Source organism: Marinococcus sp. LNHM3E3-2.2 (genome assembly GCF_056034385.1).
Genome location: NZ_JBQLIC010000004.1, coordinates 115,344 through 173,014, shown reverse-complemented (window position 1 = coordinate 173,014; position 57,671 = coordinate 115,344). Strand labels below are relative to the sequence as shown.

The following is a 57,671-nucleotide window of genomic DNA, read 5'->3' as shown; positions in this document are numbered from 1 at the left end:
TTCAGCTCCAGGCTGTCGGCCCCCTCCGGCTGAAGCGGCACGCTCTGGTGGCCGTGATGCTTTAATATGCCAACCCTCCAGCCGTTTACCCTGGCAAGCGCCGTCCAGCGTTTAAGCAGGGTCGTTTTCCCGCTTTCTTTAAATCCCGTTACCTGCAGTACCGGGGTGGTCATGAGAGCGGCTCTTTCTGGCCTTCATTATCTTCAAGCAGCATGACGTCGACCACGTCCCCCTGCTGGTATCCGCGGCTTCCCCCGGGCAGAACGATACACGCATTGGCACCAGCCAGGGAGGTGACCGCACTCGACTTATTAAAGCCTCCCGGCTCTGCAAATAAACGGTCGCCTTCTGCACGGCAGCTGCCACGGACAAAACGGGTGAACGGGTTCGGCTTGGAGAAATCCGCCGCGAGCTCTGCCTTCACCATTGTATGGTGCGGATGCGCAGAATGCATGACGGCCTGAATTACCGGCCGCACAAAAAGCTCAAAGCCCATATAGCAGGCGGACGGATTTCCTGAAAGGCCAAACAGCAGCGTGCCTTCCCAGCTGGCGACGGTTGTTACGCTGCCGGGACGCATCGCTACTTTGTTAAAGAACACGTCTGCGCCAAGCCGTTCGTAAACGTCCGGGAGCAGATCGTAGTCCCCAACCGACACCCCTCCAGTCGTAATGACCATGTCTGTCTCCTCTGCCGCCTGGCGCACCGCCTCGTAGCAGGGATCCAGTTCATCCTTCAGCTTGCCGTAGTATACAGGCTCCGCCCCGGCACGCTGCAGCTGGGCAATCATCATATAGGCGTTGCTGTTTCGTATTTTGCCCGGCTCCAGATCATCAGAGACGTCAAGCAGCTCCGTCCCTGTCGCAAACACACCGACGACCGGCTTTTTAGCCACCTTCACCGTGGCGTAGCCAAATGTCGCAAGGAGGGCCGTGACGCCGGGATCAATCCATGTGCCCGCCGGAACGAGCTCGGCACCAGCCTCCGTATCTTCCCCTTCAAAGGAGATGTTTTGATGCTCTTCAAATTCGCGCTTAATCGTCATAAGCGGGTACGTTCCATCATGATCCTCCTGGGCAAGCTCGAGCATTACGACGGCATCGCACTGCTCCGGAATTTTTGCCCCGGTCATGATGCGTACTGCCTGAAACGGCCCGAGTTCTTTTTGTGACACAAAACCAGCGCCGATTTCCTCCACTACCTGAAAGGTGACCGGCTGCTCCCGGGAGGCCCCGCGGGAGTCCGCCGAACGGATCGCAAACCCGTCATAGGGAGAACGGTCAAACGGCGGCACCGGATGAGCGGCTGTGATCGCCTCCGCCAGCCGACGGCCGTAGGATTCCTGGATGGAGACCTCCTCCACGCCACCTTCTTCGACATTCTCCATTACTCGTTCAATTGCTTCTTTTACAGGGACAGGCGTACGTTTTTCAACCATATCGATGCTCCTTTATCATATTTGAATGTATGTATCCGTGCTATAATCGGTCAATACTGTATCCAGGAGGGACATGTACCATGTCAGAATTCACGCATTTTAACGAACAGGGCCGGGCCAGAATGGTGGACGTATCCGATAAACCGGTGACGAGCAGAAGTGCCCTGGCAGGTTCAAGCATCCGTGTTCCAGAAGAGGTCTACCATGCCATAACGCAGGGGGATATTAAAAAAGGGGATGTGCTCGCCGTCGCCCAAATCGCAGGAATCACCGGCGCCAAACAGACATCCACCCTCATACCAATGTGCCATCCGCTCCCGTTAAGTAACGTAGACATCAGCTTTTACTGGGAAACAGAAGAAACGTATGAACTATTTATTGAAGCTTTTGTTAAAACGAAGGGAAGCACCGGTGTGGAAATGGAAGCGTTGACCGCAGCATCCGCCGCTGCTTTAACCGTGTATGATATGTGCAAAGCGCTCGATAAAGGAATGGTCATCGGACCGACATACCTGCTTGAAAAAACCGGGGGCAAAAGCGGTGACTATCACCGGGAAACAGGCGATTAATATTTAACGTTCCCGGTTTAAAAGGTAAGTTAAACCGAGCAGCAGGAAGGAAATAAATATACTGATGCCGACGTACGTATACGCAAGGTTCATTTGATTCGACTCAATGGCCACGTAGATGGCCGTCGGCATTGTTTGTGTAACGCCGGGAATATTCCCGGCAAACATCAGCGTAGCCCCGAATTCTCCCAGAGCTCTCGTAAAACTGAGAACAAATCCTGTCATAAGCGCTCTTCCGGCGAGAGGAACAGCGATATTTGTAAACACGCGCCACTCTCCTGCCCCGTCAACTCTTGCAGCGGATTCAATATTGGGGTCAATTGAACCGTAGCCGGTTTTTGCCGACTGAAACATTAAAGGAAACGCCACGACCGCAGCGGCAACAACAGCGGCGACCGGCGTGAAAATAATCGAATTTTGAAATACTTGTTCATACACGCTGCCAATCCAGCTGCTCGTTCCAAAGACGACGATAAGTAAAAAGCCGGTCACCGAAGGAGGCAGCACGAGCGGAAGCATCAGGAACGTTTCTGCTGCCAGCTTCCCCCGGAAATTTCTGACGGCAAAAACTCTCCCGAGCATCGCCCCGACAATGAAAACAAGGACAGCTGCGATGCTTGCTGTCAGCAGAGATAACTGTATCGGAAACCAAAACATCAGGCACGCTCCTTTTATTCCGGGTCTGAAAAGCCGTACGAACGCAAAATATCCTGGGCTTCACTGCTTTGCAGGTATTCCATAAATTCCCGGCTTTCTTCTTCGTTCCCGCTTCCTGCCACAGCCCCGCCGTAATAGTGAATGGGGGAGTACAGGGAAGGATCAATTTCTTCAAGCACCCGTACGTCAGCTTCGCGCGCGTCTGAAGCATATACAAAGCCGACCGCTGCATTGCCTCTTTCGACAAGAGTTAACGCGTGCCGCACATCTTTAGCAAAAACCACCCGCTCCTGCACGCGCTCCCATTCCTTCATGGAAGTAAGTGCTTCCCGGGTATATCTTCCGGCGGGTGCTGCCTCCGGCGTTGCCACCGCTATCCGGCCGCTTCCATTGAGCACGCTCTGAAGCTTTTCTTCCGCACTGTCTTCAGGCACCACCGCCACCAGCTTATTTTCTGCAAAGGCAGGATCCCCTGTATCCACCATTATATTTTCCTCTTCAAGATCGTTATAGTGTGAAGCGGAGGCTGACAAAAAGACATCCGCCGGACCGCCCCGCTCAATCTGCTGCTTCAGTGTGCCGGAGCCGCCGTAGTTAAACGCCAGGGAAATATCCGGATGCTCGTTGGCGAAGCTTTTCTGCACCTCAGTAAGAGCATCCTGCAGACTGGCTGCCGCTGAAACCGTCAGCTCGGGCTGCTCTTCGTTCTGTTCTGCCTGCGGACCGCCGCTGCAGGCCTGCAGGAGAACAGCCCCGGCCCCTGCCGCTACGAAGGGTTTCCAGTTCATGTTGTCCTTCATCTCCCTTCGATGGATTGGTTTCAGGTTATCCGAGCAGCTGTGCATACCACCGCTTGGCTTCCTGGACGTCGCTCGTGCCGTGGATGAGCGCCCGCCCGTCCTGAAATAAAACGATACGCCGCGTTTCAGTCTGCACCGACAACAGATAAGGATTTTTGCGCACGCTCCAGTTCCTGCTTTCCCAATCGCGCTCCAGCCGTTCGAAGTTCAGCTGTTTGCTTTCCCCCGGGCGGATCTGCACTGTATCCCTGCCGCACAGTACGCTCGTTTTATTTGAATGTTCATATGTTAACGCCGGATATTCCGCTTCTTCACCACATGAGAGGCATCCAGGATCCTTACTGCTCTGCAGGCCGATGGAAAACTGCTGCTGGTTCCAAAGATCAAAATAGTCCAGAGTCACCGGGAGACTTTCTCCGTCACCGACCAGTATTTTTAAGGCTGCGGCCGTCTGCTTTGCCGCTACTGACTGCACAGCCGGAGCGATTACTCCTACTGTGTCGCACGTCTGCCCCTGCGAAGGGATCTTTTTCCATACGCAGCGAAAGCAGGGGCGCTCTCCCGGAAGAAACGGGTGCACCATGCCGATACTTCCCACACAGGCTCCGTAAATCCAGGGCTTACGGTATTTTCTCGCCGCATCGTTAATCAGCAGACGGGTATCAAAATTGTCCGTCCCGTCAACGATAAGATCTGTCTCTGCAGCCTTTGCTTCGATCCATGTAAAATCGACATCCACCACTTCACCTTGCACATGAACCCCGGAGTTAATCTCACGCAGCCTTTTTTCTGCCGCGGCTGCTTTAGGCATCTGCTCTGCGGCATCCTTTTCCGTATACAGCTGCTGGCGCTGCAGATTGCTGTACTCCACGTAATCACGGTCTGCGATCGTCACTGTACCAACGCCGGCACGCACAAGCATCTCCGCTGCCGAAGCCCCGAGCGCTCCTGCACCGACAATCGTCACAGAGCTTTCGTTTAATTTTTTCTGGCCCGCTTCACCAATCGGCGAAAACAGCTGCTGTCTCGAATATCGCTCATCCATGCTTTCTCTCCTTTTCTTCAACTATTTATAGCTGCTTCTGTTTTCTTTCTCTGCATATGAATACGTGTCCGCGAAACGGTAAACAGCGTAAGCCCCGCCCAGACAATTAAAAAGGCTGTGAACTGCTGGAAGGAAAAAGGTTCCCTAAATAAAAAAACACCCAGCACCAGCATAATCGTCGGCGCAATATACTGCAGAAAGCCAAGCAGGGAATAGCTGATCTTCCGCGCCCCCGAGGCGAACAGCAGCAATGGAACAGCCGTAGCTGCCCCCGCCCCGAAGAGCAGTGTCCACGTGCCTGAATCATAGGTGGAAGCCGTTTCGCCCGAAAAGAACATTAAAAAAATCAGGGCAAATGGAGCTGCCAGAAACGATTCCAGCGTCAAACCTGCCCATGCGCCGAGTGCTACAGTTTTTTTAATAATACCATAGCACCCAAAGGATAATGCCAGGATAATCGAAGCCCACGGAAACTGCCCGTAGGAAATCGTCAGCACGAATACGCCGATAAACGCGAGCACTACCGCAGCTATTTCCATACGTGCCAGCCGTTCTTTTAAAAATACCGTCGCCAGAGCTACGTTCACAAGCGGGTTAATATAGTAGCCAAGGCTCGCCTGGATCACATGGTCTCCGTTCACTGCAAAAATAAAAGTAAACCAGTTGATCGTAATCAATAAAGCGGCACCGGTGATCGCCGCCGTCGTTTTCACGGAATGAAAAGCATGCGTTATTTCATTCCATACTCCTTTGTAGCGCCCGATCAGCACAATAAGTACAGCCATGAATAAAAACGACCAGATCACCCGGTGGGCGAGCACATCGATCGCCGGGACCTCGTTAAAAAGCTTCCAGTAAAGCGGAAGAAATCCCCAAAGTACATAAGCTGCCACTCCTGCTGCAATGCCTGTCTGCTGCTCTCTCATCTGCATCTCCGTCCTCTCTCCCCGTCTATTATAGCGGACAATGGTCCCCCACTGCCAAACAAGAACGGCTGAAGCCATTGGAATTTTTCCACACACAAACAAAAAAACAGCTTCGAAGGGTCTCGAAGCTGTCCACTGTTACTTTTTACGCTCTCTGTTTTTCCATAAAATGATCGTAAACGCGGAAACGACTGTCAGGCCAAGCGCTCCCATAAACACCATGCCGGGAATATTCGCGCCTGCTTCTTCTGCTTCCCGCTCTTCTTCCTGTTCTGCTTCTGTAAGAGCACTTTCGCCTGTCCGTTCTTCCAGGTTATCCTGTCTTTCTTCGAGGGAAGTGTTGCTGTTAATACTGAAATTAATGCCCTGCTGTTCAGACTCCCCTTCCGCATCAGTTACGGTGTAATTTAATATATAGTTTCCATTTTCCAGAATGCTCTCGATCTCTGCGGAGACTGTCATTCCGTCTTCGCTGATCACTGGTTCTTCTATATCAATTTCATCGCCGGTTTCTACAAGCAGATACATATCTTCTACACGGTCAATCTCTGTATCAAAGTTGAGTTCCACCCGCTCGGGTACTTCCAACAAAGAATCTCCATTTTCCGGACTCGAGGATTCCAGTACGGGCGCTGCAACCGCCTGGTAAGGGGAGGCAATGAAAAATAAAACCGCGAGAAGACCAAAAATTCGATATTTCATAGGACTTCTCCTTTCAATAATAGATCACTCTACTCTTTATATCATGATATAAAGCCAAATTCGAACCATATCATTTACGTTTTTGTGTCAATTTTATATTTCCCGGGAAATATCCATCTCTCTATCCTTCCACCTGGTACAAAAAACCCGGACGCGGCAGGCGCATCCGGGGAAGGTGCTTATATTCAGCTTTGTTCTAAACGGCGGATCCGGTCTTCAAGCGGCGGGTGCGACGAAAAGAGCATCGCAGCTGCCGACGGCTTATTGTTGATTTTCAGCGTCTGCATGGATGACTGTTCCGTATCCACCCGGTCCACATAATTTTGCAGTGAGCGGAGAGCATGGGCCATCTTGTCTTTACCGGCAAGATCTGCCCCGCCGCGGTCGGCGTGATACTCACGGTAGCGGGAGTAGGCAGCCACAACAATACTTCCGAGAATCGAAAAGAGGATCTGAAATACAATAATCGCCAGAAAGTGAATAATCGGGCGCATATTTTCGTTTACGAACCTCGATACCGCAAAGGCGACGACCCGTGCCAGGAACACCACGAACGTGTTCACGATTCCCTGCAGCAGGGTCATAGTGATCATATCGCCATTTGCCACGTGGGCAACCTCATGGGCAATAACGCCTTCAACAGCATCATCATCCATCGATTGAAGCAGACCAGTTGAAACGGAAACAAGCGATCTCTTTTTGGTAGGCCCTGTCGCAAAAGCGTTCACTTCAGCGGACTGGTAAATCCCAACCTCCGGCATATGGGTAAGCCCTGCGCGCCGGCAGAGACGGTGTACTTTTTCAACGACCATTTTTTCAGCCTGGCTTCCCGGATTATCCGGGTCAATTACTTTGACGTTCATCGCTTTTTTCGCTATGAATCTCGACATAGCCAGTGAAATAAATGCTCCGGCAAAGCCGATAACGGCACTGATAATCAACAGCGGCACCAGATTCAGCGTACCGGCACCATAGTCATAAGCACCCAGGTTAACACCAAACAAACTTAGTATTGAAAACACGATGACAATTGTTAACAACACCATCATGTTCGTTAACAGAAACAGCATGATTCTTTTACCCATGGCTTTCTCTCCTTTTTTTACTCTTCATTTTCTTTTACACGAGTATTTATACGCAGGTGTACCCCGGAAGGTTTCATCCTTATTTATATTATTACACATTAAAATTTACACGAAAAGAAAGATCCCTCGTATGTTTACAAGTTTTTCTTAACAGGTATAAATATTAAGAGCATGTTTTCATTCAGAAAGAATTAACACAATTGGAATTCTGACGAAGGAGGACGCCATTTATGGCACGAAACGTTGCACAAAAGCTAATCGAAGAACACCTCGTCTCCGGGGAGATGACTCCAGGCGAAGAGATTGGAATGAAAATCGACCAGACACTCACCCAGGATGCCACTGGAACAATGGTGATGCTTGAGCTTGAAGCGATGGGGGTTGAACGGGCTCAGACAGAAGCTTCCGCCCAGTACGTAGACCACAATATCATTCAGGAGGATAATAAAAACCCGGATGACCATCTGTTTCTTCAAACAGCAGCAAAACGCTTCGGCATGTATTTCAGCCGCCCGGGTAACGGTGTCAGCCACCCGGTACACATGCAGCGCCTTGCCCGTCCCGGCCGCACCCTTCTCGGGTCGGACTCCCATACATGTGCCAACGGCTGTATGGGGATGCTTGCCATGGGAGCAGGCGGTATCGAAGTAACGATGGCAATAGCTGGAGAGCCATTCTTTGTTAAAATGCCCCAGGTTTGGGGAGTAAAGCTTACCGGCAAGCTTCCGGACTGGGTCAGCGCCAAGGACGTTATTCTTGAGCTTCTCCGCCGCCATGACGTGAAAGCCGGCGCTAACAAAGTCATTGAATACTACGGACCAGGCCTTGAAGATCTGAGCGCTATGGATCGTCACGTTATTGCGAACATGGGAGCCGAGCTCGGTGCCACCGCAAGCGTATTCCCATCGGACGATGAAGTGAAGCGTTTCATGGCAAGCCAGAACCGCGAGGACGAATGGCAGGAGCTGAAAGCTGACCGCGGTGCCCAGTACGACATCGATGAAGAAATCGATTTGTCCTCTCTTGAGCCGCTGATTGCCAAACCGTCGAGTCCGGGCAACGTTGTACCGGTACGGGAAATCGCCGGCGAACCTATTTTCCAGGCGTATATTGGTTCATCCGCAAACCCTGGATACCGAGACTTTGCGATTGCTTCTGAGATCGTCAAAGGGAAAAATGTGCATGAAAATGTAAGCTTTGATATTAATCCATCTTCACGGCAAATGCTGACAGACCTCGTGTCCAACGGCCATATTGCCAATCTCCTGAGCGCTGGCGGCCGGCTGCACCAGGCAGGCTGTAACGGCTGTATCGGCATGGGACAGGCACCTGCCACCCACAAAAACAGCCTGCGGACGACTCCGCGGAACTTCCCGGGACGCTCGGGTACGAAGGAAGACCGCGTATTCCTGTGCAGCCCTGAAATAGCTGCTGCTTCTGCGCTTTACGGTGAAATTACCGACCCGCGGACCCTTGATATGGACTATCCTAAGGTAGGTGAACCTGATGAGCCAACCGTTGATTTCCGGTTGCTGCAGGAGCCGCTTCCTTACGAAGAAGCAAAAAATATAAAAATTGAAAAAGGCCCGAACATTGCTACCCTTCCGGAAATGGAAGAGCTGCCGGACCGCATCGAAGTACCAGTACTGCTGAAGCTTGGCGACAACTTCTCCACCGATGAGATTCTTGCCGGCGGAGCGCGCGTGCTTCCGTACCGCAGTAACCTGCCGGAAATCAGCAAGTTTTCATTTGAAATTACCGATGAAGACTATTACAACCGGGCAATGGAAATTAAAGATGATACCGGTCACGCTATTGTCGGCGGATCCAACTACGGCCAGGGCTCAAGCCGTGAGCACGCAGCCCTTGCACCCCGCTACCTCGGTCTGCGTGTTGCCCTTGTCCAGGACTTTGCCCGTATTCACTGGCAGAACCTTGTGAACTTCGGCGTGCTTCCGATCACGTTTGAAGACACTGAAGACTATATGAAAATCGACGCCGGCGACACTATTGTGCTTGAGAACCTGCGTGAAAATATCCAAAATTACAACACGTTTGAAGCCACTATTAAAAACAAAAATGAAACCATTACCGTGCGCCATGAAATGTCAAGGCGCCAAATTGACATGATGCTTCGCGGCGGTTTGATCAACTGGGTACGCGCAAAACAATAACAGTACCGGCGGGGCAGACGCTTCTTTTCAGGAAGCGCTGCTCCTTTATGTTTGATGATTAAGGGAGGCCTTCATTGATGGAAAACAAAGTAGAAAATCAAAGAACTATCCTGCTGACCGGCGCCACCAACGGCATCGGCAGAATCGTCGCAGAAAAACTGGCAGCTGAAGGGCACACCCTATTGCTGGTGGGACGCAAGGAATGGAAAGGCGAAGAGCTGATTACCGAATTGGAGCAGAAAACCGGAAACACAGGACTTCATTTTTATCAGGCTGACCTTTCCCTGCTGCAGGAAATCGAGACACTTACAGAGAATATAGCACGGGACTACGGCCAGCTTGACGCCCTGATTAATAATGCCGGCGCCGTCTACTCTTCCAGGGTTTGGACGGAGGAGCATCTCGAGCGCACTTTTGCCCTGAATTACCTCGGGGTATTTTATCTTACTGAGCTTCTCCTCCCTCTTCTCCGGAAGAGCTCTGACGGCCGGATTGTAAACGTTTCTTCTGCTGCACATGCAATATCCAGGATGAACTTTCAAAATCTGCAGGGGGAGCAGAAGTATAACGGCCTGAAGCAATACGGTCTGGCGAAGCTGTCCCTGCTGCTGTATACGTATGACCTTTCCCAAAGGCTACGCTATGAAAATATTAAAGTGAACGCTCTCCATCCCGGCAACATTTCCACCGGGTTCGGATTGAATAATAAAAATGCCTTTTACCGGGGACTGAACAAATTCACCAGTATGTTCGGCGACTCCCCGGAGGAAGGAGCTGACCTGGAAGTGTCGCTTGCTTCAGGTGCCCGCGGCTCTCAGGTAACCGGTAAATACTTCACGAAAAAAGGAATTACGAGCTCTTCGAGTGATTCCTATTCCACAGCCAATCAAAGAAAGCTGCGGGAAATCAGCGAAGAACTCGTTTATCACTACACTGGAAGAGAGCTTCAGAAAGAAGCCTAAAAAATATCAGCCTCATGGAATGCCTTCGCGGGCATTCCTTTTTTCGCTTTTCTGTCTTTCCGCCTTGTTTTGCCCTGTTTTGAAGCGGGTATTTAACCTTCATGTGCATGTACTTATGCACCATTCTATTTACCTGAGGAGGAATTCCCCATCGTACAGGCGAAGGCAAATGCCGCAAAAGCTGACTTCACCGAACGTTTTACGTCTCTGCGTCAGCAGACGATGAAGCTGACCGAACCGTTATACACCGAAGATTTTATGATTCAGGCGCATCCTGACGTCAGTCCGGCGAAATGGCATCTGGCCCACACGACCTGGTTTTTTGAGCAGTTCATTCTCAAGCCGTACGCTGATCATTATGAAGAGTTTTCAAAATTCTCCAACGGCTTGTACAACTCCTATTACGAAACGCAGGGAAAACCGTTTCCCAAGCAGTACCGCGGACTGATTTCCCGTCCGACGACTGAAGACACCATGGAATACCGGCGTCATGTGGAAGCGGCGATGGAACGTTTTCTCAAAGAAGGGCCCTGGAACGATGAGATCGCTGAATTAATGGAAACCGGCCTGCAGCACGAGCAGCAGCACCAGGAGCTGTTAGTCACCGACACAAAATTCAACTTTTCGATGAATCCACTTAACCCTGCCTACCTGGAAAATGATTCTTTTGCTGAAAAGGGAGAGACTCCTGAATTGGAATGGCACGCCTATGAAGACGAGTTAACGACTATTGGCACAGATAATCTGCATTTTTCCTTCGATAACGAACGCCCGGAGCATAAATTTTATCTGCACGCCTTCTCTATCGCCTCCAGACCGGTGACCAACGAAGAATATATTCGTTTTATTGAAGACGGCGGCTACGAAGATCCTGAGCTGTGGCTTTCCGAAGGCTGGGGTATTGTCCAGAAGCATGACTGGAAGGCACCGCTCTACTGGCAGAAACAGGGCGGGATCTGGTTCTACTTTACGATGAACGGCCTGAAAGAAGTGCGCCTTCATGAACCTATTGCCCATATCAGCTACTACGAAGCAGATGCCTATGCCCGCTGGGCCGGAGCGCGCCTCCCTACCGAACAGGAATGGGAGTACGCTTTCCGCAGCTCCGAAGCAGACGGTACGTTTCTTGAATCTGAAAGCTATCATCCGCAGCCACTCCAATCGGCTCCCAATGCCTACGGAGACGTATGGGAGTGGACACGCAGTCCTTATTCCCCGTATCCAGGCAACCGTCCGCCGGAAGGGGCCATGGGAGAATACAATGCAAAATTCATGAGCAACCAAATGGTGCTGCGCGGCGGTTCGTGCGCAACTCCGCAGTCACACATCCGCTCCACCTACCGTAATTTTTTCCCGCCGGAAAAACGCTGGCAGTTCAGCGGACTGAGGCTTGCCAAGGACGGAGTGCAGAAATAGCCATGGCTGACTATACTGTATTGGATTTAAAGCCTTCGCTCTCCTCCCTGGCTGAAGACGTTCGCACCGGACTGGCTGCCGAGCCTAAGAGTATCCCCCCGAAACATTTCTACGATGAGCAGGGAAGCATGCTATTTAATGAAATTACCCGGCTGCCGGAATATTACGTGAGCCGGACCGAGGCGTCTGTTTTATCCGACTACGGGGAAGAAATTGCTGAAAGCATTGGAGCCTCCTCCCTTATTGAGCTTGGAAGCGGAAGCTTTGATAAAATCCGCTGCCTGCTTCCCTTCCTATCGGAGGCAGTGAGCTATACCCCCGTCGACATTTCGCTTAGTGCCCTGCACGATACCGCCGCCCATGTAAAGGAAGCCGTGCCGGCCATGCAGGTCTCAGGCGTATGTGCAGACTATACAAAAACGATGTCGTTTTTTAACAGCAGCAAAGACCAGCCCTCTGCTGTCTTTTTTCTCGGCTCCACTATTGGAAACCTGGATCCGAAGGAGGCTTCCGAATTTTTACAAAAGCTCGCTTTTCATATGAATCCCGAGGACAGCCTGGTGGTCGGTGTCGATTTGAAGAAGGATCCGGTCGTGCTTCACCGGGCGTATAATGACGAGGCAGGCATTACCGCTTCCTTTAATAAAAATTTGCTCCACCGCCTAAACCGCGAGCTTGACGCCGGCATCAATACCGGCCATTTTGCACATGAGGCTTTTTACAACGAACGGCTCGGGCGGATCGAAATGCATCTGCGCGCCGAAAAGCCTTCCCTGTTCTCGATCGGTGGAGAAACGTTTACGATGCGTGCCGGCGAGACGATCCATACAGAAAACAGCCGGAAGTTCACTCCCGAGGAATTCATAAATCTGGCCCGCCAGTCCTTCTGGGAAACCAGCGACTGGTGGACGGACGAAAATGAATGGTTTGGCGTATTTACGCTTTCCCCTCAAATATAAGCAGAGCTCCCGGTCCTCCGGGGGCTTTTCATGTCTGCGGCCAGCCTTCCAGCCGGTACGCCATTTCCCAGAACAAATACTCAAACCGGGTAGTCGTTAAAAATATATTTTCAATCTTTCTTTTTTCCTCCGCGGGTTTGTTTTCTGCCAGGCGGTCGAGCATGCTGATGCCCCAGTCCGCCAGCTGCTGAAATTCGTCATCGCTGTACATCTGCACCCATTCGCCGTACAGCTCATGCTCGAGGGCCCCCGGCCATGAACTGAGCTTTCTTCCGATTTCTGCGTAGCTCCACATGCATGGAAGCACAGCCGCAAGCAGCTCAGCCAGACCTCCGTTCTGCCCTTCATGCAGCATATACCTTGTGTACGCAAGTGTAGTTGGTGCCGCTTCTGCCTGTTCGAGCTCCTGTTCGGTGATGCCAAATTTTTTTGCATACTGGCGGTGCAGACTCATTTCTTCATTCATGGTAACGTCCATTACCTTCGCAAAAGCCCCCATCGTTTCCACGTCTTCGGCTTTAACAGCACCAATCGCAAACAGTTTCGCATATTGCATGAGATAAAGGTAATCCTGAACCATGAAATAACGAAATTTTTCCTTATCGAGGGTCCCCCGCCCAAGCTCTTCCACAAACGGATGCGTATGATTCTGCTCCCACACCGGCAGCAGTTTTTCCTTTAAATCATGAGTGAATGACATTAACCTCTTCCTTTCCTTCATTAAGAATCAAACCGGCCCAATCCCAGTCGGAAATAGGAATTTCCCATATTCAAACACAGTTTCCTCCTGCGGGCAACACGTGCATGAGGCAGCCTTTCGCAGGGTATACTACAAGTATACTGAAGGGAGCGTGATGAATTCATGAAAACAACGAATACCGATGTATGCATTGTTGGGGCGGGCCCCGTAGGCTTGACTGCCGCCAACACATTAAGAGCACTCGGCATCCGCGTCCGTATTTTAGACAGAAAAAGCTCGATTTCCCCCTTTTCCAAAGCATTCGGCATCCAGGCGCGCACCCTCGAAATGCTCAGCCTGATCGGTGCGCTCCGCCCCTTCTTAAAGGAAGGGTTCCCAATCACTGATGCGGCTGTTCAGCCTGAAGGCAAACGTGCTTCCAGGGCCTCCTTTGCTTCGCTCGATACGCCGTTTCCCTTCATGCTTATGCTGCCGCAGTCAGATACGGAGCATATTTTAAAGAAACAGCTTCGGGAAATCGGCCAATTTATCGATTGGAACACCCACTGTAAACGGATTACCCAGTACCGGGACTACGCAGAGGTGGAATGCTCCACCGAAAATGGGCACGAATTAATCCGCGCCTCCTATGTGATCGGCTGTGATGGTCCTCACAGTACCGTCCGTGAGAACATGAACGTTTCCTTTCCGGGCGGCAAGCATGAAACAATCTACTTTTTAGGGGACGTGACGGTGGAAGGAATTCCGCTTTCCAACGATATCTCGACATTTATTACCGAACGCGGTGTAGCTGCTTTCTTTCCCTTCCGTGATGAAACGTACCGGGTAATCACTATCGACCATGCCGAACAGAACCGTGAACACCGGGACGACCTCCCTCTTGAAGATCTCGAAAAAAGCGTACAGCGTATTACTCAGCAGCCAGTACGTTTGACCAGCGCCTCCTGGCTGTCCCAGTTCGGCACCTCCCATCACCAGGCTGATTCCTACCGGGATAAGCGGCTGTTTCTTGCCGGAGATGCTGCCCATCTGCACAGCCCCTTCGGCGGCCAGGGAATGAACCTCGGCATGCAGGACGCGGTTAACCTCTGCTGGAAATTGGCGTGGGTGCTCCGCGGCCATTCGGATCCTGCTCTGCTCGATACGTATGAAGAGGAACGTTACGCGGTCGGACGCAAGACCATTCGAATGACAAATACGGCCATGCAGGTGATGACCCGCTCCCATACCCTTATTCCACGTCTTCTGGCGAACCCTGTCAGTATGCTGAGCAAAAGCAGTTCATTACAGCGCCAGCTGACCCAGCGCCTCGCCAATATTGATATCAGCTATCAGAACAGGGCTTCGTTTGCGAAATTCCAGCACCAGGGGCCGATGATTCCAGCCGGATCCCGGGCTGCGCCGGCACGTGTTCTTACCGAGGAAGGAGAACACGCAGACGTAATGGATTTTCTGCACATCCAGCAGTTTACCTGCCTGTTTTATATCGAAGACGAGCAGGAGCTTCATCAGCTCGATGAAAGCATCCAGGAGGTGCGCCGGCAGTACGGCCCTTCCATTCTCATTCTCGTTGTTCAGCGCAAAGGCATACTCCGGGCCTCCAGGCCGAATATCCACCATCTGTTTGATTACCGGCGCGATCTTGCCGTTAAATGGAAGCTGCCGGCATTTTCAGCTGTACTCATACGTCCGGACGGCTATGTTGCTTTTGCCGAGCACCCGGTCCGTACCGGGAGATTGATGAGAAAAATTCACACCGCTTTATATCAGTAGCTTCTTTCATCCTCGCTCCATTTTCCAGCCGGCTGTGGATAATTTCCGAAAGCACTTCAAAGACTGTCCACAAGCCGGCGCTTCATTTCAGTAAATTCTCTGTCATCAATGCCTTTAATCGAAGCAGCCGCTTCGATTATTTTTATGTCCTTCCCTTATCTCAGCTGATAACCATCCCCATTGTGTATATGTCTGTGGACGGTTTTGTCAGTTTTTCAAAAACCACCATTTTCTCCTTCTGTTCGTTTCCAGAAAAGAGCCTCCTGTTCGAGCCTCTGCACGACAGTATGCTTTTCTTCCATATATCCAGACGGACTGTGCGGGTGCCTCGCTACAGCCTGTTTTTTAATGATTTCATATTCCTTCGCCTTTGCCGGGAAAGAGCGTAAATAATCGCGGAAGGCAAGGTGACGTCCGCTCCCTTCGCTTTCTTTTTCGAACACGTGCACGTGAAAACGGCGGACATATTCGCCTTTATAATAAAAAGCCCTTCCTTCAATACCATGCTCTCCTTTTCCCCTATATCCGAGTCCTTCAAGCCGGTCTTCGGACCACATAGAGAGCTCTGGGGTTTCAATTAGGATATCGATGATTGGCTTTGCCGAAAGGCCCGGAACGCTCGTGCTTCCTATGTGGTAAATATGATCTCCCGGACCGCCGGCTTCAAGCTCGAGCAGCTTTTGTTCATGGTAAAAATAGTGCTTCCACTCCTTTTGCCACGGCACGACCTCTATGGTCCGCATCGGATCACTCCTTTTCAAAAATCTTTATTTTTCTCAAACTTCAGCATAAAAAACTGTCCTGGAAGCCTCCAGGACAGCTGCTTGATTTCGTTATTCGGGAATATACGGCAGATCCCGCATTTTCGGTACATTGATGACGTGAGGGGTTACGTAGCCGAGAAGGCCTTCTTTTCCGTATTCGCGGCCGATGCCGGACTGCTTGACTCCGCCGAATGGATAACGGACGTCAAGTCCCTGCACAGCAGCGGTATTGACCATCGTAGTGCCTGCTTCAATACGGGCTGCAACTTCGATGGCATGGTCTTCTTCTCCCCATACCGAGCTTGTGAGGCCGTAAATGCTGTCGTTCGCCATTTTCACCGCTTCATCCACCGTATCGTAAGGCACGATCGGAACGGTCGGTCCGAACTGTTCCTCCTTCACAATGTCGTCCTGCTGGTCCGCGCCGAGCACCAGAGTCGGCTGCAGGAAGTACCCCTGTTCAAACAGCTCCTTATCCACAATGTGGCCGAGCGGGATAACGTCCGCGCCTTTTTCAGCCGCATTGTCCACAAGGCTTTTCACAAAATCCAGCTGCTGCTTGTTATTGAGCGGTCCGGTCGTGACCTGTTCATCAAACGGACTGCCGATTTTCACCCATTTGTTGGCTGCTTCCTGATACTTTTCCACAAAATCATTGTATAGGGTGCGCGGTACATAAATGCGTTTGGCGATCATGCATATCTGGCCGGCGGTCAGGAAGTTGGAGATAACCATGCGGCGCATCGCGCGCTCATCATTTACGTCAAAGTCCGGCAGCACTACGGCAGCATCATTGCCGCCAAGCTCAAGCGTCATATCCTTGATTGTATCCGCGGCCGACTTCATAATTTTCTTAGCAGTTTCCGTACCTCCCGTGAAAGCAATTTTATCCACATGTGTATTGGAGGTAAGCTCCACGCCGACCTCAGCTTCTCCGTGGACGAGATTCAGCACCCCGTCCGGAAATTCTTTGGCAATCATTTCAACCACCAGGCTGACCGCATGTGGAGCAAACGGGCTCGGCTTTGAAACGACGGTATTTCCTGTCAGAATCGCCGGAGCAATCTTGATTGTCGAGAGCGCAATTGGATAGTTCCACGGGCTGATGGCAGACACTACGCCTATCGGCTCCTGACGGATGATTGTTTTACCGCCCTCGCCTTCGTCTACCTGATCAGCGATTGTCTCTTTTACTGTCTGGCAGGCATACTCCATCCACATGATTGAAACCGCCATTTCGCCCTCTGCGTCGTAAACCGGCTTGCCGTGTTCTTCCGCGAGCGTTTCAGCAAGCTCCGGCGTGCGGTCCTTCATTGTTTGGATGGCGCGTTCCATCCGCTCGATCCGCTCTTCCACCGGCACTTCCTTCCACGCAGGAAAAGCAGCACGGGCTGCTTCAATAGCTTCCGCTGCCTGCCCGGTCGTTGTTTTCGGCACGTATGCCACGATTTTTTGCGGGTCTGCCGGGTTTTCCCGTTCCATATATTCGTCGGCGTCCACTCGTTTTCCGTTAATCCATGCATATAATGTTACTGACTCGTCTGCCATTGCTGACTCCCCCTTAGAAACATTAGTATCTATCAATTCATCGTAGCCTGCTGCACGTGATTATTCAACTAATTTGCTGAGCCGGCTGCGGCAGTTACTTTTTAATAACCTGTTTAGTGCCGGGCACCATTTTCCCTTTGCACATCGGACACTCTTTTTCCGTTTCATCAGGTGCTTCCGACAGACGTATCCAGGCCGGGCACATCGCTTCTTCACAGACGAGCGCCTCGATGGTTTCCGTTTCCTGCTTTTCCCCTGTATGTGTTTCTCCCGGAAAGGCTTCGAGCAGAAAGCGTGACACTTCCACCTCCTTGCCGCGGTAAAAGGCCGGCGAGCTGATGCACAGCTTCTGCTTCGCCCGCGTAATCGCTACATATGCGAGCCGGCGCTCCTCCTCCAGAGCCTGGGTCTGCTTATTTTCTGCCTTCTCTCCGTATAAAAGGTCCTTCATCCGGTCGGCCTTTAAGGCAGAATCATGCGGCATGATCGTTTCTGAAGCCCCGATCACATACACGACCGGAAACTCCATGCCCTTGGCCCGGTGGATCGTCATCAGCGAAACGTGGTTCGCATCCGGGTCCTTCTCCCGCTCCTTCATCTCGCGGAATGTCCGCAGCATATCGTCGACAAAGTATACAAAAGACGACACACTTTCAAACCGTTTGGCCGAGGACTCCAGTTCATCGAGGGTTTCCTTTAACGTTTCCTTTTTCATGCTTACCTGCTGTTCATCGGCCTCCAGGTAGCCGTCGTAAAACTGGCGCCGCATCTGGCGGATGGCCGTTTCCGGGCGTTTTTCCTTCAGCTTCTGAATCATGCTCTGCCGCTCCTCCACCTTTTTACGCTGAAACGGGCGAATGCCCGGCATGTCTGTTAAATGAAGCAGCGGTTCGCTGCGGGGAGAAAATATTTCACGGTCTTTAATGTGCCGCATGCCGCGCTCCCGGGAGATGAATAAAGTCGGCACAACTTCGGGCATCGCTTCCACGAGCGTCGGATTCAGGCTCAGCCGCAGATAGTCCATCATCGCTTTCACCGGCCACTGCTCATAGAACATCTGGTTGCCGAGGGAATGGTGCACAAACGGCACATCCTGGGCCGTCAGCTGCTCAAAGATGGCACGGCTCACACTGATCGTCCGGTGCAGCACGGCCATATCACGCCACTCGCATTCTCCCTCTGCCACGGCACGCTTCATATCTGCCACCACCTGCTCCGCTTCTTCGTCGGTGGACGCAGCGCGGAAATAAAACGGAGACGAGGCTTCTGCATTCATCACCTGGAGGGTTTTCGTTTTCCGCTGCTTGTTGTGGCGCACCACTTCATTCCCAAGGCCGGCAATAGCTTTATGGGAGCGGTAGTTGACGTCGAGCACAATCGTCTGCGCTTCCGGATACTTCTGGTCAAACTCCAGAATAAATTCGTGCCGGGCCCCGTTAAACGAATAAATCGTCTGGTCGTCATCACCCACCACAAACAAATTGCGGTGCTTTTCCACGATCATCTGCACCAGCCTGTACTGAAGATAGTTGGTGTCCTGAAATTCATCGACCATGACGTACTCAAACCGGTCCTGCAGCTGCTGCAGAAAAGCCGGGTCCTCGTCCATCAATGCTTTGGCCTTCATTAAAATATCGTCAAAATCAATATAATTGCGTTCAAGCTTCCAGTCTTCATACGCCTCGCAAATACGTTTTAACTGCTTTTGGCTCGTTTCTTTTTCAGGAAGATCCGCAACAGCGGTGTCATTCATTTTATGATAGGACAGAAAGGATAAGACCGCCTCGGGCTGATAGACATCTTCAAGGCCCATGTCCTTCATCAAAAGCTTCACGGCCAGCTGCTTTTTCCGCTCGCTTGAAACAATTTCCTGTCGGATACCGTGGCGGCGGAGCAGAAGCAGGAAAAAGGCGTGGAACGTGCGCACCTGCAGATTGCTGGCTGTTTCTCCGACACCCGGCAGGTTCATCACTCTCGTTTTCATTTCTTCCGCTGCTTTTTTTGTAAATGTGATCAGTAGAACGGATTCTGCCGGCACCTGCTTGACCGCCATTAAATAGCCGGCCCGGCAGACGAGCACCGACGTTTTCCCTGAACCGGCACCTGCAAGCGCCAGCAACGGCCCGCTGCCAAAGCGTACGGCTTCAATCTGGGCTTCGTTCAAAAAAATACCGTCCGCTTCAAGCGAACGAAAATAAAAGGCATCGGATTCCTGATCCGATACGAGCTCCCTGCTTGTTGTAGCTTTAGCAATTGCTGCATATGGTACTTCTTCTCCGCTTACACCGAAGGGAGTCGAATAAAAAGAAAATTCCCGCATAAGTTCTCACCGTTTCTGTTGGATTGAGTATGTTTATTATAAATCGGCACAGCCCCTCTTGTATAGAGCAGGCAGTCATGGTCTGCCAAGCATTATTTTTCCGCCTCCGCTGAAGCTTCCGTTCTCATAGTCCTTTAACGCCTGCCGTACCTGAACGAGCGGATAGACATGCCGGACGCGCGGCACCACAAGCTGCCCGCTTTCCACCAGTTGAAACAGCGTCCTGAATACCTGCTGGAAGCGCGCATCGGAAACTGAAGCATTCCAGTGCCTCAGATGAAACATCGTACCCTTCACTCCCAGTGTTTCCGTAATATAAGCCCAGTCGAGCGGTCTGCCGGAGAGCAGGCCGAGTGCTAAAAGCGTTGTTCCCGGCTTAACGCTCCCGGCGAGAGCGGCTCCGGCTTCTCCACCGATCATATCCACGGCGGCTTCTGCTTTCTCTCCCTGCAGGGCAGCTTTCAGCCCGCTCTCTTCTTCTCCTTCCCCGGCTGCCACTATTTTTTCTGCCCCCAGCTGTACCAGCTCGTTTATTACTTCATTTCGTCGTACCAGGCCCACCACGCGAATATTCATCCAGGAAGCCAATTGAATCAGAAGCCTGCCCATTACAGAATTAGCCGCGTTAATAACAAGCATTCCACCGGAAGGAATATCCAGCTTTTCAGTTAAAAGGACGTACGCCGTCACCGGGTTGATGTACATCTGCGCAGCTGTCTCATCGGAAAGACTGTCCGGCACCGGTACGGTCAGGGCTGCCGGCGCATGCACAAGCGACTGCCAGGTGCCTTCGCCCCGCAGCGGCAGCACGCGCTTTCCTATCAATCCTCTGCTCACTCCTTCTCCAACCCGCTCAACAACACCCACACCTTCGTAGCCGGGCACGAGCGGCAGCGTTACCCGGTGGGCATAACGCCCGTATACAGGAATGAGATCCGAAGGATTGGCCGGGGACAGACGCATCCGCACTTCCACGCGGCCGGCTTTTAACTCCCCCTTTTCTTCCTCCCTGATATGAATTTGCTCGGACGGTATTCCAAACGCACCGACGTCTGCTTTTATGTTGATACGTCCCATCTTCTCCCTCCTAATATGCAATTGCCGCTCTGTCTACGATATGCTACTCTTTGAACAACCCGTATATTTAAATAAGAGGATATAGTCCTACACTTTCTGAAAGCGTTATCCTGGAAGGAGGGAGCCCATTATAAGAAAGAACATGAAGATGCAGACAAAAATTATGTTTCTCGTCGTCGGGCTTGTCGCTTTTATTACGATAAGCTCCTTCGGGGTGTTTGCTTATTTAGAATATAATGATATCGAAGAAGAGCTCGGAGATAAAGCGTTAAGCACAGCCACCTACATAGCGAGCTCCCCGGTCGTTCAGGGAGCGTATGCCTCCGAGGATCCAAGCTCCGTGCTTCAGCCCTATGCTGAACGGGTCCGTAAGCAGGCCGGCGCAGAGTTTGTGGTGCTCGGTGATACCGACGGAGTCCGTTACGCCCACCCGGACGAATGGAAAATCGGCGAATCCATGGTCGGCGGCGACAACGCCCGCGCGCTCGAGCAGGGGCAGTCCTACGTCTCCACTGCCACCGGCACCCGGGGCCCCTCTCTTCGCGGCAAGGCACCGGTTCGTGATGAAGACGGGGATATTGTCGGCATCGTTTCTGTCGGCTTTCTGCTTGAGGATGTGCGGGCGGCCATCTGGGAACGCTTCGGGCTTCTGTTTATGCTCGCGCTCGTTCTTCTCGCTCTAGGCGTAATCGGCAGTATGGCGGTCTCAAGAAATATCCGGAAAGATATGTTCGGCCTTGAACCTCATGAGATTGGTCAGCTGTACCAGGAAAAAGAAAGTGTACTTACTGCTATCCGGGAGGGCATTATTGCAATTGACACCGAAGGGCGGATCACGATGATGAATGAATCAGCCCGAAACATGCTTGCTATTAACGGTGTCATCGAGGGGCAGAATATTCATCACGTGCTGCCGGACTCGGAAATGCCAAAAGTACTGAAGCACGGACAGCCGGAATACGACCAGGAATTAGTGCTCCGCGGAGCTCCTTACATCGTCAACCGGGAGCCGATCACTATCGATGGCCGGCTCGTCGGCGTCGTTTCTTCGTTCCGTGATAAAACAGAAATGATGCAGATGGCTAACACGCTTTCTGACATTCAGCGCTATTCGGACAGCCTGCGCTCACAAAATCATGAATATCTGAATAAGCTATACGCCTTGTCCGGGTATCTTCATCTCGGGAAATACGACGAGGCAGCCCAGCTTGTCGAAGAAGAAACGTCCCAGCAGCGCAAAACCCACTCCGTAGTCTTTCAGCAGATTAACGACCCGACCGTTCAGGCGATACTAACCGGAAAAGCGGCAAGGGCTTCCGAAAAAAAGACAGCTTTTCACATCGACAGCGAAAGCCGGCTGGAAACACTGCCGGACCACATTCAGAAGGTTCAGCTTGTATCTATTTTAGGCAACCTTATCGATAACGCCATCGACAGCGCCTCAGGCTGTTCAGCGCCCGAAGTAACCTTTTTTGTCACCGAAATGGAGGAGGAAATTATGTTTGAAGTTGTCGATAACGGGCCCGGGCTCCCGGAAGGTGTAGACATTACTTCCCAGGGAGCCTCCACGAAATCCGGTGATCAGCCAAGAGGATACGGACTGGCAATCGTAGAAAGAACGATTCAGGAACTACAGGGTATGCTTGAATTTGGCAACAATGAAAATCAGGGCGCCTATTTTACGGTTTACCTGCCCAAAACGTTGCCGCAAGGGGGTAGTTGATGATTCACGTTGGTATTGCTGAAGACGACTTCCGGATTGCAGATATTCACCGGCAGCTTATTGAACAAATTGAAGGATTTTCATGCAGTTTTACCTCCGGCACCGCCAGAGAGCTGCTCGATACGATGCAGCACACGCCGGTTGATGTACTGCTGCTCGACATTTATCTGCCCGATCAGCTTGGAACAGACATTCTCGGGCAAATACTAGATCGCCATGATGCGTACATTATTATTATTTCAGCTTCAAATGATCTCAGTCATGTGCAGAAAGCCCACCGGTCGGGTGTGATCGATTATATTATTAAACCAGCTTCTCCTAAACGGCTCGAGGAGTCGCTGAAAAAATTCCAGGCTATGCAGGCGGCCCGCCCTGAAGGGGATCTTACCCAGGAGGAGATTGATCGTTACTTCTCCCCTCCTGCGTCTCCCGGCACGGCGGAAACCAAATCAGAATTGGATTTGCCAAAAGGTATTGATGCCTTCACACTCGATCAGGTAAAGGATCAGATCCATCAGGCAGAGCACGGAGTAACGGCTGATGAAATGGCTTCGTTTCTCGGTGCTTCCCGAACTACCGCGCATCGCTATTTTAAATATTTATTATCCGCAAACGAAATCGAGGTCCGTCCGATCTATGGAATTGTCGGCCGCCCTGAACGCAGATATTTTAAAAAATAATTCCTTCACCGGCTGCAGCCAGTACATGCAGCCGGTTTATTTATGCCCGTGACATTTATGAAATAAATACAATAAACGAAAGATATACATTTTAAATTGTAAACGGTTACATTTAAGCGTTTTTTGGTTACGCTTACATCAATATAAAAAAGGGGGCTACATATTATGAAGCATTCAAAATATTGGATCGGTGCCGGAGTACTTTCGCTTAGCGTTTTAAGCGCCTGCGGAGGAGGCGGCGGGGACAGCTCGTCAGGTGGAGATGGCGGCGACGGCGGCGATGAAAACTACGAGCCGGATTCCTCACTTGAAATTGTTGCGCCGGCCGGAGCTGGCGGCGGCTGGGATACAGTGGCCCGTTCCGCTGCTGAAGGTCTTGAAGAAGAAGGCATTGTCGATCAGGGCATCGGTGTCGTTAACCGGGAAGGCGGCGGCGGAGCCAACGGCTGGTCCTACATTCATAACCAGGAAGGCAATCCGGAATACTCTTTTGTGGCTTCACCTCCACTTCTGCTCGTGCCGCTGAACGGCCAGTCGGAATACAGCTATGAAGATTTCACTCCTCTGTCGAATATGATTGCCGACTACGGCGCGTTTGCCGTTACGGAAGACTCGGAATGGGATGATTTGAACGACCTGTTCGACGATATGAAGGAAAACCCGGATGATATCACCGTCGTCGGCGAATCTTCCCCGGGCAGTATGGACCATATGCAGTTTGCCAAAATTGCAGCCGGTGCCGGCGTTGACCCTTCTACGATTAAATACGTCTCTGCCCAGGACGGCAGCGCTCTGACAAACCTTTTAAACGGCCAGGCCGATGTTTATTCAACGGGTATCACCGAGACGGTCGAGCAGGTGAGAGCCGGCGATGTTAAAGTCCTCGGCATTACAGCTGAAGAACGGCTCGAAGGTGACACGGTCAGTGAATTTCCAACCGCTATGGAACAGGGCATCGAAGAAACGTTCGTCAACTGGCGTGGATTCTTGGGACCGCCAAACATGAGTGATGCCGAAGTTGCTTATTACGAAGAAACGTTCAAAGAACTCAGTGAATCTGACTACTGGGAGGAAACCCGGCAGTCCTACGCCTGGGAAGAAAACTACATGGACAGCGAAGAATTTGAAGAGTTCTTAGCCGAAGAAGAAGAATCCATGCAGGAACTGCTTGATGAAGTAGGCATCGACCGGGGCGGCGAGTAACAGCGTCTGAAAGAGCTCTGAACGTTCTGCGTCCAGAGCTCTCTTATATTAAAAGCAGTCGAAAGAGGTGATACGCATGTTTCGTTCCGCAAATAAAATCGTCAGTATGATTCTCATCGTCATTGCTGTTTTCTATTTATATCTGGCTTTTCAAATTCCCGCTTTTGCTACGGGCGTGTTTACTGCTTCCACCATGCCAAAAGCAGCCGGCTTTTTATTGATTGTACTCAGCATCTTTTTGTTTTTTATCAAAGAAGGCGAAAGCGAAGAAGACCAGGAAAAGCGAAAGGAAGCTGGACAGCATATTTTTTACTTAGGCGGTGTAGGCGTAATGATTCTTTTATACATTACTCTTTTAGAGCCTGTTGGTTTCATCTTGGCCTCTACTGTATTTATTTTTCTGTGCAGCCTGTTTATGGGCTACCGGAGACATATCATCAACGCTGTGACCTCGGTTGTTTTTCCTTTATCTCTTTATTTAATTTTTACTCAGTTATTAAATATAAGTCTGCCTCCGGGCATTCTGCCGCTATAGAAAGGAGGTTAACCGCATGGGAACATTTGATGGAATCTTAAGCGGGCTCAGTGTCGCTTTCAGCGTCCAGGGAATGCTGTTTGTGCTGATCGGCGTTTTCGCCGGAACATTTATCGGGATGATGCCCGGGCTCGGGCCGATCAGCGCGATCGCTATCATGATCCCGCTGACGTATAACATGGAGCCGACTGTGGCTCTCGTACTTATGGCCGGCGTGTATTACGGGGCCGTATTCGGGGGATCCACCTCCTCGATTCTCTTGAACGCTCCGGGGATTTCCGGCACGGTGGCTACCGCTTTTGACGGCTACCCCATGGCCCAGAACGGTCAGGCCGGAAAAGCACTTGCGATTGCTGCCATTTCGTCCTTTGCCGGTGGCACGGTGAGTGTCGTTCTGCTGATGCTTTTCGCTCCGCTTCTGGCAAGCGTCGCCATTATGTTTGGCCCGCCCGAATACTTTGCCCTGATGCTGCTTGGCTTAACCGCAATTGCCAGCCTGTCCGACGGCTCGACGATTAAAGCACTTATCTCTGCGGTCCTTGGCCTCATGTTTGTTACCATTGGCATGGACAGCCAGACGGGAACGACGCGGTTTACATTCAATAATCCGAACCTGCTTGAAGGCATTGATTTTCTCGTAATCGCTCTCGGCTTGTTTGCCATTGCTGAAATATGCAATCTGATTGTAAACCGGAAAAAGACAATTAAAAACCAGGGCAACATTGGAAGCCTGAAGCTTTCCAAACAGGACTTCAAGGATATGAGCGGCCCAATGACCCGCCAGTCCTTCCTAGGCTTTATTCTCGGGGTGCTCCCGGGTGCCGGTGCAACGATCGCTTCATTTATCGGCTACATTACGGAAAAAAAGATTGCCAAACGTCCGGAAGAATTCGGAAAAGGCGCAGTGAAAGGTATATCCGCGCCGGAAACGGCCAATAACGCTGCCACGAGCGGGGCCTTTGTACCTCTTCTCAGCCTCGGTATTCCCGGATCCGGGACGACCGCCGTCCTGCTTGGCGCCCTGCTTGTGCTGAACGTGCCCCCAGGACCTCTGTTAATCGAAGAGCAGCCTGACCTCTTCTGGGGCGTTATCATCAGCATGTATATCGGCAACGTATTTTTGTTAATCCTGAATCTCCCGCTTATTCCGTACATTGCTAAAGTGCTGTTGATCCCGCGCCCGATGCTGATTTCGCTTGTGATTATGTTCAGCATGATCGGAGTGTATTCCATCAGCTTCAACACCTTTGACTTGTATTTACTGCTTGCTTTTGGCGTGATCGGCTACTTGATGAAGCTGTACAATTTCCCAGCAGCTCCGCTGATCCTCGCATTTATACTCGGCGGGATGATGGAGGAGTCCTTCCGTCAGGCCATGACCATTGCCAATGACGATTTAACGGTGTTTTTCACCCGGCCGATTGCCCTCAGCATGCTGATTGTCGCGCTTCTTTCCTTCCTCGTGCCAATCATTCGCCAGAAAAAAGCATCCTCCGCATAATAAAAAACCCGGGCACCCGGGTTTTTTTGCGTCATTTTTCATACTGATTTAACAAATCGTCCAAACTTCGTAAACCATTTTTAAATTTCAGTTGACAAATAGCTGATTTCTTTCTATCCTTAGAAATCAGTGAGGTGAACATAGATGCGTATACAAAAAATTATTTATACGGCTTTATTTGCAGCAATTATCGCAGCTTTAGGCATTGTGCCACCAATTCCGCTCCCATTCAGTCCGGTGCCAATCACCCTGCAGACCCTCGGTGTCATGCTTGCAGGCTCTCTGCTCGGTGCGAGATATGGCGGGCTCAGCATACTGCTGTTTGTCGTACTCGTAATGATAGGACTGCCACTGCTAGCCGGCGGTCGCGGCGGTGCCGGTGTATTATTCGGCCCAGGCGGCGGCTACATTCTGAGCTGGCCGATCGGGGCGTTTATCATTGGCTGGATCGCCCATTCCTTCAAGAAACCTTCGTTTCAAAAGTATTTGTTTGCCAATATCGTTGGCGGCATTCTCGTCATTTATGCCGGCGGGGTCACCTACTTATCGTTTTTAATAAACATACCGTGGACCACTGCCGCGATTCAGGCACTCGCTTTTCTGCCTGGGGATATTTTTAAAGCAGTTGTTGCTGGCTTTGTAGCAGTCAGGCTGAACAAGCAGCACAAAATCAGACTTTAGCGCCGAAAGGGGGGGGAGGACTTTAAATGATCGGCCAGGCTATCACCCGGCATGCTGATTCTAACCCTGCCGGGACGGCGCTCTCATACTCAGAACGTTCCATCAGCTGGCGGGAGCTGCACGAAACCATTAACCGCCGGCGGGGTCAGCTGCACGCTGCTTTCGGTCCATTTTTTCAAAAGCAGATTGCTTTTGCGCTTCAGGATCCTCTCGAACAGCTGTATATGTTTTTTGCGGTCGTGTCTGGAGGCGGGATTGCTGTGCCAGTGGATGAAACGCTGGACATCGACACGAAAGCTTCTCTTCTTTCCTCCTCCAGATCCAGTCTTTTTATCACAGATACTGAAGCAGCCGGGCCGCCGGTGCCTTCATTAATTCTTGCAGACGTTACTGGCACTGAGGCGTATCCGTCGGCACCCGCTGCCTTCTGCGAAGAGACCGATTTGTTTTACGGTGCCTGCACATCAGGGTCCTCCGGGGCCCCGAAAGTATGTTTGCGGAGCCATCGTTCCTGGCTGAAAAGCTTTGAAGCGGACGAGCAGCTGTTTCCGTTTCAGGAAGGCGAACGCGTACTGATTACCGGAAAGCTCTCCCACTCTCTCTTCTTGTACGGTGCCGTTCGTATGCTCGAAAACGGCCACACCGTTGTGCTGCCCGCACGACAATCGCCCCGGGCGTTTGACCGGATGGTGGACGAGCAGCAGATTACAGTATTGTACGCTGTACCTACCACGCTCCGCTGGATTCTCAGCCACTCCTTTCCTCCTTCTCCCACCGTCAGACTTATCATTACGGGAGGAGAAAAATGGTTTCCTGCCGATAATAAAAAAGCATTCGCCCGATTTCCTTCGGCGGACCTGTATGAATTCTATGGCAGTGCCGAAACCAGCTTTATCAGCGCCTTAAACCATCGCGCGGAACAGGTCAGCTCTTCCTGCACCGGCCGCCTGTTTCCTATGGTGGAAGCCGCATCTTCCCGGGCATCCGGGGAATTAATCGTAACAAGCCCGTTTTTATTCAGCGGCTATGCCGGAGATAAATGCTTCCACTCCCCCCATTCGGTTGCCACCGGAGACATTGGCTGCGTCGATAAGGAAGGCTTTCTTTATATTACCGGCCGGCGGAGTGGAAAAATTGTCAGCCGCGGACGCAACATTTATGCCGAAGAAATCGAACAGGTACTTATGAGTCACCCGGACGTTGAGCAGGCAGTCGTTTTTGGCATGTACGACGCTCTTCAGGGGGAAAAGATTGCTGCGCTGTATACCGGAAGGGCTGCCCCCGGAAAACTGCGGGCTCACTGCCAAAAACAGCTGCCCGCTTATAAAATACCTGCATGCCGGCATATAAATCGTCTTCCGGTGCTTGGCAGCGGAAAAATCGACCGGGAGCGGGCACAGAAGTATTACGAAGCTTCATTTAAAGGAGAACGGTAATGATGACTGAGCCTGTCTATATTATTGATGCCAAACGGAGCCCTGTACATCATGTGAACGGAGCTTTTTCCCAATTGGAGCCGGAGCAGCTGACGGCGCCGCTGTACAAGTATTTCCAGCTCCATCACGGGATCAATGACCGGGTCCTGGCGGACGAAGTTTTTATGGGAAATACAGTTGGTCCGGGCGGTAACCTTGCCCGGCTCAGTCTGCTTGAAGCCGGATATGATATGTCTGTTCCCGGCGTAACAGTGGACCGCCAGTGCGGCTCCGGCCTTGAAGCTGTGCATCAGGGATTCCGGCATCTGCAGACCGGCGCCGCGGATACCGTTCTTGCCGGCGGGGTGGAAAGCACAAGCCGGGCCCCGAAGCGCTCCTTTTTCGCCTCGGAAGCCTATCCGGTCTCCTCCACGCAGGAAAGAACCCGCTTTTCTCCAAAGGTTATCGGCGATCCTGATATGGGAGAAGCCGCGGAAACGGTAGCGGAGGCCTACAGCATTTCCCGTGCAGACCAGGACGCCTTTGCCGAACGAAGCTACAAGCTTTCGTGGGAGGAAGCAGCAAAACCGGATATTTCCCGGGAAATCATTCCCGTAAGCACCATTCAGGAAGACGCAGAGCTTCGTTCTCCAGATAAAATGAATAAAATTATCCGCCGGGCGCCCCCGGTTTTCCAGGAAAGCGGCACGGTCACTGCTGCCAACTCCTCCCGGATCAGTGACGGGGCGGCACTCACGCTGATGGCAAGTCGCTCCTCCTGCCGGCAGCATGGGCTCGAGCCTGCGCTTGAAATCATCGACGCCACCGCAGCGGGGGTTGATCCGAACATGCCGGGCATCGGGCCGGTGCCTGCTGTACGCCGGCTGCTTGAGCGAAACCATTTGTCTGTACAGGACATTTCCGTTTGGGAATGCAATGAAGCATTTGCCTCCCAGGTGCTTGCCTCCGCCTTTCAACTCGGCATTCCGCCTGAGCGGCTGAATACAGCGGGAGGAGCCATCGCCCAGGGGCATCCATACGGCGCGTCGGGGGCGATTCTTATTGCAAGGCTGATGCGGCTGATGCAAAACGGCGGCCTGCCGCTCGGCGTAGCTATGATCGGAATCGGAGGCGGACTTGGGCTCGCCAGTCTGTACCGGCTTTTATAATAAAAACAGCCTGCATTCATCAAAGGATGAATGCAGGCTTATTTTTTATGACGAAGCCTACTTAGTTATTGAGAAACGATTCCGGTACAGTGGTTAAGTCAATTCCCCAAAGGGTCGGAAGAACAAGATAGACTAATGCCGTAATTAGTATTATCGCAATTATATTCAGGAAGAAGCCGTTTTTCACCATGTCGATGATCCGTATCTTCCCACTCCCGAAAATGATGGCGTTTGGCGGTGTACCAACCGGCAGCATAAACGCACAGTTAGCAGCCATCGCACACGGAACCATCAGCGCAAACGGGTGCACCTGAATCGCAATCGCAAGGGAAGCAACCAGTGGAATAATCATCGTGCCTGTCGCTGTGTTGGACGTGATCTCTGTCAAGAACAACACGAGCGTGGCAGATACAAGGATAACGAGAATGATGTTTACCCCTTCAAGGATAGTTAAGCTGTTACCGATCCACTCGGCAAGGTCGGTGTTACTAAAGCCGGCAGCAATCGCCAGTCCGCCCCCGAACAACAGCAGAATGCCCCATGGTATTTCTCTGGAGTCTTTCCAGACCAGCACCCGCGGGTCCTCCTGTTTTTTCGTGGCAGGCACTAAAAATAAAAGCACCGTAGCGATCATGGCAATACCGCCGTCACTGAGGCCGGTTACTCCAACGATTTCCTGCCAGAAAAAGGAACGTGTAATCCACATGACAGCGGCAAATACGAATACTGCCATGACAATTTTTTCTTCGTATTTCATTCCTCCGAGCTTCGTTCTTTCCGCCTGAATCATGTCACGGCCGCCCGGAATGGTCGAAAAGCCGATATTATAGACAAAGCGTGTCAGGTAGAACCAGACCATCAATAAGAAGACAGCTACGATCGGCGCGCCGAACATAATCCACTGTGCAAAGGAAATCTGCTGGCCAAACAGCTCTTCCGACTGCGCGGCCAGAATACTGAGCGGCGGTGTCCCGATCAGTGTACCGAGTCCGCCAACCGTTCCAGCGTAACCAACACCGAAAATAAGCGCTTTTTCGAATTTTTTCACTTCTTTTTCGGAATCCTGTTCTCCTTTGAGGGCTTCCGACACCTGGTACGTAATCGCAAGCGCAATTGGAAGCATCATCATGGTTGATGCTGTATTGGACACCCACATGGATAAAAAGCCTGTCGCTACCATAAAACCGAGAATAATCCGATTGGTGCTTGTACCAATCACCGCGATGATAAACAGCGCGATTCTCTTATGTAGGTTCCATTTTTCCATTGCATAGGCAATAAAGAAACCACCTAAGAACAAGAAGATAATATCGTTACCGTAAGCAGAAACGACAGTGTCCCCGTCGAGCGCTCCGGTAATCGGCAGAAGGACAATCGGCAAAAGCGAGGTCGCCGGGATCGGGATCGCTTCTGTAATCCACCAGGTGGCAATCCAAAGCGTGGTGGCAAGTACTGCTTTTCCTTCATAGCTGAGCCCCGAAGGATCCAGAAATAGCATTGTAATGAGAAATAATAATGGCCCTAAAATAAGTCCAACGAGCTGCGGACGTTTGTAGGAAGGGTCCTGCCCTCCGCTGTCTCCTCCGTCGTTTCCTCCTCCGTCATCGCCGTCGCGGTTTTTGTTACGACCAGCGGTAGAAGGATCCTGTATTTCTTCTTCCTTGTGACGCGTTGGTGACCGGTCCGTCTGAAAAACATTCAGCAATTTTTTCGTCTGCCGGTGGGAATGCCATAATGATTTCCAACCGGAAGCAACCGTATTCTTCATCCTTCTCACCTCTTACTTTTCAGATTATTGAAAGCGCTTGCTAACTAATATAATAAAGTTTTGATTCTTTGTATACATTTTGTAAGTAAGCACATACTTTTGTAAACAAAATAACCAAAACTGCCAGCCTTTTTCCTTACTTTTCCATCCAGTCTTTAAGTATTTCCACCTGTTCCGGAGGCATCGCGTACTGCTGCAGCGGCCTGCCGCTTCCCGCATAGTTCATCGTTATTTTAAGCACCCCTTCTCCCTCCAAAAAAGCGAGATACTTCCGCACGGACACTCTCGATATGCCCGTACTTTCTGCGAGTCCCTGCGTCGTAAAGGTACTGCCGGCATGCTGCAGAATTTCTTCGCCGACAATCCGGAAGGTTTCTGTCGTCAGACCCTTGGGCAGCTCGGGCTCCTCCTGCGTACCCTTATTGGCTAAAAACAGCTGATCCACATCCTCCTGTCCCCATTCCTTTGTCGTTCCCGATGCTTTCTGCCATTCCTTTACATTGATTAACGCTTCCCGGAAGCGCTCAAAGTGAAACGGTTTAATCAAGTAATCTGTACAGCCAAGCCGCTTAGCCCGCTGCAGGGACGAGGTATCATTGGCCGACGTAATTGCAATCACATCCACCGGGATTTGTTCTTTTCGCAGCTCCTCCAAAAGATCAAGACCGTTTTCTTTATTTAAATACACGTCCAAAAGCACAATATCAATCGCTTCTGCACGAAGCATCTCTTTTGCTTTCGACAGGTTTTCCGCATGCCCCGCTACGTCAAATCCCGGAACCCGTTCGACATACATGCGGTTAAATTTAGCTACCATCGGGTCATCTTCGACCATTAATACTCTCATTTCAGTTCTCCCTCTCTATTGGTATCTGTACATCAAAGGCTGTCCCTTCTCCCGGTTGGGAATCGATAAACACTTCTGCTTCCAGCGTATCGAGGGAACGCTTCGTATTGTACATGCCAAAGCCCCGACCTTCACCTTTTGTCGAGTACCCCCGTTTAAACAGTTCTGCCTGGGTCTTCTCGTCCATTCCCCGTCCGTTATCCTCGATTTGAAAACCAAGACAGCTGTTCTCTTCGTAAATATGCATAAACAAATGAGGGGACGGCGTCTGCTTCATCGCGTCGCGGGCATTGTCGATCAGATTGCCGATAATCGTGATCATATGGTCGGTCCATTCAGGATCAGCCATCGCTGGCCACATCCCGCTTCCCGACAGCTCCACTTCGATGCCGTTTTCCTGCAGGTTGGATATTTTATTCATTAAATACCCGGCAAGCACCGGATCCTTTACATACGCGGTCACCCATCCGACCTCCTGGCGGTAGTTGCTTGAAATGCTCATCACATAGTCGTCGAGCTCTTCATACGACTCCGTCTGGATCATGGCCGAAATGACGTGAAGCTTGTTCATAAACTCATGGGACTGGGCCCTGAGCGTCTCTGCATAGGTTCTGGCCCCGGACAGCTGCTCGACGAGCCGTGTCAGTTCATCTTTGTTGCGGAAAGTAGCCACCGCTCCAAGCAGGGTCTCATCCGAAACCACCGGCATGCAGCTCACAATAATTTCTACGTCTTTCAGCTGCTGGACCTGGTCAAGCTCCTGCTCTTTAGTCTGCAGTACCCTTTTCAGGAGGGAGTCGGCAAAGAAATGGGATATATCTTTTCCCATCGGGTCTTCTTCGGCGCCGGCTTCCGTGAACAGCTTCCTGGCCGCATCGTTGGCCAGAATCACCGTGCCGCTGCTGTCGACAGCAAGTACACCCTCCCGCACCGAGGACATAATCGCCTCCCGCTGTTCAAGCACCTGCGATATTTCAAGCGGCTCGAGTCCGTGCATCGTTTTTTTGATCCGGCGTGCCAGCCAGAAAGCGCCAATGACACCGGCTGCCAGACCAATACCGCTTCCGAGAACCAGCGTCTGCTGGTCTGCCCAGATGTCTTCCTGAATACTGTCAGTCAGAATGCCCACGGAGGTGACACCAATCTGTTCGCCCCCGTCCATCACCGGTACAAATGCCCGCATGGAAACGCCCAGCGTTCCCTCAGCCGTCGATACGTACGTTCTCCCGTTTAAAGCCTCCGTCTCGTCTCCACCGGCGAATTGCTCCCCGATCCGGTCCTCGCGCTGGTGCGTATAACGCACGCTGTTCATATCCATGACGACTACATATTCCATATTCGTTGCTTCCTGAACTTCCTTTGTATATTCCTGCAGGCTTCCTCCCTGTTCGCCGGCCCGCAGCGCTTCAGCTGCTTCCGGCGAACGGCTGACAGCTTCGGCAATGTTCAATGCTTTTTCTGCCTGCTGGTCCCGGACGTCGTCAGCAGTATCTACGGCAACGATGATTCCGGTAATGCAAAGCGCAATCAGCATCACTGCAGAAATCAACAAGGTAATCCATGTTACAAGCTTTAACGGTTTTGTTCGCTTATCCCCCACCATATCCCCCATCACTGCTGCAAATACTTATGTTTAGTAACATGTTTATTATGCAGGGAGCAGTTCGTTTTTTCAAATGAAGGTAATGGCAGTCTTTTCGTTTATTTTTGCTGGCAGGTCGGGCAGTAATAGCAGCGTCTTGAACCGGCAGTGAAACGGATAATTTCCGTCCCGTCCACCCGGCATGGCTGTCCGCCGCGGTTGAACACCCAGTGCCGGTACTCGCTGTAAGTTTTTCCTTCTGCCTTTGCCCGCTCAACGACGGAATCATCAGTTGTTATTCCTTTATGTTTATAGGACCGGTCCATTAATACCAGCAGCTCTTCCGCCACCTTCCGGACCTGCCTGTCACTTAAATCGGCGGGCCGCTGATCCGGATAGACACCAGCCGCAAACAGTATTTCGCTGCGCAGGTAATTACCAATGCCCCCGATAAAATGCTGATCAAGTAAAAGTGACGTCAGGCGCCGGTTCCGAAACTTTTTATCCAGGATGCGATCCACAATCATATCCGATGTTACTTTCTCGCTGAGCGGATCCGGTCCGACCTTCGAGACAAACGGGTGATCCCGGATTTCTTCTGTTGGCATAATTTCCACATCCGAAGCGCTGTATAACAGTGCGGACTGCTTTTCATTGTGCAGGGCCAGACGGAGCTTGCGGTTTGTTTTTGGGTACGTGTAGCTGCTTTTAACATACCATTTTCCGTACAGCTGATTGTGGGAATAAATGGTATATCCGCTGCTCAAGTGAATGAGCATTGCTTTCCCTTTTGTCGCCACCTCGTTGACCTCTGATCCTGAAAGCAGATTTTCGTAAGTCTTTAATCGTTCAAACGCCGTGTACACTTCGATAACCGGCCCTTTTCGAAGGGCTTTTTCCACTTTATCCGCTTCCCGCCGTATCTCTGGTCCTTCAGGCATATCGCTGTTCGCTCCTTATTCTTTTTTATCTTTTCGGCCCATTCGTGACATCGTCTGTCCCCGGGAAATCGTTTCGGTTTCCAGCCCGTCTTCGACGGCCTGTTCCGGCTTTTTTCCATTCGTATGCAAAGCTGCTATCTGGCGAAGACCTGCCTGGATCATCGTCAAAATCAAATACCAGGCTACAGCGATCAAAATCAGCTGCACAAAACGGCTGTCAGGGAACAACGTAATAGGCATATCCCATACTGCGTGCAGCAGCACCGGAATAATAAAGATTTTTAAAAACTGCCGGTCCGCCACATGCTTTCTCTGCAGCGGCTCGTCCCGCTTCACGAGCAGTAGGGCAGCGCCGATGATGGCACCCCATACAACATGCCCTCCAATCGACAGCCAGCCGCGTTCGAAAATAACGTCGATCATTACGCCGGTGCCGTACTGCAGGCCGAAATTAAGTGCATAGCCGGCGGATTCAAAGGCAGCGAAGCCTGCCCCGACAGCAGCACCGATTACGAGCCCATTCAGAATATACTTTACCTGCGTTTTCTTTATTAAGTATGCGATGATAATCAGCTTTCCCACTTCTTCGACTACACCGATGACGATAGCGCTGAAAAACCCAATTTCACCGATGGGGATAAAGGAATACAAAATCAGCGTGACAAAAATCGACGCTACCCCGCCCACGAAAAACATCTGCAGCAAACGAAGCATACTGATGTTTCTCGGCGCATTCAGTTCATAAAAAAACACAACGAGCGCAAACGGTGCAGCAAATGAACCGATGGCGATCATGCCGGGAATTGTCAAAACATTGCCGAAAAACAGTGTGCATCCATATAGAATCAAATATGTGATCACAAGCACCAGAAGTACACGCGAAAACAGCCACGGCTTTGGCCACGAAAGTGGAATCTCCTTCTCATTGGGTGTTGTCAAAGAGGTCCCGGAAATAAACACCAGCTCTGCTTCATCCCTTGTATGCCGCTTAAACACGTTGGAGAACAAATTTTTTAGATGAAAATCTGCAGAGCCTTCTTCTCCGACATATTGATTAATCCGGGTCGAAGCCCGGATAAAAGCGCTTCTCGCCTGATCTCCCGGATGTTCTTCATCCTCCACCAGTGCTTCAACGAGGACCGTACGACTGAGTGGAAGCCATCGCCCGCCAGTGGCTTCTGACCACACCAGGGTTTTGGCACCGATTTGTTTTTCATCAATTAGCGCCCGCATCTGCACACTCGACAGCGGTCCGTGCTCTTCGTCATGCTGTGTGTAGTACCAGTAATCCATAGACCTTCCCTCCTGCCTGACTTTCTCCAATTACTCTCATTTTACCCGAAAGCCATGAATCGTAAGCTATCCATAAAGAACATAACACCCGAGTCCTGAAGATTGGAATACAAAAAACCAGCCTGTTTCTCTACAGGACTGGCTCTTCGGTTATTTTATTGTCTTTTCTTTTTCGTAACGAACTGCTGCCGGACGGTCAAGCTCATAGAGCCTCTGATACCGTGGGCTTGTATGCATTAAATCTTCGTGAGTACCGCGCATTGTAATCCGCCCCTGATCCAGAAAGCAGATTTCATCTACCTGCTCCAGGCCGCTTAAATGGTGAGTAATCCAAATTACCGTCTTACCCTCTAATGCCTGCAGCACGTCGTTCATTAATGCTTGCTCCGTCCGGGGATCAAGCCCGACCGCAGGCTCGTCCAAAACGACGATTGGTGTATCCTGCAGAAGCACCCGCGCCAGTGCTATGCGCTGGCGCTGGCCGCCGGAAAAACGAGCGCCCGCTTCCTGCATATTCGTATGGAATCCTTCCGGAAGCGAGTTTACAGCGTCATAAATCTGCGCCTGTCTTGCCGCCTGCTTTACTTCTTCCATTGATGCGTCCGGGCGGCCAAGCCGTATGTTATTCTCTACCGTAGTCGAAAATAAATAAGGAGATTGGTTTAATACAGCAACCTTTTCCGTAATTCTCTCGCCCCAGGCAGAAGCCGGCCGCCCTTCCACAACCACCTCTCCGTGAAAAGGCAAGCACACGCCCCGAAGCAGGTTTAGCATTGTTGATTTCCCGGACCCGCTTGGCCCTAAAAGAGCTACACGGCAGCCAGGTCTCCATTCTGCCTGCAAATGCGTCAAGACGGGCTGTGAAGCTTCATAATGAAAAGAAACATCATCAAAGAAAATATGCTTTTTTTCGTGTTCCGGCTTCCACGACTGCGGCTCCTGCAGATTCTCTTCCGCTTCGAGCCTGCTCAGGCGTTCTGTCGAATGCGTGTACCTCGGCAGCTCGCCCACCGCATCAGAAATTGGGATCAGCGTTTCTGTGAGCGGAAAAATAAATAATACAAATGCCGCCACGAGCGTTGGAGCAAGCGATCCCGCTGCCGCCCCGGATCCGGCCCACACCAAAACAATGAGCACAAGCACCGCTGTCACTGTCTGTAAAAGTATCCCCCGGGTGCGAATAAACCGGCTATATTTCCCTTCCACTGAACGCATGGCCTCGTCCGCCTGGCGAAAACGTCCGGCAAGCTCCATGAAACGACCGCTCAACAGCCATTCTCCTATACCGAAAACTGCCTCTGATGTTTCTTTATACAGCCCCGCCCGTTTTGGCTTCCACTCCTGCACAAATGAGGCTGTGCGTCTGTAGGACCAATACGGAATCACAGTCATATAGATGAGTGTATATACAGCTGCCAAAGCGGCCATTTCCCAGGAAAAAAACCCAAACCAAAGCGCTGACAGCAGATACAGAGCGAGCGCGCTTACTGCTGGCATGGCGGTTTTAATGTAAATATCCTGCAGGCGCTCGATGTCCTCAGCCAGAAGCCCGAGCATATCTCCAGCATGAAGCAGATGGGACCCTTTTTCCACCACCGGGAGCAGCCCTCTGTATAATCGAACTCTCATATCAGATAAAATCTTTAGTACTGCCTGATGTGCTACCAGCCTTTCTACGTAACGAAAGACGGCCCGGCTGACTCCGAAAGCCCTGACAGCAACAATCGGAATGTAGACCATTAGAATATTTTCAGGCTGTGTGGCCGACTTGGTTAACAAAAAGCCTGAAACAAACAGCAGAGCCACGGCTGATACAGAGGCAAGAAGCCCAAAAAAGGCTGTCCAGGCGATACCCCGCTTATATTTTTTTACGTAAGGCAGTATCCATTGCCCCTTCATTCTGCTTCTCTCCTCTGCATCCGAATCCATTCCTGAAAAGCCGCGCTGTTTCTCATCAGACCCTCCGGGCTCCCGTCTCCAGCTAATCGGGTCTCTTCCAGAAAAATTACCCGATCGACATCATTTAACCAGTGCATCCGGTGTGTCGCCATAATGACTAGCTTACCTTCAAATAGCTGTTTTAACCGCTGTTTGATATCATATTCCGTTTCTATGTCCAAATGCTCGGTGGGTTCATCCATCAGCAGAATCGGCCGACCGCTTAAAAACGCGCGTGCGATCGCTATACGCTGCGCCTGCCCGCCGCTGATACCGCGGCCTCCTCCCCCTACAGCTGTCATTTCTTTCTTCGGAAGGCTTTTTATCCATTCACCAAGGCCTGCCTGCCCAGCTGCGTCATTCACTTCTTTTTTTGAGGCCCCCGGCTTATTCATGCGGATGTTTTCTTCAATGGTGCCTGCAAAAATATGCGGGTGCTGCGGAATGTAAGCAATCTGCTGCCGCCATCCTTCCTGCTGTAAATGGGTGCGCCACTCTCCGTCTATGATCATCGCCCCGTTTGAAGCCGGCAGAAACCCGGCCAGCAGATGAATGAGCGTAGATTTACCTGAACCGCTGTCTCCGGCAATCATGATTTTTTCGAACCCACCTAAAACTGCGGAAACCTCGTTAAGTGCATTCGCTTCGCTTCCGGCATGAGTCACAGAAACGTTTTTCAGCATTAACCGGCTCTGCTCTTTCCACTCGTGCTGAAGCTCAGGCTCGTGGTTCTTCTCTTTTTCCGCCAGCCATTTTTCGGCAGCAGCCCCAGCTTCCTTCCCGTCAAGCGTGGCGTGGAAATCACTCCCCAGTTCACGTACCGGCATGAAAAATTCCGGGGCCATAATAAGAACAAATAGTGCCGGGAGCAGCTCCCCCTGCCCTTCAATCAAGTTCAAACCAAGAAAAACGGCTACTACCGCTACTGAAAGCATTGCAAAAAAATCGAGGGCAAACGAGCTAAAAAATGCTACCTTCAGTGTGCTTATCGTCGCTTTCCGATACTGCTCGCTCACCTTACGGATATTATTTTCATGGCCGCGTGCCCTCCCTAGGTACACCAGTGTTTTCAGTCCCCGCACGGAGTCGATAAAATGGTTGGATAACATCTGGTAGGAATGCCATTGCTTGTTCGCTTTTGCTTTCGCCGCCACTCCAAGAAGAATCATAAATACAATTAGAATAGGAAAGGCGGTAAATAAAACCACCCCGGAACGTATGTCCTGGCTTAATACCACCACTCCAGTGACGACCGGAATAATAAGCACACCGGGGATTTTCACAAGCGACAGCTCAACATAGCGCTGAAACTGACTCATTCCTTCCACAAAAGTTGTTACTGTGCCTCCCGTGCCCCGGACAGTATTGTCCGGGCCGAGCCGGCCGATTTTTTGAAAGAGAGCATCGCGTTTTTCCCCCGTCAACCTGCTGGCATAGGAAGCAGCCAGAGCCTCTTTCCAGGACTGCAGAAGATAGCGTAAAACCAGTGCAGCTGTAAACCAGGCAGCAGGCGCTAACGCAGACGACACGCCCTGTTGTTCAAATAACGGCACAATAGCCCGGGCGAGCCAGTACGCCTGCATCACAATCATGCCTGCCTGAATGAGCGTCAGTACAGTCATCCAGCTGAAGCAGGCCTTTGCGCCCCGGTAAGCCAGTAAGTCTTTTCCCATTAGTAGGTCAGATCCTTTCCAGTGACCCGTTTCCGGAACACATAATAACTCCATATTTGATAGCCGAGCACAAACGGCAGAAGCGTAATGGCTACGATCGACATGACCCGCAGGGAGTAATCCCCTGAGGAAGCACTGTATACTGTTAAGTCATTTAATGATGAAAGAGAGCTCACCATAACTCTTGGAAACATAGCCACAAAAACCGAAGCGATAACAGAAGCTATCCCGAAACCTGAAAAGATAAACGCCCAGCCGTCTCTTCCCCGCAGGGAGAAAAGAAATGCAGCGGCATAGCTTACTACAGCAGCAACGGTAATGGCTGCCACCCATCCGCCTTTAACCACATACATATCAGTATTAAAAACAGACAGCACCACGAAAACAATCAGCGCAGAGAAAACAGCCGCTGCGGATCTCCGAGCATGTTTACGCGCCCGCTCCTGTACTTCTCCGACTGTTTTCAACGTCAAAAACATCATACCGTGCAAGTAGCATAAAATTACGAGCGTGAGGCCGCCGGCCACCGAGTATATATTGACAAAATCGGTAAACCCCGCCCTCATTGTCATCGTTTCATCAATTGGCATGCCCTTGAGCATACTCGTAAACAACACGCCAAACAAAAACGGCGGCATAAGGCTTCCAAGAAAAATGCTCCAGTCCCACGTTTTTTTCCAGTACATGTGACGGCCCTTTCCCCGGAACTCAAACGCCACGCCCCGGATAATCAGAGCGAGCAGGACGAATACAAATGGGATGTAGTAGCCGCTGAACATAGTAGCGTACCAGTGAGGAAACGCAGCGAACACCGCTCCTCCGGCCGTGATCAGCCATACTTCGTTGGCGTCCCAGAACGGGCCGATGGTGTTGATCAGCACCCGGCGCTCCTGGTCGTTTTTGGCCAATACCCTCGTGCCCATGCCGACGCCGAAATCAAATCCTTCCAGGAAGAAAAATCCAACAAACAAAACAGCCACCAGCAAAAACCAAAATTCACTGAGCTCCATGTTCATATGCCTCCTTGTCAAATGGATCTATCGCCGGCTCCTGATCTTCATCCTCCGGGTCATGCTCAGTGCCTTTTTTAATTTCTTTAATGTATAAATAAACCATCACAAGGCCAAGCAGCAGGTAAATTGTAGTAAATGTAATGATGGAAAATAAAAGCGATCCTACTGAAACATTTGGAGAGACCGAAACAGCAGTCGTCATCAAACCAAAAACGGTCCACGGCTGCCGGCCAATTTCTGTCATGATCCATCCGGCGGTGTTTGCTATAAACGGGAAGGCAATAAGTGCCATCATCAGCTTTAAGTACCAGCGGCGTTCAAGAAGCGTTTTCCGGAATAAAAACCAGAGACCGAGCGCTGAAGCTGCAATCATAACCATTCCGGCACCAACCATAACCCGGAAACTCCAAAAGGTTGCGTTTACCGGCGGGATGTAGTTTCCCGGACCATACTTTTCTTCGTATTCCGCCTGAAGTGTCTTCATTCCTGGCACTGAGCCCTCAAATTCTTCATAGGCAAGATAACTGAGCAGATACGGAAGCTCCAGCTGGGCTTTATTTTCCTGCGCTTCAACATCCATCCAGGCAAACAGGTTCCACCCGGCCGGGTCTTCACTATCCTCCCAGAGAGCTTCACTGGCTGCCATTTTCATCGGCTGTGACTCCAATCAAATGCTGCGCCTGCACATGGCCGCTGAATGCTGTTCCCATACCACCGATCAGACCAAGCGCCATCGCCAGGGCAAATGATTTCCTAAACAGGGAAACCTCTTCTCCCTTCAGCATTTTATAAGCACTTGCGCCGCCTATAACAAACGCTCCTGTCGCAAAAGCACCGAATATAACGTGCGGAAATTCTACTAAAAACTGAGGATTGGAAAGAAGAGCAAAGAAATCATTCATTTCCGCCCGGCCGTTCTGCAAAATATAACCGACCGGCTCCTGCATAAAAGCATTGGCTGCGAGAATCCACATGGCTGAAAGAATCGTTCCAAGCGCCACCAGCCAGATACACATCAGATGAACGCCCTTTGGCAGACGATTCCATCCAAAAATCCACAGCCCGATAAAGGTCGATTCCATAAAGAAGGCAAGCAGAGCCTCTACTGCTAGTGGCGCCCCGAACACATCGCCTACAAAACGGGAATATTCCGACCAGTTCATACCAAACTGAAATTCCTGAATGATACCAGTTACCACCCCGATTGCAAAATTAATTAAAAAAAGATGGCCCCAGAACTTCGTCATTTTTAAATATACTTCTTTACCGCGGAAATAATATAATGTCTGCATAATTGCCACCATAAAAACAAGTCCGATCGATAAAGGCACAAAGAAAAAATGAAAAATCGTCGTCGATCCGAATTGAATTCTGGCTAAAATCAACTCCTCCACTGTAGAAACCCCTCCCCTGTTCACTATTTCACAAATTCAAGTGAAATTATTCACATGACTCGATATTATTATGCTCCTGAACGTGATAAAAATCACATACTATTTATGACAAAGCTATTAACATATTGTGGCAAAAGTATGACGAACTAAAAAAAGCCATTCAATAAACATTGAACGGCTTTTTAATCTTATTTCAAAAACGCTGGAATGCCGTTTTCTCCCTCAATATTCTTTCTATTCCTTTCGCCAGCAGGGGTTCACTGAAACAGAAGCCCTGAATATCAGTCCCGCTGACCTTCTCTACAAAATCAAGCTGTTCAGGAGTCTCTATCCCCTCTGTAATCACCTCAATGCTTAATTCATTGAATATCTGGTACAACCCTGTGAGCAGGCTGGTATCAAACGGCTCCCCAGGTACACGCTGCACAAAGCTGCGATCAATTTTTATCCCATCCAGCGGAAGATCTTTCAGGCTGTACAGCGTAGAAGTTCCGACTCCGAAATCATCCAGCACAACACGCACGGAGCGTGCTTTAAGCGCCTGAATAAAATACAAAACATCCTCCTCATAAAAAGCCGCTTCCCCCTCCGTAATTTCTATCGCCAGAGACGCCGGCGCCACGTCGAATTCCGTCAGGGCTTTGTCCAGATGCTCCAGAAAATAATCCGTGCGCCTGAGCTGCACCTTGGAAAAGTTTACAGCGACCTGCAGCTCCGAAAACCCCTGGCTGTGCCACTCTTTCAACTGCTTCAGGCTTTCCCGGAGCACCCACACTCCTGCTTCATGGATACCCCCTGTATCTTCCAGCAGAGGGATAAAAAGCCCGGGAAGAATAGTCCCTTTTTCCGGGTGCTTCCAGCGAAGCAGTGCCTCTACCCCGCGAACCCGGTGTGTTTGTGCCTCGTAAACCGGCTGGTATACTATAAACAATTGTTCTCTGTCCAAAGCCCCGGCGATGTCATTTTTCAGCTCTGCTGTGTAATGATAGCTGCTTTCTTCCGGTAAGTCCCCGTAGAAAACAAATGTGCTTTTCCCGTTTGCCTTTGCTTCATACATTGCGATATCTGCCCTTTTTAACAATACAGCCAAATTTTCCCCGTCTTCGGGCGAAAGGCTCACACCGATACTTGCCGTGACACCCGCTTTGAAATGACCCAACAGATATTCTTCATTTAACACCTGTGACACCCGCCCCACTTCTTCCACCAATAAATCCTTCTGCCCATATCCGGTGACGGCGACAAACTCATCGCCTCCGACCCGGGATAGGATAACTTCCTGGGAGGCAAAGCACTTCCTCATCCTCTCAGCCACCTGTTTCAGCAGCGCATCTCCTGCTTCGTGCCCCCACGTATCGTTTACAGCTTTAAACCCATCCAGATCAAAAAACAGTAAAGCTTTTGGTCCTTCATGTTTGCTCGCGTAGCGGGGAAATTCCTGATACAGATGAAAGCGGTTGGACATCCCTGTAAGCTGATCATAGTAAGCCATTTCGAGTACCTTCCCGTGCGTCGCTTCCAGACTTGCAAGCATGACATTGATCGATTTCTCCAGCTGGCCGACCTCTAGATTCTTTCGCAGGTCCAGAGACACTCTTGTAGACAAATCATCATTAAACTGGATAGTTTTCATCTGTCCTGCAAGCGCGCTAACAGGCCTCGTAACGAAATACTTGAAGAGATAAAGAAGGAGCGCGCAAAGTAAGAGAAGTCCTCCGGCCAAATACAAAACTAGTTCATTTAAGCTGTCTTTTTTCTCATTATAGAAAAAACGGTCGCCTACCACAGTTAACGGAAAGCTGTTCTGTTCATCTATCCCTTCTACATCCACTCCAGCTGCAAGCTGGCTGTTGCCGGAGGGTTGCACAGACGTATGATAACTTTCTGCATTCAATTCCAGGTTCATGGACAGCGTTTCTGCCACCGAGGCAACGTACGCCTCGTTCAGAATTCTGCCCATTATTAAATATCCGGCCGGCTCCCCGCTTTCATCGCTCCGTAGTATTTCGTGATACGCCATCATCACCGCCTGACCATCCGCGTTCTGAAAAAACTTACCTGACGGGCTATCGCCTGCCTGAATACGTTCAGCAGCTTCTACAATAAAATCGTCCGAAATACCGAGCTCCCGGTCATTTTCAAAATCAAATCCGCGAGCATATACGACGTTATCTTGGTTATCAAGGTAAACCATGTATTGAATTTCATTATTGGAAAACGTTTCATCCATCAGATTATTGGCTTCATAGCTTTTCAACTGCTTCCCGACAAAACTGTAGGTATCGTCCCACACCGCCCAGTCCCTGTTAAGCAACTGCAAATCCTTTTCTCCGAGACGAATAAAATTTTCCACTCTTTCGATATTTTCTTCAATCGCATGTCGATCAAAGCTGTCTGCTTCCTCCAGCACCACAGGACGGATAAATAAGTAGAAACAGAAAGCGCATAAAACGGCAAAGATGCCAATCACCACGAATGTTTGTGTTTGTATTTTCATCAGCGCCACCCATTTCAATCCTTAATACTCTTTTTATCGGAGAATTTGGAGAAAGGTGAACACTGGAAGCATGACTAATGTACAGATACTGCAAGTATTTGAATTCTTATAGGAGTGGCAGCGATTCCGGAAGCGCGTACCGATACATATACACCGGGTCCTCGTGACGGTCCAGGATACTCAGAAGCTCTGCCGGCGGCTCCGTGTATATTCCCGGGTAATCCTGCTCGTCCTTTGCCTCCTCCACGTTAAAGGCCAACTGTTCTTTATCGGTAAAAAATTGTGCGTCAATGCCGGGCTTATTGCCCCTTGCGTCCAGCCGCACCCATCTGTCTTCTTCGTGAAGATAGACGGCATTTAAAGCATGAATGCAGTAGCCGTCTGACGATTCTTCGAAGAGAGTTAGCCGCTGGTAGCAGAAGCCGCATGGTATCCCTTCCGAGCGGAGAAGCGCCGCCAGCAGATGAGACTTGGACCAGCAGAGCCCCTCGCGGTATTTCAGCACCTCCGAGGCTCTCCGGGTAACTGTTTTACCCTGAATATCCCACGAATGGCTGACTTTATCACGCACAAATAAGTAGGCAGCTTCTATCTTTTCTTTTTCATTCATTTCCGGAAAAAACAATTCCGCCGCTTTCTGCTGAATACTTTCCGCCGCGTAATCGATGTCATAGGTTTCCTGTAAAAATTCTATAAGTTGCACCATCGCCCTGCCTCCCTTTATGTATAATTATACTAAATAAAGAATTTAAATACAAAAAGAACAGGCAGCTGCCTGTTCTTCATTTCTTCTTATTATTGCTTTATCCACTGGGGCTCCGGTTTTTCGTTCATTGTCTCTTCTTCAATGAAGCTTTGATTCATGCCCTCCTGGACATAGGGTTCGTGCCCTGCAATCCAGTATTTCATTAATACAGTATAAAGAAGCAGTGCCGGCAGGCCGCCGATAAACCATGAGCCGTCAATATTAATAAAGGAAACGGCAGTACCAACAACAATGGATATAATAGCTGCGGGATTCCATCCTTTAAAAGCCTGGAACAGCTTGCTTTGTTCGTACAGCGCTGCTACGTTATAATTCCGTTTATGCACGAAAAAGAAGTCTGCAATCATTACACCGAATACCGGCCCCAAAAAGGCGGAAACAATGGCAATGAAGGTTGTAAAATATGCAGCATTCATCAGCCACCACGGGCATGTGAACGTAGCGAGTATACCAATGATGATGCATGACTTCGCCCAGGAAATTTTAAAAAGGTCCATTGCTACTAGCGCCGGTGGCATAATGTTAGCCATCAAGTTCGTCGTCACCTGGGCTATCGCAATAAAAATCAGTACGATAATGCTTGCCACGGTAGAAGGAATATATTCGGAAATAACATCAATCGGGTTCCAAATTCCAACCGCAGCCGCTCCGAGCATGCCAATAAATGGAAGCAGAATGCTCGGCGGCACCATACCAACCAGATGAGCATTAATATAGGTGGATGTTTTTGTCTTTTTCGGGACGTATCTTGTGTAGTCTGACACGTTAATCAGAAGGGCTGCAAACTGTCCCACCAATACGGTCATTGCAAGCCAGAGCGGAATGCCCCAGGATCCGTCCACATTCGCGGCTGCCTGCACCTCAAATCCAAACGTCGTTAAAAACAGGAAAATTAAGTAGATGATACCGCCCATTATGATGACAGAACCGATAATTTCCACCCATTTGATGGATTCAATACCTTTAGCCGAAAGAAAAATCTGCAGGGCCTGAAAGCCAAAAAACCACACCCATACATTTTCAAAGCCTATAAAGCTCGAGGCAATCTGATTCAAAGCCTGCGCCCCGAGCCATGTCTGTATCCCGAACCAGAACAAAGCCGGAATACTCCGTAAGAGAGCGGGGATTCTAGAGCCAATCGGTCCAAAGGACGAACGAAGCTGAACAACCATCGGAATACCGTGCTTCCATCCTACATATCCATTTAATGAAAACAACAGAGCGGCCATAATATTTGCGAGAAGCAGTGCCGCGCCCGCCTGGTAAAGGTTCAGGTCACCAAACGGCGGAATCAGGCTCGAACCGAGCATGAATGTACCGATCATGATGGTATCCCCCCACCACATCGCCACATAAGCCTTCGGCCCAAGGATTCTTTCTTTCTCACTAGTAATTGGTCCCAGATCCTGCCGTGCCTGCATGATATTTTCCTCCTAAATAAAAAACGAACGTTTCATATTTAATGTATTCATTCATTCGTTTAATGATTAATTATATTTTATCGGAGAAATATGCACCGGATCATTGTTTATCATCACACAAATTTATTATTTTCTCTGTGCATTATTGCTAAAAACAGCGGATTTATTCCATTTGAAATGTAAATTTTCTTACATTGTAAAAATTTAGTCATTTGTTTTGATTTTTGGAAACGTTTTCATTATAATGCAGGTATATCTTCTTACTTCATTACCGAACGTACTTTGATACTATTAGGAGGTTTTCGATGCTAGAGGGTAAAACAGCTTTAATTACAGGCGGCGCCGGCGGTATTGGCAAAGAGACAGCTCAGCTGTTTCTCGATAATGGAGCGGATGTCGTTCTTGTGGATGTGAACGAAGAAGCTTTAACAAATGCTAAAAACGATTTAACGAGCGGAGAAAAAACAGTCACTGTTATCCAGGCCGATGTAACAAAGGAAGAGGACGTCGAAAACTATGTCAGGCAGGCAGCAGAAGCATTCGGGAAAATAGACATTTTCTTTAATAATGCTGGCATTAACGGCCCAGTTGCACCAATTAAAGATTTGGAGAAGGACCAATTTGACTTGATCATGAATATAAACACGACCGGTATTTTCCTTGGGCTGAAGCATATGATACGTCACATGGAAAAACAGCAATATGGCGTGATCATTAACACTGCTTCCAATGCCGCCTATATCGGATCAGCAGGCATGGCCGGGTATATTGCCTCCAAACATGCTGTAGCCGGTTTGACAAAAACCGCCGCTCTGGAAGCAGCTTCGGCAAATATCCGGGTGAATGCTGTGGCACCAGCGGCTATCGACACGCAGATGCTCACCAGCATTCAACAAAATCTTTCGCCGGATGATCCGGAACAGGCGGCGGCTGCAATTCGTCAAGGAATACCCGCCGAACGCTTTGGCACGCCAAAGGAAGTAGCAGAAGTCGTACTTTTTCTTGCTTCCGACAGGGCATCCTTCGTTACCGGGTCATTGTATAACGTTGACGGAGGCATGCAGGCCGATTAATTTGTTACACCCTACTAGTTTCCTCTTTCATGCGCGTTCGCTCTCAATCATGATACAATCAAACGAGCGAACAAGGTCTTCATACGGCCTTCATGAAGGAGGTTCTTTTTTTTGAAATTAATTATTGGCATAACCGGCGCCACGGGGGCCATTTTTGGCATCCGTCTGCTCGAAATATTAAAATCCACCGACATTGAAACCCACCTGATTTTATCCTCCTGGGCAAAGGCTACTATTCCACTTGAAACTTCGTACACAACGTCCCAGGTAGAGGCGATTGCAGACGTTTCGTATTCCTCAAAGGATCAGGCCGCACGCATATCAAGCGGCTCCTTTCGTACCGAAGGCATGATTATTGCTCCTTGCAGCATGAAAACGACTGCCTCCATCCGTCACGGCTTTGCGGATAACCTTATTGCCCGCGCAGCCGACGTGGTTTTAAAAGAGCGCAAGCACCTGCTTTTAATGACCCGGGAAACGCCTCTTAACACCATTCACCTGGAAAACATGCTCGCCCTTTCCAAGCTCGGCGTAACCATTGCTCCACCGATGCCTGCTTTTTACAATCAGCCGGCAGATATCAATGAACTTGTCGACCATATTGCTTACCGCACGCTCGACCAGTTCGGCATTCATATGGAAGAAGCTGATCGCTGGGAAGGCATGCCTTCATCAAAACATAAATAGAAGCGGACGCCTACTAATGCCGGGCGCCCGCTTCTATTTCACAGATAAGATCCCTTTCAAGCTTTATCATGCCAGCCAGTCGCCCTTCATAACAGTGACTGCCCGTCCGCCGATGTGACAGCGGCTGCGGTGCATTTCCACCTCTACAATACCTTCCCGCTTACTGACCTGTTTGGCCGTGAAGTTCTGCTTTGCCATACGTTTTGCCCAGTACGGACCAAGTGCACAATGCGCCGAGCCTGTTACCGGATCTTCATCCACCCCAATGGCTGGGAAAAAGCAGCGTGACACAAAATCGATTCCCTCTTCTTCTGATAGAGAAGTAACTAAACATCCGCGCGTCGTATGCTGGGCTAATGCTTTCATATCCGGCACGAGGTCCCGGAGCGTCTGTTCGGAATCGACTTCTACAATAACATCCATCCGGTTTTGCTCCACCGCAGGTGCCTCTACCCCGAGAGCCTCAAGCAGTCCTTCATTTAAAGGCGCAGGCTCCGGCGGCTCTGACGGAAAGTCGAGCCAGATGGTTCCCTCCTTTTGAAAGGCAGCCAAAGGTCCGCTCGCGCTTTGAAACGTAATCGTCCCCGTTTCCGGAATCTTTTCTTCTTCCCACAGCACGTGCGCTGAGGCAAGCGTCGCATGACCACACAAATCCACTTCAGCGGACGGGGTAAACCAGCGTATTCCGTATTCACTTTCTCCTCTTTTAACCAGAAATGCGGTCTCAGAAAGATTCATTTCTGCAGCTGTCTGCTGCATCCATGCCTCAGACTTTTGGTCCGTTTCTTCCAGCAGGCATACGCCTGCCGGATTTCCATAAAAAGCTTTACTCGTAAAAGCATCCACCGTGTATATTTTCATTCTTTTTTCTCCTTTATGCTTTTGATTCTGCCTGTATTGTAGCACGTGAGCCCTTTCTTTAGGAGTTTATACACTTAAAGGAAAACATGTATTTAGGAAACAAGGATTAATTCTCCATTTGATAGGGAATGGGGTATCACACATACTTCCTGCCCCGGTAGTTGTGACTACAAGCAGAAAGGAGAAATACAACTAAATGAAATGGATATGGAAAAAAGATACTTCTCTGCCTTTTCAGGACGTTTTCGGCCCAACTGAATCGACAATTACTCATGTCACTTATGATTCCCGGAAAGTCCAGGAAAATGGCTGCTTTGTCTCGATACCGGGCAAAAACATGGACGGCCACACGTTTATTCCGGATGCTGTCCGCAACGGTGCATCCACCATCGTAGGAAGCGACCGCGATACACTCACCCATTATGCTGCTTCATTTCCAGCCGTCACCTTCGTTCTCGTGGAGGACAGTAAAACGGCGATGGCTGACTATGCAGCGCATCTGCACCACCACATTCACAAAAAAATGAACCTTTTCGGCGTAACAGGGACCAACGGAAAAACGACTGTTACGGCTTATATACGGTCAATGCTGAACAATTTAGGAGAGCCTGCGGGCATTATAGGAACAGCTGGAGTATGGTCCAAAAATAATAAGCAATCATTTAAGCCCACCACCCCGACGACACCGGAAGCGGCCGATCTGCATGATATTTTCGCTTCCTTTTATGAAGAAGGGACACGCACAGTAGCAATGGAGGCGACCTCTATTGCCATTGATTTAAAGCGTCTGCACGGCCTCGAATTCGAGGTGGGCGTTCACACTAATCTCGTATCTGAGCATATGGAGTTTCACGGCACGATGGAGAACTATAAACAGGCAAAATTAAAATTATTCAGGCAGTCCCGCCAGGCCGTGGTGAATCTTGATGATGATGGTATGGCCGAGGACATTTTAAACATGTTCGACGGCCCGGTCTGGACATACGGCATCCGGCGCTCTGCAGATATTATGGCCAGCAATATCCGCACGGATACAGGCGGATCAAGCTTTCTGCTGACGGTACAGGGGCGCTCCTACTTAGCAAGGGCTCCGGTGTTTGGTGAATATAATATTTCCAATACCCTGGCTGCGGTAGGTTCGTGTCTCGCTGCCGGCTATTCGGTATCCGAAATTCTGTGCTCGCTTCCAGATATTCAGGGTGCGGAAGGGCGTTTCCAGATTGTCTCCGATTATCCAGGAAAGCAGATTATCCTCGATTACGCCCATACGCCTGACGCATTGGAGCTGGTGGTGGAAACAGTTAAAAGCCTCCCTCATAAAAGGCTTATCCTCATGATTACCGGAATCGGCCTCCGGGACCCGGCCAAACGTCCGAAAATGGCAGCGGCTGTAGAGGGAAAAGCAGATCATATCATCGTTTCTGTCGATCACCCCGGCCCATACAACCGCCAGCGCATTGTCGATGACGTTGCTTCTGGTTTTAGCGATCCCGGTGCAGAAAATATATACAAAAGAAAACACCGGGAGGACGGCATTCATAAGGCTCTCTCGCTGGCGGAAAACGGCGACCTTATCGTCATTACCGGTCTCGGCTTTGGTGGCTACCAGGTCATTAACGATCAGCATGTTCCTTACGATGAACTCGAAGTGATTGACTCTTATTTTCAGGAAAACCGGCAATTATCATAAATAATCTATAAAATGACCAGGAAAGTAATATACTTTTCTGGTCATTCCTTCATAACAATTGTATATTTTATCCATAAATAGAAATTGATTACTTAATACCACTTTGCTATAATTCAATTATATAAGAAAAAGAGCCTACATATACCCCAATAATATACAGGCTCCTTTTCCTCTCTGTCTTTTCTTGATTAATAAGTCTTGTGTTCATTCTATTATGTATAACAGAAAAAACTTTCACTTTCTTAACATTTTTTTCGTTATATTCATACAGTTTGGATGATTAAGCGGCACAGGGAGGAATGAAGGTATGGAAATTTCGAAAGACAAGAGGGACAGAATTATTCATCAGCTTACACTTTTTTATCATACTACGGGGCTTCCCGCTTCTTTTGCCTTTGCTGATGGCTATTTATATCACAGCGTCCCCACTGTTGAAGCAAGCGACAAGCCGTGTTTGTACAAAGCAGTAACGCAGACTGCAGTGTGGGCCTCTTTTCATGCGGACAAAAGCTTTCTCTTTCATGAGGATGAATACCACCGCTGTTATTTGATTGCCACCCAGATTTCTTTTACTGGAGGCTTCATCATTATAGGCCCGTTTGTTACAGAAGAATTTTCTTCCCATTCTGTACGAAACCTATTAATTAAGCACCAGCTTCCTATGGAGCAGGAAACAGAGTGGCGCCGGCACCTTTCTTCTCTTCCTAAAAGAAACAGCCAGCAGATTAATTATTTAATGGAAAGTTTGTCTCTCTCACTTACTGTTTCTCCAACAAATGTTTCTTCACTAGAAAAGCAGGAAGAAGAATGGCAGCCTCCTTTAGATAGTTCAGAATTTTTTGAAGAGGAGCTGTCGGTACATTATCCTTACGAACTGGAGCGGGAATTCCTTTATCATTTAAAAAAGGGGGATGAACGTGCTTTTACACTGTTAACTGAATTTGATTCATATTCTCCTTACAGATTGGGAACCAGCACGAGCCGGGCAAATAAAAATTCGTTAATTATTCTAGTTTCCCTGTTGGTGCGTGCCTCCATTGAAGCTGGAGCGGAAGCCTGTAAAATGATGAAAACTGGTGAGCGGATCGTTCAGGAAGTTGAAAGCGGCGCCCGTTTACACTCCTCCTACACGCTTAAAGAAGAAACCATCGATATTGTTTCTATCTTTTTACGTGAAATTAAAGATGTGCTGGCTAACTCCTATTCACCGGTAGTAAGACAGATTATCAGCTACATCGAAATGAATATTTGCGAAAATGTTACTTTAAATGACATTGCCGAACAATGTGGTCGCCACCCTAATTACATTTCGGGCCTGTTTAAAAAAGAGACCGGACAGACCTTACAGGAGTATCTGCTGAATGAACGTATTAAACGGGCCAAATATTTTCTCGCCCATTCCGATCATTCTCTCATAGATGTCTCCCACTACAGCGGGTTTCAAAGCCAAAGTTACTTTGCCTATCAATTTAAAAAATGGACGGGGACAACTCCCCGCAGCTACCGCAATAAGTATCAGGGGTAACCCGCCACTGACGCTCTTGCATGAAAAAACGATCCTTGGGTGAAGGATCGTTTTTTATTCCTTATACTTTCATTAAGCCACTAGGAACATACTGCTCCGCATAGTTTAAGTATCCGGAAATGTTATGCTCAATGTCATCGATCCGCACCCGGAAGGAATGATGGCGGATAAAGAAGGCTCCAAGAATGGCTTCCGGCTTCCGGAAATACATCGCAATCTCCGGATAGAAAAAACCATTTAATTGATGTACTGCCCGACGTTCAATAGTTTGATATACTTTTTCTTCATCAAACCCTTCAAGCAGATACTCCTTCCCCTGCGCTTTCATGTTTTCTATCATTTGATAGCTTGCCATTAACAGCTCCAGAAAGGTTGGATAAGCCGTAATGCGGTGATAGATAAAGTCCAGCTTTTTTTCTACGTTTTTCAGTCCGAACTGATAATATTTATCTTCCGGCCTGTATTTGGTCAGTTCATTCGTACAATAGCTTAACCAGTGGTCGTGATGCTTCCAGTGACGGTTTTCAATAAAATAATCAAATGCCCGGACGACTGTCTGAATCCAAAGTTCATCAGGGTCAAGGGCGTACAGGCGCATGAGTGCAAAAGCAGCCTCGCCGTCATAATAAACGATACGAAAACGTTCTTTCTCTAACAGATCATCGCCGTGCAGCACGTGTATAAACTGGCCGCTCTCCAATTGCATTTCACATATTCCCCTGGCCAGACATCTCGCTTCTTCCATATACGTGTCATTATCGCAGACCGAGCTGTATTTCGTGATCGCAAGTATGGCAGCAGCATTCGCTCCGAGCTTAATTTCTTCATGGTTTTCTTTGTCTACGACGTACAGACATTTTTCTCTCCGGCTGGTTTCGCCTGTAACAGTAGCTTCACGCAGCATATAACGAAGTGCCCGCTCGCAGCTGAGCTTTAAATCGTGATCTTTTGTATACGAATACGCTTCAAGCATCGAATACAGTGTGCTACAGTGACGAAGAATATTATACCACTTAATTTCCTTGTGGAAGCCGGCAAAATAACCATAGACAAATCGTCCGTTCCGTTTCACCTGCTGCTGTAAAAAACGGGAGGCTTGCGAAACAACATCGAGTGCCGTTTCCTGGTCTACATAATCTATCTTTCTTCTTCCATTGTCGACCCCGCCGCTTTCAAGCTCATACATTTTCTCTTCATTCGAGTCGTAAAAACAGCTGATGGTGTCAAACAGGATTATATTACGCATATGGTTGGGGCGGATCGGATATCGTTGACCGCGATAATTTTTAGCATAGAGATTTAAGTTTTTAATATTCCATTCGTCAGCGCTTCCTCTTTCTGTCTGGTGAAGAAAACCGTTCGCATGAATTTCCTGTTCCAGAAACGCAAGGCGAAATTGATCATCAAAGGAGATGCCTTTGCGCAAATAGTTTTTTTTGGTCTCAGCAGAAAGATCGAGCAGTTGGTTCCATGTACAGCGTTCCAGACGGATAGGCACGTCCACCTTCATCCATTCAATATTCTGCTGCTTTAAGACACTCATCCCTTTTTGATGAACTTTTTTTAAAGCGGTCTCCAGTGTATTTCCATGTAAGGGATATACGCGCGCCCGCTGTTTTCGATGACCCAAAGTTAAAAATAAAGGAATAGAAGCTTCGGTTTCGTAAAAAGAATTATGTGTTTCCTGAATGAAGGTTTCCTGCTTCGAAAGATACGTTCTTATATCCTGCATGGCCTGCTTCCATTGTTCTTTATTCATCGAAAGCTCCCCCTCTTGACGTTAAGTATAGAAAGGAAAGCCCCCTAAAACGTACAGGGGGCTTCTTTCATGTTGCTTTTTATCAGTTATTGGTGACGTCTTCTTCTTGTGAATAGAAGGAACCCGACACCAAGAGCTGCCACGGCTGCGCCGGCAAGACCAATAGTAAGGGTATTTGTTGCTGTAACTGGAAGCATACCGCCATCTTCATCGCTGCTTCCTTCACCCATACCATCCTGGCTGGAATCATCATCCGTACCCTCTTCACTTCCACTGCTGTCTTCGGCAGAAGCATCCTGTACCGTGATCGTTTCTGGATCGCTTTCGTTGCCTTCTTCGTCCTCGAGCACTGCTGTAATTTCTGTACCTGCTGCCTGAGGTGTAATAGCAACGGACCAGGATCCGTCTTGATTAATCGTTCCAGTGCCAATCATTTCTTCATCTACCATGAGCATTACTGTTGCTCCTGGAGTTCCACTTCCGCTTACTGACTGACTTTCGTCTGTTACATGATCAATAGACGGAGCATCCAGAGTCATATCGGCATCCGCATCGCCGTCTGCGTCTCCATCAGCGTCTGCATCGCCATCAGCATCCGCATCTCCGTCCGCATCCGCGTCTCCGTCAGCATCTGCATCTCCGTCAGCATCCGCGTCGCCGTCCGCATCCGCATCTCCGTCCGCATCCGCGTCTCCATCAGCATCTCCGTCCGCATCCGCGTCTCCATCAGCATCTGCGTCTCCATCCGCATCTGTGTCTCCGTCAGCATCCGCGTCTCCATCGGCATCCGCATCGGCATCTCCATCCGCATCTGTGTCTCCGTCAGCATCCGCGTCTCCATCCGCATCCGCGTCTCCATCGGCATCGGCATCTGCATCGCCATCGGCATCCGCATCGCCATCGGCATCCGCGTCTCCATCCGCATCCGCGTCTCCATCAGCATCTGCGTCTCCGTCCGCGTCCGCGTCGCCATCGGCATCCGCATCTCCGTCCGCGTCCGCGTCGCCATCGGCATCCGCATCTCCATCGGCATCCGCATCTCCATCGGCATCCGCATCTCCATCCGCATCCGCATCGCCATCCGCATCCGCGTCTCCATCCGCATCCGCATCTCCATCCGCATCCGCGTCTCCATCGGCATCCGCGTCTCCGTCTCCGTCATCAAGAGCTGGGACGGTTACATCTACGGAAGCTTCCGAATTTGCGAGAACGTCTGCATCTACTAGAGCATCATCCAGCTGGGCCCCGTTCACAGTATAATCACCAGCTTCTGGACGCTCGTTATAAGCGACGGAAACATTAATATTTTCTTCACCAAGCACACCAAGGTTTAACAGACTTTCTGTCGAAACAAAGATACTGTCACCTTCGACAAAAGCGTTCTCGCCTTGATCATTGAGATCTAATGAAATAGTGTCTCCGCCTGCAGCACTGATTGTGATTTCCTGAATGTCTGCTTCTGATAGAAGCTCTGGTGGAAGATCAAATCTGTAATAATCTTCATCGAGCAGTCCAAGATCTGCTGCATAATCAACTGTATACTCGAAATCCAATGTTTCCGGGTCAGCTGCTTCATCATAAGCACCGGTCATCGCCGCATCTTCGATGACGTCAACGTCAACATCTGCGTCGCCATCCGCGTCCGCATCACCATCGGCATCTCCGTCACCCTCATCAACAGCTGTGACCGTAACCGTCTCGGGATCACTTTCATTTCCGGCTTCATCTGTCTGGGTAGCAGTGATGTCAGTTCCTGCTTCCTGCGGATCAATATCTACTGCCCAGGTGCCATCTTCATTTACCGTACCCGTACCAATAGTTTCACCATCAACAGTTAAATTAACCTCTGCTCCTGCTTCCCCGTCACCTGTAACTTCAGTATCATCACTATCCACTGGGTCAACGCCAGGTGCAGGCGGTGCTTCCTCGTCTACCTCATCAGCAGCTGTTACAGTCACACTGTCCGGATCGCTGGTGTTACCATCGTCATCAGTTTGTACGGCAGTAATTTCCGTACCTTCATCCTGTGAATCAATATCGAGGGACCAGTTTCCTTCTTCATCTACCGTTGTTTCCCCTAATTCTTCATCATCGGCAGAAACCGTTACGTCGTTACCAGGGTCTCCGGTTCCGGTAACTGTCTCATCATCACTGTCCACAGGATCGATAACTGGAGCATCCGGCTGTACTGCTTCTTCTGCAGGGATGCTGACGGAAGTTGTTGCTTCAGAGTCTGCCAGCACTTCAGCATCTGCCAGATCACCATCGAGCTGCGAGCCGGTAATGTCATAATCTCCTGCTGCCGGCCGTTCGTTGTAAACTACTTCAACGTTTATAGACTCACTGCCAAGTACATCAAGATCTAAAAGGCTTGAGGATGAAACGTAAAGGGAATCGCCGCTGACAAATGCGTCTCCACTTTCATCATTCAGATTAACCTCTACGACATTTCCATCTTCATCCGTTACATTAATTGCTGAGTAATCTGCTTCTGCCAAAAGTTCCGGCGGCAGCTCAAACTGGTAATACCCATCTTCAAGCAGAGCTGCTTCAGCCACGTAATCCACATCGTAGTTAAAGCTCAGCGTTTCTTCTTCCTCCAAATAGCTGCTGCCCATTGAAGCATCGGAAATGACGTCTGCATCGACATCAGCATCGCCATCATCCGCAGCCGTAACTTCTACGGTCTCTTCCGGACTTTCTACCCCGTCCTCATTCGTTTGTACAGCGCTGATCACTGTACCTTCGTCCTGCGGCTCAATATCAATGCTCCAGCTTCCGTCATCATCTACGGTCGTTTCACCCAACTCTACATCGTCCGCAGAAACCGTCACGTCGTTACCGGGCTCTCCCGTGCCTGTTACAGTAGTATCGTCACTGTCAACATCATCAAGACCCGGAGCTTGCGGAGCCTCTGCTTCAGCGTCATCTACTGTGATTTCAGCGTTTCCTGAGTCACTTATTTCCAGCAAATCTAACTCAACTAAATCACCTGTATCTACAGCTGCTGCAGATAAAGGATAGGTCCCGGGCTCTAAAGGTTCGTCAAAAGCAAGATCAAAGCTGACATTAAGGCTGTCAGTGATCCCTAAATCATCAAGAATTTCATCTATTCCCAGTA

General features: G+C 49.9%; 45 protein-coding genes and 1 pseudogene (2 of these 46 cut by a window edge). 18 read left to right on the top strand and 28 right to left on the bottom strand.

The genetic code is table 11. From position 1 onward, the window contains the following. Together mobB and ACTRXF_RS07640 are read right to left on the bottom strand one after the other, a co-directional pair. A protein-coding gene (gene mobB, locus ACTRXF_RS07645; protein ID WP_474261499.1) for a molybdopterin-guanine dinucleotide biosynthesis protein B crosses the window boundary here: on the bottom strand, positions 1 to 173 show its 5' end (the start). It extends 313 nt beyond the left edge of the window; only the first 173 of its 486 coding nucleotides appear in the window; the start codon lies at positions 171 to 173; its stop codon lies off the left edge, out of view. Then, positions 170 to 1,438, bottom strand: coding sequence for a molybdopterin molybdotransferase MoeA (locus ACTRXF_RS07640; RefSeq protein WP_474261500.1), 1,269 nt, complete (start codon positions 1,436 to 1,438; stop codon positions 170 to 172). Before ACTRXF_RS07640 ends, mobB begins: the two co-directional genes overlap by 4 nt. Positions 1,439 to 1,518: 80 nt before the next feature. Between ACTRXF_RS07640 and moaC the strand changes: the two genes are divergently transcribed. Beyond that, positions 1,519 to 2,007 carry a cyclic pyranopterin monophosphate synthase MoaC gene (gene moaC, locus ACTRXF_RS07635; protein WP_474261501.1) on the top strand — a complete coding sequence of 163 codons (489 nt, stop codon included), beginning with the start codon at positions 1,519 to 1,521 and terminating at the stop codon, positions 2,005 to 2,007. A 3-nt stretch (positions 2,008 to 2,010) separates the two neighbouring features. Here the strand turns inward: moaC and modB are convergent, their stop codons facing one another. The 6 genes from modB to htpX all read right to left on the bottom strand — a co-directional run bounded on the left by modB (position 2,011) and on the right by htpX (position 7,222). After that, complete coding sequence (modB, locus tag ACTRXF_RS07630; RefSeq protein WP_474261502.1) at positions 2,011 to 2,664, bottom strand: molybdate ABC transporter permease subunit; 654 nt, start codon at positions 2,662 to 2,664, stop codon at positions 2,011 to 2,013. 14 nt (positions 2,665 to 2,678) lie between these two features. After that, on the bottom strand, positions 2,679 to 3,452 hold the full coding sequence (modA, locus tag ACTRXF_RS07625) for a molybdate ABC transporter substrate-binding protein (RefSeq protein ID WP_474261503.1): 774 nt from the start codon (positions 3,450 to 3,452) through the stop codon (positions 2,679 to 2,681). 37 nt (positions 3,453 to 3,489) lie between these two features. Further along, on the bottom strand, positions 3,490 to 4,509 hold the full coding sequence (locus ACTRXF_RS07620; RefSeq protein ID WP_474261504.1) for a ThiF family adenylyltransferase: 1,020 nt from the start codon (positions 4,507 to 4,509) through the stop codon (positions 3,490 to 3,492). A 17-nt stretch (positions 4,510 to 4,526) separates the two neighbouring features. Then, positions 4,527 to 5,513, bottom strand: a complete 987-nt coding sequence (gene rarD, locus ACTRXF_RS07615; RefSeq protein WP_474261505.1) for an EamA family transporter RarD — start codon at positions 5,511 to 5,513, stop codon at positions 4,527 to 4,529. A gap of 60 nt (positions 5,514 to 5,573) precedes the next feature. Next, complete coding sequence (locus tag ACTRXF_RS07610; RefSeq protein ID WP_474261506.1) at positions 5,574 to 6,137, bottom strand: copper resistance CopC family protein; 564 nt, start codon at positions 6,135 to 6,137, stop codon at positions 5,574 to 5,576. Positions 6,138 to 6,322: 185 nt separating this feature from the next. Continuing rightward, entirely contained in the window at positions 6,323 to 7,222 is a 900-nt protein-coding gene (gene htpX / locus ACTRXF_RS07605) for a protease HtpX (RefSeq protein ID WP_091612608.1), read from the bottom strand. A gap of 230 nt (positions 7,223 to 7,452) precedes the next feature. Here htpX and ACTRXF_RS07600 point away from each other — a divergent pair, with 230 nt between their 5' ends. From ACTRXF_RS07600 to egtD, 4 genes are all read left to right on the top strand, one after another. Beyond that, positions 7,453 to 9,396, top strand: coding sequence for an aconitate hydratase (locus ACTRXF_RS07600; protein ID WP_474261507.1), 1,944 nt, complete (start codon positions 7,453 to 7,455; stop codon positions 9,394 to 9,396). 77 nt (positions 9,397 to 9,473) lie between these two features. Then, entirely contained in the window at positions 9,474 to 10,358 is an 885-nt protein-coding gene (locus ACTRXF_RS07595) for an SDR family NAD(P)-dependent oxidoreductase (protein WP_474261508.1), read from the top strand. Between the two features lie 150 nt (positions 10,359 to 10,508). Continuing rightward, positions 10,509 to 11,774: an ergothioneine biosynthesis protein EgtB gene (egtB, locus tag ACTRXF_RS07590; RefSeq protein WP_474261670.1), complete on the top strand. Its 1,266-nt coding sequence runs from the start codon at positions 10,509 to 10,511 to the stop codon at positions 11,772 to 11,774. A 2-nt stretch (positions 11,775 to 11,776) separates the two neighbouring features. Then, entirely contained in the window at positions 11,777 to 12,733 is a 957-nt protein-coding gene (gene egtD / locus ACTRXF_RS07585; RefSeq protein WP_474261509.1) for an L-histidine N(alpha)-methyltransferase, read from the top strand. 28 nt (positions 12,734 to 12,761) lie between these two features. Here the strand turns inward: egtD and tenA are convergent, their stop codons facing one another. Further along, positions 12,762 to 13,433, bottom strand: coding sequence for a thiaminase II (tenA, locus tag ACTRXF_RS07580; RefSeq protein ID WP_474261510.1), 672 nt, complete (start codon positions 13,431 to 13,433; stop codon positions 12,762 to 12,764). A gap of 162 nt (positions 13,434 to 13,595) precedes the next feature. Between tenA and ACTRXF_RS07575 the strand changes: the two genes are divergently transcribed. Further along, the gene (locus ACTRXF_RS07575) at positions 13,596 to 15,206 is read left to right on the top strand and encodes an FAD-dependent monooxygenase (RefSeq protein ID WP_474278540.1); all 1,611 of its coding nucleotides are present in this window, start codon (positions 13,596 to 13,598) and stop codon (positions 15,204 to 15,206) included. Positions 15,207 to 15,421: 215 nt separating this feature from the next. Here ACTRXF_RS07575 and ACTRXF_RS07570 read toward each other — a convergent pair whose 3' ends face one another. The 4 genes from ACTRXF_RS07570 to ACTRXF_RS07555 all read right to left on the bottom strand — a co-directional run bounded on the left by ACTRXF_RS07570 (position 15,422) and on the right by ACTRXF_RS07555 (position 20,915). After that, positions 15,422 to 15,949 (bottom strand): GrpB family protein, encoded by a 528-nt coding sequence (locus tag ACTRXF_RS07570; RefSeq protein WP_474278538.1) that lies wholly within the window; start codon positions 15,947 to 15,949, stop codon positions 15,422 to 15,424. 90 nt (positions 15,950 to 16,039) lie between these two features. Beyond that, positions 16,040 to 17,518 (bottom strand): aldehyde dehydrogenase family protein, encoded by a 1,479-nt coding sequence (locus ACTRXF_RS07565; RefSeq protein ID WP_474261513.1) that lies wholly within the window; start codon positions 17,516 to 17,518, stop codon positions 16,040 to 16,042. A 94-nt stretch (positions 17,519 to 17,612) separates the two neighbouring features. Next, entirely contained in the window at positions 17,613 to 19,838 is a 2,226-nt protein-coding gene (locus ACTRXF_RS07560) for an ATP-dependent helicase (RefSeq protein ID WP_474261514.1), read from the bottom strand. A 75-nt stretch (positions 19,839 to 19,913) separates the two neighbouring features. Further along, entirely contained in the window at positions 19,914 to 20,915 is a 1,002-nt protein-coding gene (locus ACTRXF_RS07555; RefSeq protein ID WP_474278536.1) for a zinc-dependent alcohol dehydrogenase family protein, read from the bottom strand. A gap of 148 nt (positions 20,916 to 21,063) precedes the next feature. On the opposite strand from ACTRXF_RS07555, the gene ACTRXF_RS07550 reads away from it, so the two are divergent. From ACTRXF_RS07550 to ACTRXF_RS07515, 8 genes are all read left to right on the top strand, one after another. Continuing rightward, a complete protein-coding gene (locus ACTRXF_RS07550; RefSeq protein ID WP_474278534.1) occupies positions 21,064 to 22,638 on the top strand; it encodes an ATP-binding protein in 1,575 nt (524 codons plus the stop codon). Next, complete coding sequence (locus ACTRXF_RS07545) at positions 22,638 to 23,318, top strand: response regulator (RefSeq protein ID WP_474278532.1); 681 nt, start codon at positions 22,638 to 22,640, stop codon at positions 23,316 to 23,318. Before ACTRXF_RS07550 ends, ACTRXF_RS07545 begins: the two co-directional genes overlap by 1 nt. Positions 23,319 to 23,483: 165 nt before the next feature. Then, complete coding sequence (locus ACTRXF_RS07540) at positions 23,484 to 24,521, top strand: tripartite tricarboxylate transporter substrate binding protein (RefSeq protein ID WP_474278530.1); 1,038 nt, start codon at positions 23,484 to 23,486, stop codon at positions 24,519 to 24,521. A gap of 76 nt (positions 24,522 to 24,597) precedes the next feature. Then, positions 24,598 to 25,056 (top strand): tripartite tricarboxylate transporter TctB family protein, encoded by a 459-nt coding sequence (locus ACTRXF_RS07535; RefSeq protein WP_474278528.1) that lies wholly within the window; start codon positions 24,598 to 24,600, stop codon positions 25,054 to 25,056. A gap of 16 nt (positions 25,057 to 25,072) precedes the next feature. Further along, entirely contained in the window at positions 25,073 to 26,557 is a 1,485-nt protein-coding gene (locus ACTRXF_RS07530; RefSeq protein WP_474278526.1) for a tripartite tricarboxylate transporter permease, read from the top strand. Positions 26,558 to 26,701: 144 nt separating this feature from the next. Continuing rightward, positions 26,702 to 27,238 (top strand): biotin transporter BioY, encoded by a 537-nt coding sequence (locus ACTRXF_RS07525; protein WP_474261521.1) that lies wholly within the window; start codon positions 26,702 to 26,704, stop codon positions 27,236 to 27,238. A 26-nt stretch (positions 27,239 to 27,264) separates the two neighbouring features. Continuing rightward, on the top strand, positions 27,265 to 28,674 hold the full coding sequence (locus ACTRXF_RS07520) for an AMP-binding protein (protein WP_474278524.1): 1,410 nt from the start codon (positions 27,265 to 27,267) through the stop codon (positions 28,672 to 28,674). Then, a complete protein-coding gene (locus ACTRXF_RS07515) occupies positions 28,674 to 29,822 on the top strand; it encodes a thiolase family protein (protein WP_474278522.1) in 1,149 nt (382 codons plus the stop codon). The genes ACTRXF_RS07520 and ACTRXF_RS07515 overlap by 1 nt, the downstream gene beginning before the upstream one ends. A gap of 61 nt (positions 29,823 to 29,883) precedes the next feature. Here ACTRXF_RS07515 and ACTRXF_RS07510 read toward each other — a convergent pair whose 3' ends face one another. From ACTRXF_RS07510 to ACTRXF_RS07455, 12 genes and pseudogenes are all read right to left on the bottom strand, one after another. Then, a complete protein-coding gene (locus ACTRXF_RS07510) occupies positions 29,884 to 31,590 on the bottom strand; it encodes an SLC13 family permease (protein WP_474278520.1) in 1,707 nt (568 codons plus the stop codon). A 136-nt stretch (positions 31,591 to 31,726) separates the two neighbouring features. Then, complete coding sequence (locus tag ACTRXF_RS07505; RefSeq protein WP_474278518.1) at positions 31,727 to 32,437, bottom strand: response regulator; 711 nt, start codon at positions 32,435 to 32,437, stop codon at positions 31,727 to 31,729. Between the two features lies 1 nt (position 32,438). Next, positions 32,439 to 34,037 (bottom strand): DcuS/MalK family sensor histidine kinase, encoded by a 1,599-nt coding sequence (gene dcuS, locus ACTRXF_RS07500; protein ID WP_474278516.1) that lies wholly within the window; start codon positions 34,035 to 34,037, stop codon positions 32,439 to 32,441. Positions 34,038 to 34,138: 101 nt separating this feature from the next. Beyond that, a complete protein-coding gene (gene nei, locus ACTRXF_RS07495; RefSeq protein WP_474278514.1) occupies positions 34,139 to 34,960 on the bottom strand; it encodes an endonuclease VIII in 822 nt (273 codons plus the stop codon). 15 nt (positions 34,961 to 34,975) lie between these two features. Beyond that, the gene (locus ACTRXF_RS07490; protein WP_474278512.1) at positions 34,976 to 36,253 is read right to left on the bottom strand and encodes a PrsW family glutamic-type intramembrane protease; all 1,278 of its coding nucleotides are present in this window, start codon (positions 36,251 to 36,253) and stop codon (positions 34,976 to 34,978) included. A gap of 150 nt (positions 36,254 to 36,403) precedes the next feature. Continuing rightward, complete coding sequence (gene cydC, locus ACTRXF_RS07485) at positions 36,404 to 38,152, bottom strand: thiol reductant ABC exporter subunit CydC (protein ID WP_474278510.1); 1,749 nt, start codon at positions 38,150 to 38,152, stop codon at positions 36,404 to 36,406. Then, positions 38,149 to 39,864 carry a thiol reductant ABC exporter subunit CydD gene (cydD, locus tag ACTRXF_RS07480; RefSeq protein WP_474278508.1) on the bottom strand — a complete coding sequence of 572 codons (1,716 nt, stop codon included), beginning with the start codon at positions 39,862 to 39,864 and terminating at the stop codon, positions 38,149 to 38,151. The genes cydC and cydD overlap by 4 nt, the downstream gene beginning before the upstream one ends. Then, on the bottom strand, positions 39,864 to 40,874 hold the full coding sequence (gene cydB, locus ACTRXF_RS07475) for a cytochrome d ubiquinol oxidase subunit II (RefSeq protein WP_474261531.1): 1,011 nt from the start codon (positions 40,872 to 40,874) through the stop codon (positions 39,864 to 39,866). The genes cydD and cydB overlap by 1 nt, the downstream gene beginning before the upstream one ends. Then, a pseudogene (locus tag ACTRXF_RS07470) lies at positions 40,861 to 42,271 on the bottom strand (cytochrome ubiquinol oxidase subunit I). The gene cydB and the pseudogene ACTRXF_RS07470 overlap by 14 nt, the downstream one beginning before the upstream one ends. Positions 42,272 to 42,464: 193 nt before the next feature. Next, the gene (locus tag ACTRXF_RS07465) at positions 42,465 to 44,768 is read right to left on the bottom strand and encodes an EAL domain-containing protein (RefSeq protein WP_474278506.1); all 2,304 of its coding nucleotides are present in this window, start codon (positions 44,766 to 44,768) and stop codon (positions 42,465 to 42,467) included. Between the two features lie 106 nt (positions 44,769 to 44,874). Further along, the gene (locus ACTRXF_RS07460; RefSeq protein ID WP_474278504.1) at positions 44,875 to 45,474 is read right to left on the bottom strand and encodes a transglutaminase-like domain-containing protein; all 600 of its coding nucleotides are present in this window, start codon (positions 45,472 to 45,474) and stop codon (positions 44,875 to 44,877) included. Between the two features lie 89 nt (positions 45,475 to 45,563). Further along, positions 45,564 to 46,955, bottom strand: coding sequence for an NCS1 family transporter (locus ACTRXF_RS07455; protein WP_474278502.1), 1,392 nt, complete (start codon positions 46,953 to 46,955; stop codon positions 45,564 to 45,566). Positions 46,956 to 47,260: 305 nt separating this feature from the next. Between ACTRXF_RS07455 and ACTRXF_RS07450 the strand changes: the two genes are divergently transcribed. Next, complete coding sequence (locus ACTRXF_RS07450; RefSeq protein WP_474278499.1) at positions 47,261 to 48,028, top strand: SDR family NAD(P)-dependent oxidoreductase; 768 nt, start codon at positions 47,261 to 47,263, stop codon at positions 48,026 to 48,028. Positions 48,029 to 48,139: 111 nt separating this feature from the next. Continuing rightward, positions 48,140 to 48,715: a UbiX family flavin prenyltransferase gene (locus ACTRXF_RS07445; RefSeq protein WP_474278497.1), complete on the top strand. Its 576-nt coding sequence runs from the start codon at positions 48,140 to 48,142 to the stop codon at positions 48,713 to 48,715. Between the two features lie 66 nt (positions 48,716 to 48,781). Here the strand turns inward: ACTRXF_RS07445 and ACTRXF_RS07440 are convergent, their stop codons facing one another. After that, positions 48,782 to 49,576, bottom strand: a complete 795-nt coding sequence (locus ACTRXF_RS07440) for a PhzF family phenazine biosynthesis protein (RefSeq protein ID WP_474278495.1) — start codon at positions 49,574 to 49,576, stop codon at positions 48,782 to 48,784. Between the two features lie 196 nt (positions 49,577 to 49,772). Between ACTRXF_RS07440 and ACTRXF_RS07435 the strand changes: the two genes are divergently transcribed. Then, positions 49,773 to 51,266 (top strand): UDP-N-acetylmuramoyl-L-alanyl-D-glutamate--2,6-diaminopimelate ligase, encoded by a 1,494-nt coding sequence (locus ACTRXF_RS07435; RefSeq protein ID WP_474278493.1) that lies wholly within the window; start codon positions 49,773 to 49,775, stop codon positions 51,264 to 51,266. A gap of 307 nt (positions 51,267 to 51,573) precedes the next feature. After that, on the top strand, positions 51,574 to 52,791 hold the full coding sequence (locus ACTRXF_RS07430; RefSeq protein WP_474278491.1) for an AraC family transcriptional regulator: 1,218 nt from the start codon (positions 51,574 to 51,576) through the stop codon (positions 52,789 to 52,791). Between the two features lie 61 nt (positions 52,792 to 52,852). On the opposite strand, the gene ACTRXF_RS07425 is transcribed toward ACTRXF_RS07430, so the two are convergent. Together ACTRXF_RS07425 and ACTRXF_RS07420 are read right to left on the bottom strand one after the other, a co-directional pair. After that, on the bottom strand, positions 52,853 to 54,550 hold the full coding sequence (locus tag ACTRXF_RS07425; RefSeq protein ID WP_474278490.1) for a hypothetical protein: 1,698 nt from the start codon (positions 54,548 to 54,550) through the stop codon (positions 52,853 to 52,855). Positions 54,551 to 54,636: 86 nt separating this feature from the next. Beyond that, positions 54,637 to 57,671 carry the 3' portion of an Ig-like domain-containing protein gene (locus tag ACTRXF_RS07420; RefSeq protein WP_474278488.1) on the bottom strand. 538 nt of this gene lie beyond the right edge of the window, so the window shows 3,035 of its 3,573 coding nt (coding positions 539–3,573); its start codon lies off the right edge, out of view — the gene reads right to left on this strand; the stop codon is at positions 54,637 to 54,639.

Excerpts from the sequence above, each read along its gene's own strand:
- ACTRXF_RS07560 (WP_474261514.1), bottom strand. The coding sequence starts at position 19,838 with ATGCGGGAATTTTCTTTTTATTCGACTCCCTTCGGTGTAAGCGGAGAA.
- ACTRXF_RS07530 (WP_474278526.1), top strand. The coding sequence starts at position 25,073 with ATGGGAACATTTGATGGAATCTTAAGCGGGCTCAGTGTCGCTTTCAGC.
- ACTRXF_RS07435 (WP_474278493.1), top strand. The coding sequence starts at position 49,773 with ATGAAATGGATATGGAAAAAAGATACTTCTCTGCCTTTTCAGGACGTT.
- cydC (WP_474278510.1), bottom strand. The coding sequence starts at position 38,152 with ATGAAGGGGCAATGGATACTGCCTTACGTAAAAAAATATAAGCGGGGT.
- ACTRXF_RS07570 (WP_474278538.1), bottom strand. The coding sequence starts at position 15,949 with ATGCGGACCATAGAGGTCGTGCCGTGGCAAAAGGAGTGGAAGCACTAT.
- ACTRXF_RS07565 (WP_474261513.1), bottom strand. The coding sequence starts at position 17,518 with ATGGCAGACGAGTCAGTAACATTATATGCATGGATTAACGGAAAACGA.
- cydB (WP_474261531.1), bottom strand. The coding sequence starts at position 40,874 with ATGGAGCTCAGTGAATTTTGGTTTTTGCTGGTGGCTGTTTTGTTTGTT.
- tenA (WP_474261510.1), bottom strand. The coding sequence starts at position 13,433 with ATGTCATTCACTCATGATTTAAAGGAAAAACTGCTGCCGGTGTGGGAG.
- ACTRXF_RS07505 (WP_474278518.1), bottom strand. The coding sequence starts at position 32,437 with ATGAGAGTATTAATGGTCGAAGATGACCCGATGGTAGCTAAATTTAAC.
- nei (WP_474278514.1), bottom strand. The coding sequence starts at position 34,960 with ATGCCTGAAGGACCAGAGATACGGCGGGAAGCGGATAAAGTGGAAAAA.
- modB (WP_474261502.1), bottom strand. The coding sequence starts at position 2,664 with ATGTTTTGGTTTCCGATACAGTTATCTCTGCTGACAGCAAGCATCGCA.
- ACTRXF_RS07535 (WP_474278528.1), top strand. The coding sequence starts at position 24,598 with ATGTTTCGTTCCGCAAATAAAATCGTCAGTATGATTCTCATCGTCATT.
- cydD (WP_474278508.1), bottom strand. The coding sequence starts at position 39,864 with ATGGGAAAAGACTTACTGGCTTACCGGGGCGCAAAGGCCTGCTTCAGC.
- ACTRXF_RS07600 (WP_474261507.1), top strand. The coding sequence starts at position 7,453 with ATGGCACGAAACGTTGCACAAAAGCTAATCGAAGAACACCTCGTCTCC.
- ACTRXF_RS07610 (WP_474261506.1), bottom strand. The coding sequence starts at position 6,137 with ATGAAATATCGAATTTTTGGTCTTCTCGCGGTTTTATTTTTCATTGCC.
- ACTRXF_RS07450 (WP_474278499.1), top strand. The coding sequence starts at position 47,261 with ATGCTAGAGGGTAAAACAGCTTTAATTACAGGCGGCGCCGGCGGTATT.
- ACTRXF_RS07460 (WP_474278504.1), bottom strand. The coding sequence starts at position 45,474 with ATGGTGCAACTTATAGAATTTTTACAGGAAACCTATGACATCGATTAC.
- ACTRXF_RS07525 (WP_474261521.1), top strand. The coding sequence starts at position 26,702 with ATGCGTATACAAAAAATTATTTATACGGCTTTATTTGCAGCAATTATC.
- ACTRXF_RS07490 (WP_474278512.1), bottom strand. The coding sequence starts at position 36,253 with ATGGATTACTGGTACTACACACAGCATGACGAAGAGCACGGACCGCTG.
- ACTRXF_RS07595 (WP_474261508.1), top strand. The coding sequence starts at position 9,474 with ATGGAAAACAAAGTAGAAAATCAAAGAACTATCCTGCTGACCGGCGCC.
- egtD (WP_474261509.1), top strand. The coding sequence starts at position 11,777 with ATGGCTGACTATACTGTATTGGATTTAAAGCCTTCGCTCTCCTCCCTG.
- ACTRXF_RS07515 (WP_474278522.1), top strand. The coding sequence starts at position 28,674 with ATGATGACTGAGCCTGTCTATATTATTGATGCCAAACGGAGCCCTGTA.
- ACTRXF_RS07510 (WP_474278520.1), bottom strand. The coding sequence starts at position 31,590 with ATGAAGAATACGGTTGCTTCCGGTTGGAAATCATTATGGCATTCCCAC.
- ACTRXF_RS07620 (WP_474261504.1), bottom strand. The coding sequence starts at position 4,509 with ATGGATGAGCGATATTCGAGACAGCAGCTGTTTTCGCCGATTGGTGAA.
- rarD (WP_474261505.1), bottom strand. The coding sequence starts at position 5,513 with ATGGCTTCAGCCGTTCTTGTTTGGCAGTGGGGGACCATTGTCCGCTAT.
- ACTRXF_RS07640 (WP_474261500.1), bottom strand. The coding sequence starts at position 1,438 with ATGGTTGAAAAACGTACGCCTGTCCCTGTAAAAGAAGCAATTGAACGA.
- ACTRXF_RS07440 (WP_474278495.1), bottom strand. The coding sequence starts at position 49,576 with ATGAAAATATACACGGTGGATGCTTTTACGAGTAAAGCTTTTTATGGA.
- htpX (WP_091612608.1), bottom strand. The coding sequence starts at position 7,222 with ATGGGTAAAAGAATCATGCTGTTTCTGTTAACGAACATGATGGTGTTG.
- ACTRXF_RS07430 (WP_474278491.1), top strand. The coding sequence starts at position 51,574 with ATGGAAATTTCGAAAGACAAGAGGGACAGAATTATTCATCAGCTTACA.
- ACTRXF_RS07425 (WP_474278490.1), bottom strand. The coding sequence starts at position 54,550 with ATGAATAAAGAACAATGGAAGCAGGCCATGCAGGATATAAGAACGTAT.
- ACTRXF_RS07575 (WP_474278540.1), top strand. The coding sequence starts at position 13,596 with ATGAAAACAACGAATACCGATGTATGCATTGTTGGGGCGGGCCCCGTA.
- modA (WP_474261503.1), bottom strand. The coding sequence starts at position 3,452 with ATGAACTGGAAACCCTTCGTAGCGGCAGGGGCCGGGGCTGTTCTCCTG.
- ACTRXF_RS07455 (WP_474278502.1), bottom strand. The coding sequence starts at position 46,955 with ATGCAGGCACGGCAGGATCTGGGACCAATTACTAGTGAGAAAGAAAGA.
- ACTRXF_RS07545 (WP_474278532.1), top strand. The coding sequence starts at position 22,638 with ATGATTCACGTTGGTATTGCTGAAGACGACTTCCGGATTGCAGATATT.
- ACTRXF_RS07555 (WP_474278536.1), bottom strand. The coding sequence starts at position 20,915 with ATGGGACGTATCAACATAAAAGCAGACGTCGGTGCGTTTGGAATACCG.
- ACTRXF_RS07465 (WP_474278506.1), bottom strand. The coding sequence starts at position 44,768 with ATGAAAATACAAACACAAACATTCGTGGTGATTGGCATCTTTGCCGTT.
- moaC (WP_474261501.1), top strand. The coding sequence starts at position 1,519 with ATGTCAGAATTCACGCATTTTAACGAACAGGGCCGGGCCAGAATGGTG.
- ACTRXF_RS07550 (WP_474278534.1), top strand. The coding sequence starts at position 21,064 with ATGCAGACAAAAATTATGTTTCTCGTCGTCGGGCTTGTCGCTTTTATT.
- ACTRXF_RS07520 (WP_474278524.1), top strand. The coding sequence starts at position 27,265 with ATGATCGGCCAGGCTATCACCCGGCATGCTGATTCTAACCCTGCCGGG.
- ACTRXF_RS07540 (WP_474278530.1), top strand. The coding sequence starts at position 23,484 with ATGAAGCATTCAAAATATTGGATCGGTGCCGGAGTACTTTCGCTTAGC.